The sequence below is a fragment of the Marinobacter sp. genome, from assembly GCF_046484525.1.
Classification (GTDB): domain Bacteria; phylum Pseudomonadota; class Gammaproteobacteria; order Pseudomonadales; family Oleiphilaceae; genus Marinobacter.
In genome coordinates this window covers 56,869-105,755 of record NZ_JAWOIS010000042.1, presented here as the reverse complement: position 1 = coordinate 105,755, position 48,887 = coordinate 56,869, and the positions used below count along the sequence as shown (strand labels likewise).

General features: G+C 55.2%; 61 protein-coding genes and 1 pseudogene (1 of these 62 running past the window's edge). 33 read left to right on the top strand and 29 right to left on the bottom strand.

Translation table 11 applies throughout. The annotated features are described in order from the left end of the window. Positions 1–81: 81 nt before the first annotated feature. On the bottom strand, positions 82–252 hold the full coding sequence (locus R6W86_RS09415; protein ID WP_410329104.1) for a hypothetical protein: 171 nt from the start codon (positions 250–252) through the stop codon (positions 82–84). A 432-nt stretch (positions 253–684) separates the two neighbouring features. Here R6W86_RS09415 and R6W86_RS09410 point away from each other — a divergent pair, with 432 nt between their 5' ends. From R6W86_RS09410 to R6W86_RS09385, 6 genes are all read left to right on the top strand, one after another. Next, positions 685–1,284, top strand: a complete 600-nt coding sequence (locus R6W86_RS09410; protein ID WP_410329103.1) for a hypothetical protein — start codon at positions 685–687, stop codon at positions 1,282–1,284. 96 nt (positions 1,285–1,380) lie between these two features. After that, positions 1,381–1,800 (top strand): hypothetical protein, encoded by a 420-nt coding sequence (locus tag R6W86_RS09405; protein ID WP_410329102.1) that lies wholly within the window; start codon positions 1,381–1,383, stop codon positions 1,798–1,800. Between the two features lie 1,008 nt (positions 1,801–2,808). Beyond that, positions 2,809–3,372, top strand: a complete 564-nt coding sequence (locus tag R6W86_RS09400; RefSeq protein ID WP_410329101.1) for a DUF6985 domain-containing protein — start codon at positions 2,809–2,811, stop codon at positions 3,370–3,372. Between the two features lie 38 nt (positions 3,373–3,410). Then, entirely contained in the window at positions 3,411–3,773 is a 363-nt protein-coding gene (locus R6W86_RS09395) for a hypothetical protein (protein ID WP_410329100.1), read from the top strand. A 95-nt stretch (positions 3,774–3,868) separates the two neighbouring features. Further along, the gene (locus tag R6W86_RS09390) at positions 3,869–4,327 is read left to right on the top strand and encodes a DIP1984 family protein (protein ID WP_410329099.1); all 459 of its coding nucleotides are present in this window, start codon (positions 3,869–3,871) and stop codon (positions 4,325–4,327) included. Between the two features lie 305 nt (positions 4,328–4,632). Then, on the top strand, positions 4,633–5,076 hold the full coding sequence (locus tag R6W86_RS09385; protein ID WP_410329098.1) for a tetratricopeptide repeat protein: 444 nt from the start codon (positions 4,633–4,635) through the stop codon (positions 5,074–5,076). A 241-nt stretch (positions 5,077–5,317) separates the two neighbouring features. Here the strand turns inward: R6W86_RS09385 and R6W86_RS09380 are convergent. The 7 genes and pseudogenes from R6W86_RS09380 to phnD form a co-directional block, all read right to left on the bottom strand. Beyond that, positions 5,318–5,539, bottom strand: a pseudogene (locus tag R6W86_RS09380) (hypothetical protein); the annotation flags it as partial. A gap of 381 nt (positions 5,540–5,920) precedes the next feature. Further along, positions 5,921–6,697 (bottom strand): DeoR/GlpR family DNA-binding transcription regulator, encoded by a 777-nt coding sequence (locus tag R6W86_RS09375; protein WP_410329097.1) that lies wholly within the window; start codon positions 6,695–6,697, stop codon positions 5,921–5,923. A 21-nt stretch (positions 6,698–6,718) separates the two neighbouring features. Then, positions 6,719–7,543, bottom strand: a complete 825-nt coding sequence (locus R6W86_RS09370; protein WP_410329096.1) for an HAD-IIB family hydrolase — start codon at positions 7,541–7,543, stop codon at positions 6,719–6,721. A 65-nt stretch (positions 7,544–7,608) separates the two neighbouring features. After that, the gene (gene phnE / locus R6W86_RS09365) at positions 7,609–8,418 is read right to left on the bottom strand and encodes a phosphonate ABC transporter, permease protein PhnE (RefSeq protein ID WP_410329095.1); all 810 of its coding nucleotides are present in this window, start codon (positions 8,416–8,418) and stop codon (positions 7,609–7,611) included. Next, positions 8,412–9,230, bottom strand: coding sequence for a phosphonate ABC transporter, permease protein PhnE (gene phnE, locus R6W86_RS09360; RefSeq protein ID WP_410329094.1), 819 nt, complete (start codon positions 9,228–9,230; stop codon positions 8,412–8,414). The genes phnE (R6W86_RS09365) and phnE (R6W86_RS09360) overlap by 7 nt, the downstream gene beginning before the upstream one ends. Beyond that, positions 9,227–10,021 (bottom strand): phosphonate ABC transporter ATP-binding protein, encoded by a 795-nt coding sequence (phnC, locus tag R6W86_RS09355; protein ID WP_410329093.1) that lies wholly within the window; start codon positions 10,019–10,021, stop codon positions 9,227–9,229. Before phnC ends, phnE (R6W86_RS09360) begins: the two co-directional genes overlap by 4 nt. A 53-nt stretch (positions 10,022–10,074) precedes the next feature. Continuing rightward, a complete protein-coding gene (phnD, locus tag R6W86_RS09350; RefSeq protein WP_410329092.1) occupies positions 10,075–11,067 on the bottom strand; it encodes a phosphate/phosphite/phosphonate ABC transporter substrate-binding protein in 993 nt (330 codons plus the stop codon). Positions 11,068–11,468: 401 nt separating this feature from the next. Here phnD and R6W86_RS09345 point away from each other — a divergent pair, with 401 nt between their 5' ends. From R6W86_RS09345 to R6W86_RS09335, 3 genes are all read left to right on the top strand, one after another. Beyond that, positions 11,469–12,611, top strand: coding sequence for an iron-containing alcohol dehydrogenase (locus R6W86_RS09345; RefSeq protein ID WP_410329091.1), 1,143 nt, complete (start codon positions 11,469–11,471; stop codon positions 12,609–12,611). Between the two features lie 349 nt (positions 12,612–12,960). Continuing rightward, entirely contained in the window at positions 12,961–14,037 is a 1,077-nt protein-coding gene (locus R6W86_RS09340) for a hypothetical protein (protein WP_410329090.1), read from the top strand. Then, complete coding sequence (locus R6W86_RS09335) at positions 14,034–15,923, top strand: DUF3857 domain-containing protein (protein ID WP_410329089.1); 1,890 nt, start codon at positions 14,034–14,036, stop codon at positions 15,921–15,923. Before R6W86_RS09340 ends, R6W86_RS09335 begins: the two co-directional genes overlap by 4 nt. 258 nt (positions 15,924–16,181) lie before the next feature. Here the strand turns inward: R6W86_RS09335 and R6W86_RS09330 are convergent, their stop codons facing one another. After that, positions 16,182–16,802, bottom strand: a complete 621-nt coding sequence (locus R6W86_RS09330) for a TetR/AcrR family transcriptional regulator (RefSeq protein ID WP_410329088.1) — start codon at positions 16,800–16,802, stop codon at positions 16,182–16,184. A gap of 222 nt (positions 16,803–17,024) precedes the next feature. Between R6W86_RS09330 and R6W86_RS09325 the strand changes: the two genes are divergently transcribed. From R6W86_RS09325 to R6W86_RS09315, 3 genes are all read left to right on the top strand, one after another. Beyond that, positions 17,025–18,131: a class I SAM-dependent methyltransferase gene (locus tag R6W86_RS09325; protein ID WP_410329087.1), complete on the top strand. Its 1,107-nt coding sequence runs from the start codon at positions 17,025–17,027 to the stop codon at positions 18,129–18,131. Positions 18,132–18,203: 72 nt separating this feature from the next. Further along, the gene (locus R6W86_RS09320) at positions 18,204–18,320 is read left to right on the top strand and encodes a DUF4399 domain-containing protein (RefSeq protein ID WP_410329109.1); all 117 of its coding nucleotides are present in this window, start codon (positions 18,204–18,206) and stop codon (positions 18,318–18,320) included. Between the two features lie 121 nt (positions 18,321–18,441). Then, entirely contained in the window at positions 18,442–18,606 is a 165-nt protein-coding gene (locus R6W86_RS09315; protein WP_410329086.1) for a hypothetical protein, read from the top strand. Positions 18,607–18,710: 104 nt separating this feature from the next. Here R6W86_RS09315 and R6W86_RS09310 read toward each other — a convergent pair whose 3' ends face one another. Continuing rightward, a complete protein-coding gene (locus R6W86_RS09310; RefSeq protein WP_410329085.1) occupies positions 18,711–19,634 on the bottom strand; it encodes a helix-turn-helix domain-containing protein in 924 nt (307 codons plus the stop codon). A 120-nt stretch (positions 19,635–19,754) separates the two neighbouring features. Between R6W86_RS09310 and R6W86_RS09305 the strand changes: the two genes are divergently transcribed. Both R6W86_RS09305 and R6W86_RS09300 read left to right on the top strand, forming a co-directional pair. After that, the gene (locus R6W86_RS09305) at positions 19,755–20,621 is read left to right on the top strand and encodes a DMT family transporter (protein ID WP_410329084.1); all 867 of its coding nucleotides are present in this window, start codon (positions 19,755–19,757) and stop codon (positions 20,619–20,621) included. 210 nt (positions 20,622–20,831) lie between these two features. Continuing rightward, on the top strand, positions 20,832–21,209 hold the full coding sequence (locus R6W86_RS09300; protein WP_410329083.1) for a nuclear transport factor 2 family protein: 378 nt from the start codon (positions 20,832–20,834) through the stop codon (positions 21,207–21,209). Between the two features lie 316 nt (positions 21,210–21,525). On the opposite strand, the gene R6W86_RS09295 is transcribed toward R6W86_RS09300, so the two are convergent. From R6W86_RS09295 to R6W86_RS09255, 9 genes are all read right to left on the bottom strand, one after another. Further along, positions 21,526–21,732, bottom strand: coding sequence for a cold-shock protein (locus tag R6W86_RS09295; RefSeq protein WP_092001675.1), 207 nt, complete (start codon positions 21,730–21,732; stop codon positions 21,526–21,528). A 296-nt stretch (positions 21,733–22,028) separates the two neighbouring features. Beyond that, entirely contained in the window at positions 22,029–22,178 is a 150-nt protein-coding gene (locus R6W86_RS09290; RefSeq protein ID WP_410329108.1) for a DUF2860 family protein, read from the bottom strand. Positions 22,179–22,255: 77 nt separating this feature from the next. Further along, positions 22,256–22,567 (bottom strand): DUF2860 family protein, encoded by a 312-nt coding sequence (locus tag R6W86_RS09285; RefSeq protein WP_410329082.1) that lies wholly within the window; start codon positions 22,565–22,567, stop codon positions 22,256–22,258. Between the two features lie 37 nt (positions 22,568–22,604). Then, on the bottom strand, positions 22,605–23,375 hold the full coding sequence (locus R6W86_RS09280; protein ID WP_410329081.1) for a type II CAAX prenyl endopeptidase Rce1 family protein: 771 nt from the start codon (positions 23,373–23,375) through the stop codon (positions 22,605–22,607). A gap of 22 nt (positions 23,376–23,397) precedes the next feature. Next, positions 23,398–23,871 carry a hypothetical protein gene (locus R6W86_RS09275; protein WP_410329080.1) on the bottom strand — a complete coding sequence of 158 codons (474 nt, stop codon included), beginning with the start codon at positions 23,869–23,871 and terminating at the stop codon, positions 23,398–23,400. Positions 23,872–23,891: 20 nt separating this feature from the next. Next, positions 23,892–24,215: a YqjD family protein gene (locus tag R6W86_RS09270; RefSeq protein ID WP_410329079.1), complete on the bottom strand. Its 324-nt coding sequence runs from the start codon at positions 24,213–24,215 to the stop codon at positions 23,892–23,894. Positions 24,216–24,277: 62 nt separating this feature from the next. After that, complete coding sequence (locus tag R6W86_RS09265; RefSeq protein ID WP_410329078.1) at positions 24,278–24,454, bottom strand: DUF1328 family protein; 177 nt, start codon at positions 24,452–24,454, stop codon at positions 24,278–24,280. Positions 24,455–24,633: 179 nt separating this feature from the next. Next, on the bottom strand, positions 24,634–24,819 hold the full coding sequence (locus R6W86_RS09260) for a hypothetical protein (RefSeq protein ID WP_410329077.1): 186 nt from the start codon (positions 24,817–24,819) through the stop codon (positions 24,634–24,636). Positions 24,820–24,892: 73 nt separating this feature from the next. Further along, complete coding sequence (locus tag R6W86_RS09255; RefSeq protein ID WP_410329076.1) at positions 24,893–25,378, bottom strand: NAD(P)-binding protein; 486 nt, start codon at positions 25,376–25,378, stop codon at positions 24,893–24,895. Positions 25,379–25,611: 233 nt separating this feature from the next. On the opposite strand from R6W86_RS09255, the gene R6W86_RS09250 reads away from it, so the two are divergent. The 4 genes from R6W86_RS09250 to R6W86_RS09235 all read left to right on the top strand — a co-directional run bounded on the left by R6W86_RS09250 (position 25,612) and on the right by R6W86_RS09235 (position 29,967). Continuing rightward, a complete protein-coding gene (locus R6W86_RS09250) occupies positions 25,612–26,997 on the top strand; it encodes an FAD-binding oxidoreductase (protein ID WP_410329075.1) in 1,386 nt (461 codons plus the stop codon). A gap of 107 nt (positions 26,998–27,104) precedes the next feature. Then, positions 27,105–28,118, top strand: a complete 1,014-nt coding sequence (locus tag R6W86_RS09245) for a DctP family TRAP transporter solute-binding subunit (protein WP_410329074.1) — start codon at positions 27,105–27,107, stop codon at positions 28,116–28,118. A gap of 60 nt (positions 28,119–28,178) precedes the next feature. Next, positions 28,179–28,673: a TRAP transporter small permease gene (locus R6W86_RS09240; protein WP_410329073.1), complete on the top strand. Its 495-nt coding sequence runs from the start codon at positions 28,179–28,181 to the stop codon at positions 28,671–28,673. Then, a complete protein-coding gene (locus R6W86_RS09235) occupies positions 28,663–29,967 on the top strand; it encodes a TRAP transporter large permease (protein WP_410329072.1) in 1,305 nt (434 codons plus the stop codon). The genes R6W86_RS09240 and R6W86_RS09235 overlap by 11 nt, the downstream gene beginning before the upstream one ends. A 124-nt stretch (positions 29,968–30,091) precedes the next feature. Here R6W86_RS09235 and R6W86_RS09230 read toward each other — a convergent pair whose 3' ends face one another. After that, the gene (locus tag R6W86_RS09230) at positions 30,092–30,970 is read right to left on the bottom strand and encodes a patatin-like phospholipase family protein (protein WP_410329071.1); all 879 of its coding nucleotides are present in this window, start codon (positions 30,968–30,970) and stop codon (positions 30,092–30,094) included. Positions 30,971–31,135: 165 nt separating this feature from the next. Further along, a complete protein-coding gene (locus R6W86_RS09225; protein ID WP_410329070.1) occupies positions 31,136–31,723 on the bottom strand; it encodes a DUF2845 domain-containing protein in 588 nt (195 codons plus the stop codon). 281 nt (positions 31,724–32,004) lie between these two features. Between R6W86_RS09225 and R6W86_RS09220 the strand changes: the two genes are divergently transcribed. Genes R6W86_RS09220 through R6W86_RS09205 form a run of 4 tightly spaced genes read left to right on the top strand, consistent with a single transcriptional unit; the run spans position 32,005 to position 34,295 of the window. Continuing rightward, entirely contained in the window at positions 32,005–32,973 is a 969-nt protein-coding gene (locus R6W86_RS09220; RefSeq protein ID WP_410329069.1) for a CsgG/HfaB family protein, read from the top strand. Further along, the gene (locus tag R6W86_RS09215) at positions 32,970–33,290 is read left to right on the top strand and encodes a hypothetical protein (protein WP_410329068.1); all 321 of its coding nucleotides are present in this window, start codon (positions 32,970–32,972) and stop codon (positions 33,288–33,290) included. Before R6W86_RS09220 ends, R6W86_RS09215 begins: the two co-directional genes overlap by 4 nt. Continuing rightward, a complete protein-coding gene (locus R6W86_RS09210) occupies positions 33,283–33,630 on the top strand; it encodes a DUF4810 domain-containing protein (protein ID WP_410329067.1) in 348 nt (115 codons plus the stop codon). The genes R6W86_RS09215 and R6W86_RS09210 overlap by 8 nt, the downstream gene beginning before the upstream one ends. Then, complete coding sequence (locus tag R6W86_RS09205) at positions 33,627–34,295, top strand: DUF799 domain-containing protein (RefSeq protein ID WP_410329066.1); 669 nt, start codon at positions 33,627–33,629, stop codon at positions 34,293–34,295. Before R6W86_RS09210 ends, R6W86_RS09205 begins: the two co-directional genes overlap by 4 nt. Positions 34,296–34,313: 18 nt before the next feature. Here R6W86_RS09205 and R6W86_RS09200 read toward each other — a convergent pair whose 3' ends face one another. After that, positions 34,314–34,823: an NUDIX hydrolase gene (locus R6W86_RS09200; RefSeq protein ID WP_410329065.1), complete on the bottom strand. Its 510-nt coding sequence runs from the start codon at positions 34,821–34,823 to the stop codon at positions 34,314–34,316. Positions 34,824–34,932: 109 nt separating this feature from the next. Then, entirely contained in the window at positions 34,933–35,601 is a 669-nt protein-coding gene (locus R6W86_RS09195; protein WP_410329064.1) for a glutathione S-transferase family protein, read from the bottom strand. Between the two features lie 200 nt (positions 35,602–35,801). Here R6W86_RS09195 and R6W86_RS09190 point away from each other — a divergent pair, with 200 nt between their 5' ends. Continuing rightward, positions 35,802–36,125 (top strand): hypothetical protein, encoded by a 324-nt coding sequence (locus tag R6W86_RS09190; RefSeq protein ID WP_410329063.1) that lies wholly within the window; start codon positions 35,802–35,804, stop codon positions 36,123–36,125. Between the two features lie 113 nt (positions 36,126–36,238). Next, positions 36,239–36,694 (top strand): GatB/YqeY domain-containing protein, encoded by a 456-nt coding sequence (locus R6W86_RS09185; RefSeq protein WP_410329062.1) that lies wholly within the window; start codon positions 36,239–36,241, stop codon positions 36,692–36,694. Between the two features lie 27 nt (positions 36,695–36,721). Here R6W86_RS09185 and R6W86_RS09180 read toward each other — a convergent pair whose 3' ends face one another. Continuing rightward, positions 36,722–37,171, bottom strand: coding sequence for a hypothetical protein (locus tag R6W86_RS09180; protein WP_410329061.1), 450 nt, complete (start codon positions 37,169–37,171; stop codon positions 36,722–36,724). A 286-nt stretch (positions 37,172–37,457) separates the two neighbouring features. Here R6W86_RS09180 and R6W86_RS09175 point away from each other — a divergent pair, with 286 nt between their 5' ends. Next, positions 37,458–38,153 carry a VWA domain-containing protein gene (locus R6W86_RS09175; RefSeq protein WP_410329060.1) on the top strand — a complete coding sequence of 232 codons (696 nt, stop codon included), beginning with the start codon at positions 37,458–37,460 and terminating at the stop codon, positions 38,151–38,153. 46 nt (positions 38,154–38,199) lie between these two features. Further along, positions 38,200–38,919 carry a molecular chaperone DnaJ gene (locus R6W86_RS09170; RefSeq protein ID WP_410329059.1) on the top strand — a complete coding sequence of 240 codons (720 nt, stop codon included), beginning with the start codon at positions 38,200–38,202 and terminating at the stop codon, positions 38,917–38,919. A 130-nt stretch (positions 38,920–39,049) separates the two neighbouring features. Here the strand turns inward: R6W86_RS09170 and R6W86_RS09165 are convergent, their stop codons facing one another. The 3 genes from R6W86_RS09165 to R6W86_RS09155 all read right to left on the bottom strand — a co-directional run bounded on the left by R6W86_RS09165 (position 39,050) and on the right by R6W86_RS09155 (position 42,035). After that, positions 39,050–40,576 (bottom strand): M28 family metallopeptidase, encoded by a 1,527-nt coding sequence (locus R6W86_RS09165; RefSeq protein WP_410329058.1) that lies wholly within the window; start codon positions 40,574–40,576, stop codon positions 39,050–39,052. A 429-nt stretch (positions 40,577–41,005) separates the two neighbouring features. Next, on the bottom strand, positions 41,006–41,614 hold the full coding sequence (locus R6W86_RS09160) for a hypothetical protein (protein WP_410329057.1): 609 nt from the start codon (positions 41,612–41,614) through the stop codon (positions 41,006–41,008). A gap of 64 nt (positions 41,615–41,678) precedes the next feature. Then, positions 41,679–42,035 (bottom strand): hypothetical protein, encoded by a 357-nt coding sequence (locus tag R6W86_RS09155; RefSeq protein WP_410329056.1) that lies wholly within the window; start codon positions 42,033–42,035, stop codon positions 41,679–41,681. Between the two features lie 40 nt (positions 42,036–42,075). On the opposite strand from R6W86_RS09155, the gene R6W86_RS09150 reads away from it, so the two are divergent. The 6 genes from R6W86_RS09150 to R6W86_RS09125 all read left to right on the top strand — a co-directional run bounded on the left by R6W86_RS09150 (position 42,076) and on the right by R6W86_RS09125 (position 45,890). Beyond that, entirely contained in the window at positions 42,076–42,333 is a 258-nt protein-coding gene (locus R6W86_RS09150) for a hypothetical protein (RefSeq protein WP_410329055.1), read from the top strand. 139 nt (positions 42,334–42,472) lie between these two features. Further along, the gene (locus R6W86_RS09145; protein WP_410329054.1) at positions 42,473–42,931 is read left to right on the top strand and encodes a DUF4112 domain-containing protein; all 459 of its coding nucleotides are present in this window, start codon (positions 42,473–42,475) and stop codon (positions 42,929–42,931) included. 64 nt (positions 42,932–42,995) lie between these two features. Further along, positions 42,996–43,385, top strand: a complete 390-nt coding sequence (locus R6W86_RS09140; RefSeq protein WP_410329053.1) for a DUF2750 domain-containing protein — start codon at positions 42,996–42,998, stop codon at positions 43,383–43,385. 39 nt (positions 43,386–43,424) lie between these two features. Next, on the top strand, positions 43,425–44,072 hold the full coding sequence (locus R6W86_RS09135) for a DsbA family oxidoreductase (protein ID WP_410329052.1): 648 nt from the start codon (positions 43,425–43,427) through the stop codon (positions 44,070–44,072). A gap of 95 nt (positions 44,073–44,167) precedes the next feature. After that, positions 44,168–45,472, top strand: coding sequence for an MFS transporter (locus R6W86_RS09130; RefSeq protein ID WP_410329051.1), 1,305 nt, complete (start codon positions 44,168–44,170; stop codon positions 45,470–45,472). A 10-nt stretch (positions 45,473–45,482) separates the two neighbouring features. Next, on the top strand, positions 45,483–45,890 hold the full coding sequence (locus R6W86_RS09125; RefSeq protein ID WP_410329050.1) for a hypothetical protein: 408 nt from the start codon (positions 45,483–45,485) through the stop codon (positions 45,888–45,890). A 45-nt stretch (positions 45,891–45,935) separates the two neighbouring features. Here the strand turns inward: R6W86_RS09125 and R6W86_RS09120 are convergent, their stop codons facing one another. Together R6W86_RS09120 and R6W86_RS09115 are read right to left on the bottom strand one after the other, a co-directional pair. Beyond that, positions 45,936–46,280 (bottom strand): hypothetical protein, encoded by a 345-nt coding sequence (locus R6W86_RS09120; RefSeq protein WP_410329049.1) that lies wholly within the window; start codon positions 46,278–46,280, stop codon positions 45,936–45,938. Between the two features lie 136 nt (positions 46,281–46,416). Beyond that, positions 46,417–47,154, bottom strand: coding sequence for a maleate cis-trans isomerase (locus tag R6W86_RS09115; protein ID WP_410329048.1), 738 nt, complete (start codon positions 47,152–47,154; stop codon positions 46,417–46,419). A gap of 368 nt (positions 47,155–47,522) precedes the next feature. Here R6W86_RS09115 and R6W86_RS09110 point away from each other — a divergent pair, with 368 nt between their 5' ends. Then, positions 47,523–48,887, top strand: the 5' portion of a protein-coding gene (locus R6W86_RS09110) for a CocE/NonD family hydrolase (protein WP_410329047.1). 354 nt of this gene lie beyond the right edge of the window; the window shows 1,365 of its 1,719 coding nt (coding positions 1–1,365); it begins with the start codon at positions 47,523–47,525; the stop codon falls past the right edge of the window.

Sequence of the window (48,887 nt, the reverse complement as noted above, 5' to 3'; positions counted from 1 at the left end):
GGTTAATTCGCTGACCTACTGAGCCACTGAGAGCCTTGAGAGCAAGGCGCGATGGCGAAGGTTTGGTGGTTCCAAATCGAGTCAGAGCAACGCAGCTATCAAGGCTCTCAGTGGCTCCCGAAGGGCGCGGCGCTGGGGCCCCTGACCGGTGTTGCCAGCACTTGATGTGGAACCACCACACCTGCGCACTGACGCCTTGGCCAGGGTCCCCAGCGCCACGCAGTAGGTCAGCGAATTAACCAGACGGGACACTAGAGTATTTTGGTGTCGTTCAGCTGCAACAGGCGAAATGCCGCCACTGGTCTGTGGAAAATCACTCTGCCCCGGTTTTTATCTTTTGTCGCATAACATTTATTTTTGTAATCGAAGGCAGACATCAAGCACTGAATTGGGCTAGTGTCAGTCACCAAAAGCAACGGAAGCACGGATTGTCAGGAATACTGACTGATGGACCTCTCAGTACTAACACAGCCACTTTTCGCCCCCCGGTATTTGATACCCCTCTTATCGCTGACAGTCATTCTGGTTTCTCCCGGTTTCAAATGTCTTCTGGGCGAGTTGATCTTTAACGTTTCTGCACGCTTTCCTGTGCCACGAAAAGCGACTGACCGACTTCCGCTAAAGTCCATTTTTCGGCAATAACGAAGAGAGCTATCTGATCACTATTAATAATAGAGAAAAACCATGAGAATCATTCAAGTACTGATATTAGTTTTCGTCTCCTTGAGCGCATTTGCGCAAGAAAAAAATCTGTTTGAGAGTGTCACTGTTGGGTTTAAGGTAACCAAGCCAGATGATTGGAATTTCATTTCTGCAGAGCAGAATCGTGAAAGCCTTGAAAGGTTTCAGATGACTGATAAAGAATTTCACCAGCAAATGGTCAAATATTCATCAGCACCATTAGTCGCAATGATGAAGTACCCAGAGCCTTTTGAGGATCTTAATCCGAGCTTCAAGGTAAACATAAAACCATTAGGTCAACTGAAGGGGTCTGACCCCAAGGAAATACTTAATCTTATACTCCCGCAGTTTAAAAAAGTATTTCAGGATTTCAATTTGACTCAGCGCCCTACGGATACCGAGGTGGATGGATTGCCAGCCGCATATATGCGAATAAATTATTCTTTGGCTGTCCCGGATGGTCGGGTTTTCCCGACTACTTCCGAGCTATGGATAGTTCCCAGGGGTGATTACTTCTTTATGATCGGTTCAGGTACACGTCAAGATGAGAAAACAGGATCTAGAGAAGAGATCTCGGAAATTCTTTCTAGTGTAGAGCTTTAATTTTTAACAAGGGCTGCAGCCGACCGATTTATACACGGTCGCTCCAAAACGGCGGCTGAGTCCAGGCAATAAGTAATAATAAAAAATGGAGTTAAGATGTTCGGGTTTGTAAAACGTTCGGATGCACCAGTCCAGGTAAAAAGAGCATCAATTTTCCTGTTGAGTTACGCCCTTTTAGTGCTGATAGGCACAGTATTTTATGCTGTCGAATCAGGGGGCGAGGACATGAGGGAATTGATTCGTGGTCTGATTCGAGTCGGCGGAATTGGCTACATTGCCTGGTGGTTGCTCTCTCTCAAAAAAGAGGCGTGGTGGTTTGCTGTAGGTGCATGTGGTTTCCTTTCGGCTCTGGGATTTTTGGGAATAGGTGCATTTTTATACGCAGGTTCCAGCGTAAGCTCTGATTACTATCTGCTGGTTTTGAAGCTGATTGCACCGGTATATCTACTGCTTCATGCATTTCTGATTCTTGTCAGGGCTGATACGAGATCACTTTTCGTCGGTAAGAGTGCCTAACGAATGACTTAAGTTTGCTCACGGCGTGTCAGTCGTCCACCAGATGCCTTTGCCAGGCCGTTGCGCCGGACGTTAAAGGAGAAAATATTATGAAACTGCCACAAATGACAGAGCTGATGAGGTCAGCGTGCGTAAAGCGGATAAGTTAGATAACAGTGATGGGCTGCTCGAATACTGCCTTAAATTCTGAAAAAATATCCTAATGACATGACTGTTAATTTCTATTTGGGTTGGCTTGTTATCGAAGAAGAGTTAATAATTCCGGTTGATTGTGTAAGAAATTAACACAGGAAAAGAGTTCAATTTGTCAAATGTCCTTGCTTTGAATATTTCCTTCTGACCCCCCCCCTCAGGATTGGGGGGGATAAGTCTGCCCTTAATTTATTAACCAGGCAGGACCTGACTTTACTTGCGACAACGGATGAGCTCAGAGGTTATCGATTGGTGTTCCCCATCATTTCAGTCTTTTACTTTGGCATTCCAGTTCTGGTTTATGCATCCGCACGACTGGCGCCGAAATCGATTCCATGGTTACCGCTCGCTGCAGGAGTAGTTTTCTTGTTTAATGCCGCGATTCTCGGGAGTTCCTATCATCTAAGGTATGCTTATCAAAGAATTGTTTCCCTTGATTTTGGTTGGGGTACCGATCTTGTTTTTTTTAGTTACGGCTGGTCCTTGTTTATGGCTCTCCCGGTGCTTCTCCAGTCATGGGCAATTCGCAGAGACCCCTCCAATGCGGGAGTAGCATCTGTGTTCTCTCTCGTATTCCACTGTTTGACGTTACCCGCAACCTGGGTGCTCTGGTTAGTGTTTTCATTTGAGTAGGAAAATGACGAATAACGGGACTGACTTATTTTCTATTCTCCCGTCGTTGTTGAGTGCGGGAGTGTTCGCGTGTCTTATCAGCATCAGTTATGGTGAGTGCGTCCTGAAAGCGTCTGTGGGACAGTCAATTTCCGGCAGTAGCGAAGCGTGCTATCTAACCACCGTTAAGTCTAAGGAGGCGTAGTGACCAACGTGTCAGAGATCGAATTTCAATGGAATGACTTTTGTTGGGAAGCCTTTATCCGTAATACGGCTTGGTCAGGTTTTCAGGAAAGAAAGGGACCGTATGGTGCTCTCTCTTCAAATAAACCGTCTCTGGGAGATGTCACGGTAGTTTTTGCCCCGGAAGGAAGAGGAGACGATCCTCTCAATGACAAAGAGCTATCTCTTGTTGATTGGTTTCTTACTCACCAGCAGGAAGTCGCCAACGCGATTTTGGATATTCTGTTTAATTCATACGGGGCAATCAAAGCGGGATATATTGAAGAGTTTGGGGAGGAGGTCTCTGAAACTTTCCCCGGCATCCACAGTAAAAGCGATCTGAAGAAGTTGGTCGGTATCGTATCAGTCAATATCCATCAAGTGAGTAAAGATGGCATTCCGTATATAGGAATTGAAATGGGGTGCGATTGGGAAGAAGAGCACGGACTCGGTTTCTTGTTGCATGGTGGAGAGGTTGTAGACCTCGGTGGTGCGGACACCGCAATTCTCCTCTGGAAGGCCAAGCAGCATGCCAATAAGACTTAACAGGCAGCAACACGGCGCATGTGCCGGGGGTTAGAACTATGAAAAAAATACTGGTCGGTTCGTTAATTCCCATCGTTTTAGCCGGTATTGGCTTTATCTATTTGAAAATGTCGATACCGGAGGATGATATCTGGTCCCACGAAAACAGAAACATGTTATATGAGACGTTCTCCCCGAACGGGCAGCTGAAAATAGGTGCCTACAATTATGACATGGGCGCCCTTGGGTACACGTCTGTTCAGGTTTCAGTAGTAGATGCTGACGAGAACTATCCAATCGGCGGTAACCTGCTGCGGGATCAATACATTGAATCTGTAAAGTGGACGTCCGATAATCAGGCAGAATTCTCTCTTCGCAATAAGTCAAAGCTGGATGCAAAAGTACTTATTTGGGTTGAATAGTTCTGAAAGGCGCTTTGAGAGCGACCTCGTAAAGCGCTGCGCGCTTTTCTCGGTGCCTCAAGCGCAACCTTAGCCACATGAGGATTACAAAGAAAATGAGACTTGCAGAGGCTCTGTCCCTGAGAGCTGATTTACAGAGAAGGATCGCTCAGCTTAAAGAGCGAATTATGCGTAATGCGAAAATCCAAATTGACGAATCGCCGGCAGAGGATCCGAATGAGTTACTGAAAGAATTTGTGTCTTGTACCAAGGAGCTGAGAAACCTTGTTATCAAGATCAATAAGACTAATAGCTCCGTTATGTTTGATGAGAAAAAATCGTTGACTGAAGTGCTGGCTGAGCGAGATGAGTTGGCTTTAGTTCGAGACTTGCATAGGGATTTGGCAAAAAATGCTACCGTCACACAGGAGCGTTACAAGGCTCTTGAGGTGAAGTTTAAACCTGCTGTGAATGTCAGGGAAATCCAGAGGCAGGCAGACACGCTCTCTAAAACCTTCAGGGAGCTCGATGTAAAGATTCAGGAGCTTAATTGGTCGACTGATCTCGTTGATTGATGTAGATCGGTAGTGTGGTAACCGGGCGAGTATTACCCGCCAACTGGGTTAAGTTGGATTCGGTAGGGTGCGGGGGCAAACCCTAAGGGTTCAACTCCCTTTTTATCGATAATCCCCAGTACTCTGCACATGAGTAAAGTGCATGTAGAACTGTAACTACCGAAATGCTGACGCTTATTACACGAGGGTGGGGAAGGGGACTACATTGATGTGGCTAACAAATTACTTGGGTTTATTTCCGGTCTGTCGGTCGTCCACCGGAGGTCTTTGTCAGATTTCTGTGTTGGGCGTTAAAGGAGAAAATCTTGGAAGCTAATAATGAAGCAGTTTTGGAATTGGCTAAGTCGATTCAATCTTTAAGTGACAACATCGTTACGATGGAGATTGTCATTATCGTCACAGGTCTGGTAAGCGCTGGCTTCATGTGGTTTATCATAAAATATTATGAAAATGCCACAAATGACAGGGCTGATGAGTTCAGCGTGCGAAAAGCGGACAGGTTGGATAACACAGACAACATCGATGAGCTGCTCGAATACTGCCTTAAATTCCGTGAAAAATACCCTAATGATATGACTGTTAATTTTTATCTGGGGTTGGCTTATTATAGAAAACAGCAATTCCTTGAATCCAGGAAGTATTTTAAGAAGAGTGCCGAACTAAATCCAAATATGAGACAAAACGTTGAGGGTTATCTAGAGGTTATCGAAAAAGAGTTAACAATTCCGGCTGATTGTTTAAAAAATTAACGCAAAAGTCCAATTTTTCGAATTTTGGTACCTTGAGTATTACCTGCTGAACCCGCAGGCGTGGTCTTCTTCTTTAATGCCGTGATTCTCGGGAGTTCCTATCATCCAAGGTATGCTGATCAAAATGCGGTGACAACTGCCAACCGGTTCTCGTCGGATCCTGTCCGGCCGTTTCAAGGCCGGGTTCTACCCCGGTACCGCGGCGCGGGTATCCGCAGTAACAGGGTAGAACCCGGGGCTGTCACCCCTCGGAAACATAGACCATGGAGTTGTCAACAGTACCGATGTTTGACCTTATTTCATCAACATAGATTGTCCGGTTTTCGGTATAGACGTCGTGGGCTTCCGCCACTTCGGTATAGACCTCGACCAGCTCGCGCAGAGTCTCGTCACTGGCCTCCCAGTAGCCCTTTCGGATTGTTTTAATCATGCGCTCGCTGATCTGGGCCAGTGCTGTGGGGTTGGCTTGCTCGAACTACTCACGCAGCCCCAGAAAATATTTATTGTTTTCAACATATTGAGGGTTCCGGCATAGTCTTCCTGCATCATTTCCTTTACCCAGTTCGGGTGCTGATACACGGACCTCGGCTCCACCCACATCAGCGGTGCCGGCTCCGGTCGCCAGCAGGCATAACATTAGTGTGGCGAAAGCCCTCAAAAACGAAGATGCACCCCCCCCCCTTGTTTTTGAAGCGGTGCCATGTCGCTGAAAACGGTCTACATGGAGGGTGTGATAAAGCGTTACATGATTAGCTATAAGAACCTTTTCCGATTTATTAAAATAGAATATGTTAATAACCCGGCTCAAGGATCAGCTGAGGGACGCGCTCAGCCGCACACCACTTCAGGCAATTTGCGCTGGTGGTTTGCGACATTCGATGATTTTCAGCTCCTCGGGCAGAGCAGTTCTTTGCTTGTCGTACATCAAATCGGTATAGAAACGATCCACATACTTGAACGAAGCAACCTTGCAGTGGGAGCTGCGACTCCATTTGCTGTGATCAGCCACCAGCAGACGAGTACGGGTATTGGCGATGATGGCTCGGCTGACCTCCGCCTCGCGGATGTCGTAATCCATCAAGCCATGCTCCGGGGCCATGCTGCCGGTGCTGATAATGCCAAAATCGGTGATGAAGGAACTGAAGAAGCTGGTTACTTCCGGCCCGACCACATCGTGGTGGTTGTGCCGGTACTGCCCCCCTGAAACGATGACTTCGATGCCGGGATTGCCGGAAAGCGCCGAGGCCACCCTGAGATTGTTGGTCAGAATGCGCAGGGACTGGTGATGAATTAGCGCACGCGCCACAAACTCGATGGTGCTGCCAACCCCAAGACTGACCGTGGAACCCTCAGGAATGTCCTCGGCAACCCGATGAGCCATTTGCTGTTTGGCGGCAAAGTGACGTACTTGTTCGTTTTCAACCGGGGCAATTGATGTATTGGGCGGCAAGCTGACGCCGCCGTAGCGACGGCGTAGCAAGCCCTGTTCGCATAGCTTGTTAATATCCCTGCGAATGGTCTGGGTGGTCACACCAAAGCGCTGGGCGATGTCTTCAACTTCGACATGCTTCTGTTTATGCACCCATTCCAGGATGCTTTGCTGTCGGTCTTCGGCGCCCATCAGACTAGGTACCCGGTCCGTTCATTGTGTTTGGCATTGCGCAGGTCTTGTTTCGGTTTGTGGAAGATCGGATTCGGCCCGTTGCCGCAGCCAGTTTTCGGCCATTTCCGCAAAACCCATCCCGGATCGCTGACTCACGATGGCCGCCGGCCGGTGGGACATTGCGGACAGGTGCTTGTGAATGTTTGCAACGCCTATGCTCAAGGGGAAACGGCGAAACATGCTTTCGTCGTTGGGGGCATCGCCGATGAATACTGCACGCTGCTGTAATTCAGGCAGATCCAGTCCCAGCAATTCCCGACCGACGCGCACGGCCATGGTGGATTTGTCGAAATCGCCGAGCCAGACATTGAGGTGGATAGAGCTTTGCCGAACACTGAAACCCAGGTCGACCAGGGCATCGTGAAGCGCCGCCACCTGCTCTGACGTGAGCGACTGCTGCTGGTTGTAATCTACTGCCACGTCGACGTAGCGGAACGCCTGATCGCTGGCGAGCTTTGGTTCGAAGTCCAGCTTGAGCTCAGCAATCGCGGCCAGGATGGTTTGTTGGTCACGCTTGTGCGAGGCCGCGTCATTCCAGTAGTGCCAGCACACCGTCTGGGGCGCGCTGCGCTCGGCATAAAAAGCGCCACCCTCGCCTATAACGGCAGTGACCGGCCAGGTTCGAATGATCTGGTCACACCACCCGGCGCAACCTCCGGTAACCGGGATCACGCGGATGCCCGCGGCCGCCAGGCGACAAAGGGCCAGGTAGGTTTCTGGCAGCAATTGGCCATCGGTCGTCAGGGTGTCGTCCACGTCGGTGAACAATATGTCTGCTTGGTCAAAGTCAAAGCTGTTTGTCATGCAATGGATGTTCCTGTTCGTTACCGCAGTCGTCGCCCGGAGCCTCGGGCGGCGCTCGGTCAGGGTCAGATAACTTTCTTCCGCAGGGCGCTGGTGAGCGCCTCACCCAGAATCACCAGTACAACAATGGCCAGTAGAATCGTGGCTACCGTCTGCCATGCGAACAGATCGATCGACCCTTGTAGCAGCACTCCGATGCCACCGGCGCCGACTAGACCCAGCACGGTTGATTCACGGATGTTGATGTCCCAGCGCAGGATAATGATGGCGAAGAACGCGGGCATTACCTGAGGCACAATTGCGTACAGCACCACCTTCATCTTGCTGGCGCCGGTGGCCTGCATGGCCTCCACCGGGCGGCGATCGATTTCCTCGATGGCCTCGCCCATCAGCTTTCCGATGAAGCCAATCGACCGGAACATCACAGCCAGGATACCTGCCAGCACGCCCGGTCCAAAGATCGCCACGAACAGTAGGGCCCAGATGATGGTGTTCACCGAACGGCTGGACACCAGGATGAATCGGCCGAGCCACAGGGTGGCCTTGTTGGGTGTGGTGTTCTGCGCCGCGATGTAGGACACTGGCAAGGCGATGAAAATCGTCAGCATGGTTGACAGGGTGGCGATATGCACGGTTTCCAGCATCGCTTCGAAGATGGCGTTCCAGGTGCTGAACTCCGGAGGCCACATACGGGCGCCCAGGTTCTGGATCTGCTCGGGAGCGTCCCACACCCAAGGCCAGAAAATGTCGATGTCACGCACCGCCCAGATAATCGCTACCAGGGTCAACAGGTAAATCCCGAAGCGGGTCCATAGCTCTTTCCGGTCGTAGCGGGACCAGGCACGGTCGGTCAGTTTTTCAGCGTGATCTACCATACTTTCTTCCTCACCCATCCGCTGATTCCTTCGCTGATCAGAATGATGCCAATAATCATCAGCAGAATGGCAAAGGCGAAATCGTAATCGTAACGTCCGAATGCGTTCATCAGTGTGCCGCCGATACCGCCAGCACCGACAATACCGACCACTGCGGAAGCGCGCAGGTTGCTGTCGAGCTGATACATGGATAGCCCAATCTGGCGAGGCATGATTTGTGGGAACACTCCGTAGATGAGCATTTTCAGATAACTCGCACCAACGGATCGCATGGCTTCCACCTGGCCCCAGTCAATTTCCTCGATTTCCTCGGCTAGCAATTTGGCGACAAATCCGATGGAGTAGAGGGTCAGGGTCAGAATACCTGCCATGGGGCCGAACCCGACCGCCGCCACAAACAGGATGGCCACGATGACCGGGTGAAAGCTGCGGGAGACGATGATGATGGCACGTCCCAGCAGGTAGATTGGCTTTGGCGCTACGTTTTTTGCGGCCATCACTGCGATGGGAATCGACAGAAAAACCCCCAGCAGGGTGGCCAGAAATGCGATTTGGAAACTTTCCTTGAATCCTTTCCACAACAACTCCGCACGTTCAAAGCTGGGTGGAAATGCACCGCCGAAAATTTTGGCGGCACGCGGCAGACCCTCGGAAATGCGCTCCCAATCAAAGGGCAGGGTTGAGAAAGCCCAGTAAAGGTAGGTCAGGGTGACAGCAAACAAGCCATACCGAACCCAAGGATTGGTGATGAAGGGAGGTTTCTTCCAGACCCTGCTCCTCGTTCCGCCGGTTGCAATTCTGCTGATGGTCATGCGGTTGCCTCCTGAGCATGGGTACCTGCATCAGCCGCATCTTCTTCGGGCGACTCAATGCCACCGTAGATGGAATCGAGGGCGTCCTGATTGAAGTCCCTGGGCGAACCGTCAAAAATCATCTGACCATGGCGCATACCCACAATGCGGTCCGTATACATCCGTGCCTGAGTAACGTTGTGGATGTTGATCAGCACAGGCAGTGACATCTCACTGGCCAGGGTTTGCAGCAGGCTCATGATCTGTTGTGAGGTTTTGGGGTCCAGGGAGGCGGTTGGCTCATCCGCCAGCAGAATCTCGGGCTCTTGCATAAGCGCTCGCACAACGGCGACCCGCTGTCGCTCACCGCCCGACAATTGGTCGGCGCGTTTGTTGGCGTAGTGGGCGATACCCACCCGTTCCATCAGGTGGAAGGCGCGGTTGATGTCCGATTGAGGGAAACGGCGGGTCAGTGCCTGAAACAGCGAAACATAGCCGAGCCGGCCTGACAATACATTCTCCATCACCGTCAAACGATCAATCAGATTAAAGCCCTGGAAGACCATGCCGATGCGACGGCGTGAATGGCGCAAGTCGCTGCCACGAAGTCTGGACAATTCGTGGCCGTTCAACTTGATCGAACCCGAAGTCGGTTCGACCAGCCGGTTGATGCAGCGTAGCAGGGTGCTTTTCCCCGCCCCTGATGCTCCGACGATGGAAACGACACTGCTACCCTCGACGGTTAAATCAAGTCCTTTGAGCACAGGCTCGTTTTGCCCATACCGCTTTACCAGGTTGGTAATCTCTAGCATGTGGTTTGCTCCGGCCGGAGCTTCCGACCAAGGGCCGGAAGCTCCCGTTTTTACTATTTAAGATTGTCGGGGGTGTACTGAACGCCGTTGGACGCCTGGATGGTGCGGATGACGCGCCAGTTGTCCTTGTAGTTGATGGGAATGAACGTTTCGACGCCTTCAAACTCTTCACCCAGTTCGGTGCCGGCAAACTTGAAGCTGTAAAAAGCCTCGCGAATCTTTTCGATCAGCTCGGGGTGCAGATTGTGGGCGTGATTATAGGAAGTGGTCGGGAACCGGTCGGACTCCCAGACCAGGCGCACATCCTCTTCGTCGTAGAGGCCCCGGGCTGCCATACGCTCGACTACTTCGGAAGCTACCGGCGCGGCGTCATAGTCCTTGGCAACCACGCCCAGCATGGACTGGTCATGGCTGCCTGAGAAGGTTATTTCATAGTCTTTCCCCGGCACTACGCCCAATTCCGGGAACAGGGCTCTGGGTGCCTGGTTGCCCGAATTTGAGGTGGGCGAGGTGTGTGCGACTCGTTTGCCTTTCAGGTCGACCAGTTCGTGGATGTCAGAATCGCTATGGGTGTAGACCTGCAGCGAGTAACCGAATTGCCCGGACTCTGAACCCATTAATGCGAAGGGCACCGCTCCGGCGAGATTCACCGCGAAAGGGGTCGGTCCGGTAGAGAAACCTGCCACATGCAAGCGGCCGCTGCGCATAGCTTCCACTTGCGCCGCGTTGGATTGTACGGCGAAGAAGCGCACATCCTTGCCAGTGACCTCAGCCAAATGATCGATGAATGGCTGCCAAATATCGGAATAGATGGCGGGGTCTTCAACCGGTGTATATGCAAAGACCAATGTATCGGGGTTAACCCACTGTGATTCATCCTTCGGCAGGTCGGCCACCATGTCGCCGTTTTCGTCGCAGTATTTGACGTCCAGCGAGCCACGCTCGCAGTCAGCAAAGGCTTGGTTACTGAAACCGAACAACACCACTGATGCTGCCAGAGTGGCAGTTGGCAAGATACCGGGGAACACTTTTTTGGACAGGTTCATTCTTGTTCTCCATTTGGAGCGGTCCATTTTTCGTTTGCTTCGTCAGCCATTGAACATCGTGGAAGGACCGGCTCGCTTGGCTTTTTGTTTGAGATGTTCAATTGAACATAAAGAATAGCAGCCTGAATCCAGCAGGCAAGATAGAAAATTCATTTCACATTCCGCAAATTGAGCATTGTGCCCAATCGGGTTTACCAAAAGTGAGAAAACATGTAATTGTTCAATTGAACTTTTGAGCGGGTGTTGATGACCTGCTTGCAGAAGGACACTGCCGACTCACTGCGTCGTTGCCCTCCGTTTGAGCAATCGTATAAAACGATGCAAAAATGCATAATCGCAAGGCCTGGCGCTCGCTGATTAAGAGCCGAGCCTTTATGCCCAACTACAGGACGAGACGCACGATGTCAGTCGCCTTCAGTCTGCTAACCCCCACAGAAATCGTCTTCGGCCGAGGCAAGATCGCCCAACTGAGCGAGCGGGCGGCAAAGTTGGGTTCGCGGGCTCTGGTTGTCCACGGCAGCAACCCGGATCGGCTTGCTGGGGTGTTCGAGTCGCTGAAGGCGATTGAAATTATTCAAACCCTGGCCGCCACCAAAGAGCCGGGGTTGAATACCTTGCTGGCGTCGATAGAGCAGGGCAAGTCGCTGGGTGTCGACCTGGTGATTGGCATTGGCGGCGGTTCGGTGATGGATTCCGCCAAGGTACTGGCGGTCATGCTGCCCAGCGAGACCGAGTTAATGAGTCATCTGGAGGTGGTTGGTGATGGGCGGCCATTGTCCGCCCAACGCCTGCCACTGATTTTGGTGCCGACTACGTCGGGCACCGGGGCCGAAGTTACCCGTAATGCGGTGATCGATATTCCGGATGCCCAGCGCAAGGTAAGTCTGCGGGATAGTAAGTTACTCCCAGACCTGGCCTTGGTCGACCCGGCCCTCACGGACCGTTGCCCCCGATCGGTCAGCCTGCATTCGGGGCTGGATGCGGTTACCCAGGTGATCGAGCCCTACCTCTCGTCGCGCGCCAATCTGTTCACGGATATGTTGTGCCGGGAGGCGATCCCCAAGGGCCTTCGGGCGCTCAGGCAACTTATGCGAGAGGAATCCGAAGAGGCAAGGGACGCGCTGGCGCAGGTCAGCCTGTTCGGCGGGCTGGCGCTGGCCAATTCCGGGCTGGGCGTGGTGCACGGCATTGCCGGTCCCCTGGGTGGTTTGTGCGGGGCGCCCCATGGTGCCATCTGTGCTGCTCTGTTGCCCGCGGGCATTGCCGCGAACCGCGATGCGGTGGAAAGCGCGGAGCACAAGGCCCGAATCGATCAGGTGATTGGCTGGATTGCTGAGGTATTTGACACCTCCCGGGATGAGGCGCTGCCGCGTTTCCAGGAATGGATTGCCGAAATTGGCGTGCCGGGGTTGGCGTCGATTGGCGTCACCGAGGAGCACATCCTTGCCGCGGCTCAGGCTGCGGCAAGCTCTTCCTCCATGAAGGCCAATCCGGTTGTCTTGTCTTCGGCCACGATTGAACACATCATGCGCCAGTCGTTCTGACCAATCACCGCTAGTGTAAGTGAGGCTTCTGCCTGGCTGCGCGACTCCGAAACCAGATTGAAATTCAGCACCAAAGGAGTAGAACAGAAGGATGCACTCCGTTTTAGCTCTGGCTGATTTTGGGAGACAAATCAAGGATGTTCGCAAAAAGGGACTTTGGTCCGGTCTGCGAGTCACTGATCACTGTATTCAGGCATCTGATCCCACTGTTTATCGTAGAGCGCTTTATCATGTCGCCCCGGCTTTTTTGTGATCCTATCCCTAAATACGCACAAAAAGGGCTTCCCGGCGGGTCGTCTTTTGATACGGTTTAAATACTACTAACCTTCAAGTCAGGAGAAACAAGGCTGTGGTTGAAGGCCAGGGATATCAGGACGTTGGCACTACCGCTGCCAATTCGGAGCAACCCCCGAACCGGCTCCCGTCAGTGAAAGCCCCGCGCGGTTGGTGGTGGGATTTTATTCTCCATGGATGCACCTTTGGGCTTTACACCGCGTTCTGGCTGGTTGGCCGTCTTCGTGAGGTCCGCTCGTTGACTCGGGCGGACGTAACTCCCTGGTTGTGGTTTTTTGTACCGCACTTCGTGCTTGCACAGTTGTTCGCACTACCACGGCTGGTGGGTTATTTGAGGCAACTCGAAAGCGAGTATGGCGTGCCTGCGTGGGGGCGCAGCCGGCAGGCCTGGATGGCTGCCGTCATACTGGTAACAGCCTTTTTTAATATTCAGGAACGAATTGCCACTCCTTTCTGGACGGTTTTGCCGGCGCTCCTGGTTTGGGCAGCCCTGTTCACTGTTCTGGAGGTCCGGTTCAATGCCGTGAAGCGCCGGCTGGACAACGTGGCTTTCCGGGAACGGAAGTACGGTTATAGCTGGTGGGAATGGCTGATTGCCGCTCCCATGGTGTGTGTCACCTTCATTTTTGTGCCTTACCTGAGCCTGGGTTCCTTGGGTATGTATGACGTCAGCGAGTTGCCGGCGGACCAGGCCTATGTTGATCCCGAGGAACGTTTCCGGTTCCCGGTCCCTTCCGAAGGCTGGGTCGAGGTAGAACCGGGTACGTACTCCGAAGACGAGGCCCTGCTGGAACTGCGAGGCCCAATCGAGGACGTTTATGCCATTGTCTACCACTACGAGAATATCAAGCTTGAAGGGCTGGCCTACGATCGCCTGCAGACGTTCCATGAAACCCTTTGGGGCGCCAGCTGCGAGGAATTTCGAAGGTTCCAGGACAGCCGTCTCAGCGTAGTCTCCCAGGTCATCTGCACTGGTAGAGAGATGAATATGCCCTCTATGCTGACCAGCGCCATTGTTGAGAGTCCCCAAGGGCTCTTCGAGCTCATTATTCACATGAACACCCCCCGCTTGTCCTTCCAGGACCGGAAAGCCGAGCTACTCCGCATGACCAGGGAGTTCGAGTCCTTATGAAGTACCTGCTATTGATTCCGCTTCTGCTGGCAGCTGTTGGGGCCATGGCAGAACCGTCGGTGCAGTGGAGCTCTCCTGATCACTCAGACCTGTTGGAGCTGGCGGCGGAGCTCCGGGAAAGCGATGACTTGCCGGACCAGTTAACCCGCCTTGTCCTGAAAACGGACATCCTGATCGATGAGAATACGGTGCGCCGCCGAGTGCGGGACGTGTGGTATTACCCCTCCAGCAGTGATGTCCAGAATAACGGCATGGATCGCATTTTCTTTGACGAGCAGACAGACCAGGTGACCATCCACACGGCGGCTTCAGTTGATGACCGGGAGCGCCTGCATGCATTTGATCCGGGCACTCTCAAGATCACCAACATCGACACCGGCAATACCTTCAGCGACAGGCGACAGGCGGTGATTGCGCTGCCGGGTTTGGGCGCGGGCAGCGTCGCGATGATCGAGTACACCGTTGTCACCGAACGTTCCCGGCTGGAAATGGATTGGGCAGAGATGCTTTATTCCCAGAACAGGGCGCCGATAGGCCTGTGGGAGTTATCGGTACAGTGGCCGGAGGGTGAGTCTCTGCAGTGGGCGGCCGATGGTGAGCGGGTTAGTTGTGACAGGGAGGAGAACCGCCTGGTTTGTTCTGGCGAAGACATTCCGGGTCTCCAGCTGAGTGGCCAACCGAGCTGGCCTGACCTTGTCGACCAGGTGATTGTGGCTGAGAAACGGGAATGGGATCAGATTATCGGCAAGTCCCGTTCAGCATTCGATCAGGCATTGCGTGATACGCGCGGTAGTCAGGCACTGCTGGAAGAACTTGGAATTGAAGCACTTCCCGAATCAGAAAAGATTGCCCGTATACATGCATTTGTGGCCCGGGATATACGCTATGTCTCCATGTCCGAACGCGGTCATACCGTTACGCCCCATTCGGTAGCTTCGACTCTGTTGTCGCGCTATGGAGATTGTAAGGACAAGTCGGCAGTTCTTTACCACCTCCTGCAACGCATTGGTGTTGATGCCTATCCGGTTCTGGTGGCTACGGAGCGGAGTGATCCCGGCCGACTGGTGGTCCCCAGCATGGGCTATTTCGATCACATGGTGGTGTGCTTTGACTGGAATGGAAATAACCGTTGTCTGGATGCGACAGACGCCAGCACGGACTGGAAGCATACGCCGGCCTGGATACAGAGCAAGGTGGCGCTGAAGTTGATGCCGGGCGCCCATCCCACGGTGGTTGATCCCGCGACCTTTCGGTGGAAAGTCGCCGTTGAAAGCGATCTGGATTTCAACCCCGAGGGTGGTGCGCAAGAGCGTCAGAAGCGCACATACCTCGGGGAATATGCCGGTACCATGCGTGACTTTCTTTCCCGCATGAATGAACGAGAGCGCGTCGCCTGGGCCTTAGAGGACTATCAGGAGCAGGTGTCAGAAAGGGTGGAGCCGGAATTCGATTTTGAGGGCACCGATTCTCTCAAGCCAGCGGTCACGATCCGCTCCACTGCCCAATATGACGAGCTTCTCCACGCTGGTGAGCCTTTGTCCTATGTCGAGTACAGTGCCTGGCTTACACAGGAAATCTACAGCCTGTACCTGGAAAATACCGAGCGTGACGAGCGATACCCGGGATTGCGGGTAACAACAAAGTATCGGTTTGATGTCGGACCTGCCTGGTCACTGACGATATTGACGCCTGAGTTAGAGTTTACGCACTCGTTCGGAAGCATGGTCCGGCAGGTAGAGCGCCTGGGAGACGGCCGGCTGGAGGTAGTTACTGAACTGAAGATTCCCCGGCAAATCGTCAGTAAAACTGATGTCTCACAGTTCAACAGCTTTCTTGACTTGCTGGTTCGGGAATCGAAGATCCGGTTTGCCGGCAAGGTTCTGTAGCTTGACAGGGTCTGATTCTATTCATGCTGAATGGTTGTCTCCAGATGAGTGCGGGATGCCGAGTTGCTTGAACCGTTGAGTTGGCAGCAAGAATATGGATTTTCTGGCTAATCATGTTTGCTGGCAGCGGCTTTTTGTCGGGAGTCCTGGGAGCAACCGTGCGCATAATTGCTCTTATTCCTCTGAGTGGAGCCATCGTTCTGATTGTGTTTCTTACCCTTCGCTTACCATTCCTTCAATCGGATAATGAACGCCCTGCTACCTCGACGCGGCAGGCTCGAACAATAGCTTGATATAACTTCGAAGCAGCATGAGTTGGTGGGGCAAAAGGGCCCGCTCTCCGGTTGCCCGACCCAGAACAAGGCCTCCCTCGATGACCGTTGACACCATGTCAGCCAGCGCATCCGGGTCGATTGTGTCCCTGGGTTCGTAACGTTCGTAGATCAGGTCTAAAAGCGTGCGAAACCGCGCACGCCAGCTCAGGACAATTCGCCGGTTCAGTTCCCGGACATCTCGATCAAACAGGCTTTCCTGATAACAGTAGGTTGCCACCAGGCAGCCCGGATATTCATGGGGCAGGTCCTCCATGATCTCCGCCAGCAACTTCAGCCCCACCAGGAATCCCTGCAAAGGGTCCTCAGTCAATTCCCGGCCACGGGCAAACACGTCATCCAGCAGGGCATCCTCACGCGCCATATAGCGCAACAGCAATGCGTGGGCCAACGCGTTCTTGTTGGAAAAATGGTACAGGAAGCCACTCTTGGTTATACCGGCCTCGGCAATCACTTCTTCAATGGAGGTTGCACCAAAGCCCTTCCTCAGGACGGATTTTTCGGTGATGTCCAATAACCGATCACGGGTAGCCTGACCTTTTTCCATCTGCCACCTCCGGGAAACCATACCCTGAGTATGGTTTCCGTGCGGGAACCCCGACCGCCAGTGCCCAAAGGCACGCTTAAGGCTCTGTATGCGATTGTTTTAAAAAGACCTGGAACTTTCAGGTAGAACCATACCATGTGCTCTCTGGTTGCTGTTCGCTTCCAGGTACATCCTGTTCTTAACGGGAAACACCCCGTTAACCCTAAAAAGGAGGATAGCACCATGACAGGCAACGCAGAGACTCTCATTCATGACATCACCGAAACAGATCAAGCGGTGGTAGCGGCATTCGGCGACCGCATGGTGGATACACTGAACTCGGGTGCGCTGGCTCTGATGGTCTCGGTCGGCCACCGCACCGGACTGTTTGACACCATGGCAGAGATGCCCGCTGCAACCAGTGCTCAGATTGCGGAAAGGGCCGGACTGAATGAGCGATACGTCAGGGAATGGCTCGGAGCGATGACTGTCGGCAACATTGTCGAGAATGATCCGTCAGGAAAAACCTATTACCTGCCCCGGGAACACGCTGCCAGCCTGTGCCGGAAGTCACCGACAGACAACATTGCGGTGTTTGCCCAGTATATTCCGCTGCTTGGCTCGGTGGAGGATGACATTGTTCATTGCTTTCGCAACGGAGGCGGCGTTCCCTATGAACGGTTCGAGCGCTTCCACGAGGTTATGGCCGAGGACAGTGGTCAGTCTGTTGTTCCCGCCCTGGAAACAGATATTCTCCCGCTCGTACCAGGCCTTATCGAACGTCTGGAACGAGGTATTCGGGTCCTTGACGTCGGTTGTGGCAGGGGGCGGGCACTGAACAAGCTGGCCAGGCTCTTCCCGAACAGCCAGTTTACCGGGTACGACATATCCGAGGATGCCGTCCGGTATGCCAGCCAGGAAGCCAGGGCGCTCGGGAACGACAACACAACCTTCCAGGTTTTTGACGTCAGTGACCTTGAACACAGCGGGCGGCCCGGCCCTTACCATCTGATCACCACATTCGATGCCGTGCACGACCAGAGGGACCCACTTGCTGTGTTGCGGGGCATCCGCAAAACGCTCGCTGATGACGGTGTTTATCTGGCCCAGGACATCAAGGGGTCAAGCCATCATCACAGTGACAGGGACCATCCGATCGGCCCGTTGCTTTACACCATTTCCTGCATGCACTGCATGACCGTTTCCCTGGCGCAGGATGGTGAGGGACTGGGAGCCATGTGGGGGAGGGAGAAAGCGCTGGAGTATTTTCGTGAATCGGGCTTCCGAAATATCGACGTGCATGAGCTGGAACATGATTTCCAGAACTACTGGTACGTTTGCCGCCCCTGAGCTGCTTCCCTGGCCGGTTGATGTGAAACGTCATCATAGACATGGCGGGAAAGCCCAGATTGGCAAGCCCAGATTACCCTGGAGTTGTCGCCGGGCGAGCATACTCTACAACTACTGGCGGGTTACCATCGGAACGTACTCCACGAGCCTCCTGTGATGTCCGAGAAAATTACCATCACGGTGGAGTAATGGTTGGTCCGAGGCCGGCGTGTTTGTTGGTCTGGGTGGTTTCCAGCAATTTTTCCCAATTTCGGATATAATGGAGGATTGATATTGGCAAATAAGCCAGTATTTAACTTGGGGGAATATGATGAGCAAGAAACCTCAAAAGTCTACATTAACTTCTGCCGAGATTGCGGAGCAGACTGCTGCTTTTTTAAAGTCCGGCGGATCTGTTGAATATGTGGATAAAGGCAAAAGTGGACAATTTGCCTCTACAGGTTCAAAGCAGATTAATCTGAAAAGTGGCCAATGAGTTCACGATAATCGGGACAGATTGGGGTAAATAAATCTGTTCCGATGGTCAGCCCATCACGACCAGGCCTGGTCATAACTTGTGATTCAGCCCGACTGCCTAAGCTAGTCGAGTCCGCTCTGGGCGCGATAACCTGACGGAGTCACTCCAAATCTTGACTTGAATGCCCGGCTGAACTGGCTGGAATCATTGAATCCGCAGGACAGGGCGATGGCGGTAATTTTGTTGCCTCTCTGGCGCAGCAGGTCTTTAGCCCTGATCAAACGTTGCTCCTGGACATACTGGTAGGGCGCACATCCGAAGCTGGCCCTGAAAAGCCGGGCAAAGTGGTAAGGGCTCAGGTTAACCCAGCTGGCCATGTCGGCCAGCGTCAGTGGCTGGCTTACTTGCGCGTTGATACGTTCTTGCAGAAGTCGGCGGTACCGAGGTGAGAACGTGCCCGTGACTACTGGGGGTGCTTGCTGAATGCCGGAGTGCCGGCTGACAACCTGGAGCAGAAGCCACTGAGCGAGGTGGTCCATAGCTATGTTTTGGCCCGGTGCCTGCCAGTCGCTCAGCGTGAGCAGCTTGCCAGCCTGGGCGAGAATAGGGTCTTCGCCATGGTAGAGCTCGTAAAGCTGGAGTTTGTCCGGGTCGGAATCCCAGGTTTGCTCAGCGCATTGAGCAATGTCCAGATCATTGAAGTAGAAATGGAAAAATTCAAACTGTCCGTTGATCTGCCAGGTTGAGCGGCTACCCGCCGGAAACAGACAAACGGCACCGGGAAAGCCCTGACTGACAGTTTTCCCGTTCACTACACGCCTGGCATGTTCACCCTTATCGATATAGATACTCAGTGCATGGTGCCGGGGCCGCTCGTAACGCACTTCGCCCTGGCGATTTTGCCATTGCGCCAGAGCACGCCCGTTATCCAGTTCCAGCATTCTCTGGGGTGCAACGCCAGCGGTTGTCAGGGCATCAACGATATCCCGATGGGCCAGACGTGGTTGTGTCGGCAGATTTGATGCGGATTCAGAGTCAGTGTGCATATCGGGCCTCCGCAAGAATCATCCATGGTTCAGCAGGATCTGACAAGTTTTGGTGTCTTCCCCATCCTATCCTGGGCACCTGATCAACGATTGTTCCCGATAGCTATAGGATTCACGGGTATGCCAATCTCTGCTCATTATGGTTTGACGGTATTGATCTGGGGCCTCACCTGGACGGCGATTCGCCTGCAGGTTGAATCTGCAGCCGTCGACCTGGCCGTTTTCTACCGGTTCCTCATGGCTTCTGCCGTCGCTCTGGTAGTTCTGGCTCTGGTGCGACGCCTGCAGAAACTGACGCTGAAACAGCACAGCTGGCTGGTGCTGCAGGGATTGACCCTCTACAGCGTGAACTTTCTGCTGATCTACCGTGCAGCAGAATCCATGACCAGCGGCCTGCTGGCGGTGGTGTTTTCGCTGGCAGCCCTGTTCAATGCCCTCAATGGCTGGCTTTGGTTGCGGTTGAAACCCACAGCCCGGCTTTACCCTGCGATTTCTCTGGGTATCACCGGTGTGGCTTTGTTGTTCTGGCACGACTTGCAGTTGGGCAATGCCACAGCCACGAGCATCCTGTTTGCGATTGCCGGCACCTTCTGGTTTTCCCTGGGCAACCTGGTCAGCATCAAGGTACAGACGTCGCAGGTGCCTTTGTTCCTGGCGAATGCCTGGGCCATGGTCTATGGAGCGTTGATTCTGGGCCTCTGGTGTCTTGTGCAGGGCGTGGAGTGGGTCTTGCCCACGGTGGCTACCTTCTGGGGTGCAACTGTGTTTCTGGCGGTCCCAGGATCCATCATTGCATTCTATTGCTACATCACGGTGATCCAGACCCTTGGCGCCGACAAAGCCGGCTATGCGACGGTGCTGTTTCCGGTTGTAGCCCTGAGCGTCTCGACCTGGCTGGAGGGCTTTGAGTGGACAGTCACGGCGGTGCTGGGGGCATTCCTGGCGCTGCTTGGGAACTTTGTTCTGTTCCGCACGGCCAGAACATAGCTCAGAGCATGGTGCCGGTGAGCGCTGAGGCTTTGGCCTTTCCCATCTGTTGCGCACACCAGGCCGCTTGGGCAGGAGTTCGATAGCTTGCTGGGGCATTGTCACCACGCCATTTTCTGCTATACAAGGCCAGTAGACACACAGTTGTGTATGACAGCTACGCGAACTCGGGGATCCAGCCTTTCTCGTTCCGGAAAATGGAGTTGATTCATGGAGCCAAAGGACATAGTGGCGCAGTTTATCGCGGATATCCGTGCCCAGCGGCTGGATGAGGCAAAGGCCTTGCTGGCTGCCGAGGGGTTTGAATATGTGGGCCCGAACATGCGTTTCCTGAGCCGGGACGACATGCTGGCCTATCAGTTCGGTATGTTTGCCATCCAGAAAGATCTGGTCCTCCGGCAGCTCAGTGCCGACGGTGAGCATGTGTTTGCGATTCTGGATTATCGTACCTACTTTGAGCCGATCGGGGACGTGCGCCTTGCCGTCTGGTTTCGTGTGCGGGAGGGCAAAATCCAGTGCGTTGAAACTTTCTATAATGCGGCAGTGATTGAAAATATGTTGGGTGGGAGTATGCCGTCAGCTGACTGAAACGCTGCGGGGTTGTCGTGATGCTTCAGAAACTCCGCTAGCTAAAGTAAATCTGATCTGATTATGTCGAACGTATCCAGAATCCGCGCCACGAACTGGTATTTAATTCTTGTTCTTGGGTCTTGCAGCATGTGTTCCACAGTGTAAATGCGTAGCTGAGGTTACCATTAAATTGGAGACGCAAAAGACCAGCGCAACATCTTTTTGGCATTCAGGCTTAAAGGCAGGTTGCGGAACAGAAACCTGCCCCGGTTTTCGATTTACAATAAAAAAGGCAGCCTGAGGCTGCCTTTTTTCATCGCGTATTGGCTGTTATTTACAGGCCAATTACGTTCTCTGCCTGTGGGCCTTTCTGGCCCTGGGTCACGCTGAACTCAACTTCCTGGCCTTCGGCCAGAGTTTTGAAACCGCTACCCTGAATAGAGCTGTAGTGCACAAAGACGTCTGAGCCGCCTTCACGAGAAATAAAGCCAAAACCTTTTGCTTCGTTGAAGAACTTAACGTTGCCGGTAATTGTAGACATAAATAGATATCCTGAAATTAATCATTAATGTGCCGTCAAAAGATCGTTGTGATCTTTGATCAGCGATATGCGGGAAACAAAAAACGTGCAGGATCAAAAACAGGACAAGAGGTGTGACAACACAAAAGGTCTTATTCGTGAAATGCTTTGCTAAATCTTTCCAACGAGTTAGACAGTACGCTAATTAAGCGGTGCTGCATAGCAAAGTTTTAATTGTTTTCTGAAAACCCCCATTCATTTTCTCACTGTCTTCGAAGTTGCGTCCTGCAGAGCCTTGAATAAACCTGTTCCACTGGTCAGAACCTGTAGTTCAGACCAATGGCCAGCAGGTACGAAGATTCGCCGTAGAAGGTCAGGTTGGATTGGGTGTCGCCATAGCCGGCGAAGGAAATGAACGACCAGTCTTCCCATCCAATGAATTCCGCGTATTCGTAGGCAGCGAACAGGCTGAACTCGTCATCCGAACGCTTTTTATTGAACAGCGTGCTTGCGCTGTCCTAGTCCCGACTGGCGAACCCCGCCGTTAACACCAGGCTTTGCCGCCCCAGAAGATTGAACCAGCTGACCGTGTGGTGCCAAAGTAGATCTGCTGCGCCAGTTCCTTGCCAAAGGTGTAGGCAATATTGCCCGGTGGCGCTATCAGGCTTTCTGATTCACTTTGTGCCTTGTTCTCAAGGGATGTGATGGTTGCGTTACCGTCGGTATTGAAATTGGATGCTGAAGACGTACCAAACGCATTCAATGAAACCTCCCCGCTGATGCCTTGCTCGGGAGCCAGCTGCGCGTAACCAGGCAGTGCGATGACCAGGGAGGAAAGTGCCAGATACCTTTTCATTTGAAAGCTCCGGCAATCATGGAGTGGGCAGGCGTTATCAAGGAACGACCTCTGTAATGCCGTATTTACGAGTAAACATGGTCCGGCGGTTCAGCCAGACGATGACGACGGCAATCAGCGCAAACAGATAGGTGTCGTAGGGCTGGGCATCGGGCCAGACGGGATTGATGAGGATGAAGTGAAAAAGTGCGGGGAGGAAAATGCTTCCCCGGGACGCATTGAATAGTGGCGTGACAATAACGCTCAGGGCGATGGTGCCGGTGAAGAAAGGTAAAAATGACCATGCACTTTGCTCGGTGCCGCTCAACAGGAAGGCCGGTGTGTGCCATAGGCCCCAGATGACGCCGATAATGAGGGCCGCCCAGATGGGGGCTATCCTGCGCTGGAGCAGAGGTAGCGCCAAACCACGCCAGCCAAACTCCTCGATCGGGCCTTTAATGGCAATAAAAACAAGGGCGACCAGGAAGGATGAAGCTGAATCAAAGGGAAAGACAAAATCCGAGAGGTTTCCCTTGAGGAGTGAGCCCGCAAAGAATACGAGGGGGACTCCAAGCAATAAAAAGGTATACCAATGCCATGAGCAGCGCCATAGCAGGGCGCGCCCGATGTGCCTGCGCAATCCTTCCAGACCGGACCATCGGAAAACCACAATGAACGCCGATATGGCCGGCGCCCAGACAGCAAGATAGAACAGAGGGTGCTGGCCGGTAATTTCCCCGAACAGGCCAACCATGGTCTCCGGGAGAAAGATATAGGCAGCCAGGATTCCCCAGGCGATGCCGAAGGTCAGTACCAGGAATAGCGTCATGGCCTGAAACGCCTGGACGGGCTTACTCCCGGTTGGCCTCGTCATCTTGGGAGGGATGGGTCGTCGGTTCCTCGGGATCCTGCGATTTGGGCTGTTTCATGAGCGCCATTCCCCCTTGCATCAAGAGGTTTTTGAGCCGGGGGTCTGATTCCTGAACTACGCCAACTGCGAACGCTGTCATGGCCGATTCCAGCGGATTCTCCCGGATGAACTCACGCAACGTGTCGATAGCGGATGTTGTTAAGGCACCTTTGCCCATGCTGCCCGCGGCCGATGAGCTGCTGGCGGTCATCCGCCAGAAGAAGGCGGCGAGAAGGACGACGCAGCCTGAACCAACCACTGCCATGGCCCCGGCCTGCCCCAGGTATGGCAAGAGCGACAGGATGGCGGCCTGGACCAGGAGGTAGAATCCGGTGATCAGAAGGGCGGTAAGCAAAACCAGCGCGAGTATGAACCCCGTAACCGCGGCAACGGCTTTGCGAACCGCTTCCTTCATTGGTGCTGAGTCAGCCATGGTCAGCGATCGAGCAACTTACCAACAAGAACACCTGCCAGGAACATGAGCACGATACTCAGGAAAGGCCGCTCTTCAATCTTGTGCTCAATCTCACTAACCGCCTTTTCACCGGTATCCCTGGCCCTGTTCATTGCGTCGTTGCCGGTTTTCCTGACCTGATCAAACGCCTCACGACTCTCCCGGCGAATTTCATCCCGGAGACTGCTGATGTTGCTTTTCTGACTCTCGGTTACGGAGCGCGTCAGATTGGCCAGATCCTCCCGAAGCTGCTTCAGATCCTGCTGAAGTTGTTTGTACTCTTCCTGGCTGGATTTAGTTTCCATTTTTCATCTCCTGAACCAATGGATTTACCGCCTGAGCGGCGAACGGGTGCCCGCGACACCCGTTAGACTTTTGGACCTTTGCCTCGCAGGGCGTTAACTACCAGTGATACAACCAGCAACACGAGGAAGATGAAAAACAGTATCTTCGCAAAGCCGGCGGCGGCTCCTGCGATGCCGCCAAAACCCAAAACACCCGCGATGATCGCAATGACCAGAAATACGACAGCCCAATAGAGCATCTCCTATCCTCCTTTCATGGGTGTCTTTCAAACATGGCAGGCGATCTCGGGATTCGCAACTTTCAGGGGTGGATGTGGAAGGACAGTAACCGGGAGTCCATCCGGGGACGCTTTCAGGACAATGCGAGGCCTGTCAACGAGGTTCCGTAACTCTTCCCTGGCGAGCATTTCCGAAAAACTCAGTGCCGCGGATTATTTTTATCAGAGTACGACTCTTCATCGGATGCGTTCTCATCCGATGTCAGGTAGTAATCCTTTTCTTCAAAGGTCTTCACCTCAGGATCTTCAATGTTGTTTTTGCGACGGCCCCGATAAAGCCAAAATGCCACAATGGCGCCGATAATGATCAGTACGATCCATTTCATGTCCATTTCCTCCGTTCTTGGCAGTTAACCACTTCCCGTTCAAGCCCCCGCAACAATGTCAGACCTGCAGCCATCAGCAGGCAAGACAAGTGTCGACCCTACGAAAGAGAATAGCAGTTTGGTGTCCGTGGGCTACGAATGAGCGTAAGAAGCAAGTTTGTAGCGGTTTCGAAGCACGCATCGCATTTCTAGTGATAGGCATTGGTCGTTTCCATGGATGGAACAGTGCGAGCCAGAGATACCTCAGGTACCAAATGCCAAATGGGTAGCTCTCCCGGTCCTGCGGTGCCAGCGGGAAGAGGTTGGGAGCGTCGGCGGAGATGTTGCCCAGGATGTTGGTCTGGTCCTTTCGTGCGAGCGGGAGGGTGCCGAGTGTCCAATCCTCCTTGCGGAACTGGATGTCCTGCCAGGAGGGGAGGTCGCGCCATAGGCCTCCGATGCACTCACCGCGCTCCAGAAGCAGCGCGTTCAGCCCGGCGTCTTTGGCATACTTCAGACAGATGACGCCGCCAATGCCCCCGCCCACGATAATCAGATCGAGGCCTTCCTTGGTGTCCATTGGATGCTCCTGCAAATGCGGTGGCATCCCGAAGATGGTAGGGGGTGATCGACGCATTGCGTTCAATTATCAAGCTACACCCTCCTGACGCCCAGCGCCAACATTCTCCGTTTTCCTGACCAAAACCGGCTAACAGTTCCACCATAGTCCTCAAACAGTCTAATAACCCGCTGGTGTTCCCGCTGGAAGGGCGCAGGATGGAGAGAGGAGCCTTACAGGGCAAGGAGATGGCTATGACTACGTTACAGCAAGGAACAATTGACACCTTCAGAGGGCAGTTCGGTGGCCCTGTGTTTGAGCCGGCAGATGCCGGGTATCACGAGGCTCGTCAGATCTGGAACGCCATGATTGACCGGAAGCCGGCGCTGATTGCCCAGTGCCATTCGGCGGAGGATGTGGTGGCTGCGGTCAACTTCGGGCGTGATCAGTCCATGTTGGTTTCGGTCAAGGGCGGCGGGCACAACATCGCGGGCAATGCGGTTTGCGACGATGGCCTGATGATCGATCTGTCTCAAATGAAGGACGTTGAGGTTGATGTTGAGAAACAACGGGCCTTCGTGGGGCCCGGCTGCACACTGGCGGATTTTGACGCGGCTGCCCAGGTGCATGGGTTGGCGACGCCGCTGGGTATCAATTCCACAACGGGCGTCGCAGGCCTGACCCTGGGGGGCGGGTTTGGCTGGCTCAGCCGCAAGTTTGGCATGACCGTGGATAACCTGATTTCTGCAGACATGGTGACCGCCGATGGGCGCCAGACTCGCGCCAGTGCCACTGAGAACCCGGACCTGTTCTGGGGCACCCGGGGTGGTGGCGGTAACTTTGGCATTGTTACCCGGTTCGAGTTCCAGCTGCATTCAGTGGGGCCGGATTTGTTGAGTGGGCTGATGGTATTCCCGTTTAAGCAGGCCCGGTCGGTACTGACGCAGTTTGCGCGTTTCACGGAAATCATGCCCGATGAACTGAATGTGTGGTTGGTGATTCGCCATGCGCCGCCATTGCCCTTCTTGCCTGAGTCGGTTCATGGCGAGCCGATTGTCGCCCTGGCAATTTGCTACGCCGGGGACCCGGAAGTCGGCGAACAACTGATTGCGCCTCTGCGTTCGTTCGGAGACGCGCACGGAGAGCATGTCGGTGTTCAACCCTACGCCAACTGGCAACAGGCGTTTGACCCACTGCTGGCGGACGGTGCACGGAATTACTGGAAGTCCCACAACTTTGTAAAGCTGACCGACGATGTGATCCGCGTTGCGCTCGAGTATGGGGGTAAGCTGCCATCGCCCCACTGTGAGATCTTTATTGCCTCCATTGGCGGTGAAACAGGCCGGGTGGCGCACGACGCCATGGCCTATTCCAGCCGTGACGCAAACTACGTGATGAATGTGCATGGACGCTGGGAAACGCCCGAGGAAGATGAGCATTGCCGCCAGTGGGCGCGCGCATTCTTTAACGCTGCCAAGCCTTATGCCAGCGGTGGCGCCTACATCAACTTTCTGTCCCATGATGAGGCTGACCGGGTCGAGTTTGCGTACGGGCCGGCCTACAAGCGTCTGGTGGAGGTCAAACAGAAGTATGATCCGGAGAATCTGTTCCGGGTGAATCAGAATATTCGGCCTCGTTAGCGGGCACTCGTTGCCTCCCGATGGCACCCTTTCTATACTCCTTCAGGCGGTCCGCTGCCTGATTGCCGTTTGGCGATCGGAACAACTCCAATAAGAAGGAAATCGCTATGTCGAAACGTCGCACACTTCTGGCTGCCGCTGTGGCGGCTACGTTCCTGTTCAGTGGTGCTTCTCACGCCGAGTACAAGGATGAATACACGGTCTCAACAGTTCTCCCGTCTGCCTTTCCCTGGGGCCAGGCTGCTGACAAGTGGGTGGAGTTGGTGAAAGAGCGCTCCGACGGGCGCATCAATATGAAGATTTACAGCAACTCCCAGCTGGTATCCGGTGACCAGACCAAGGAGTTTTCCGCCATGCGTTCCGGCCTGATCGATATGGCGGTCGGTTCTACGATCAACTGGTCGCCCCAGGTGCCGGAACTGAACCTGTTCTCCCTGCCGTTCCTGATGCCCGATTATGCCGCCATTGATTCCATTACCCAGGGCGAGGCGGGCGAGGGGATCTTTGCCGCCATCAAGAAACGCGGCGTGACCCCGCTGGCCTGGGGTGAGAACGGTTTCCGCGAGTTGTCCAATTCCAAGCTGACCATTGATGAGCCGGCTGATCTGGACGGGCTGAAAATCCGCGTTGTGGGTTCTCCGCTGTTCCAGGATACGTTTACCGCTCTGGGCGCCAACCCCACCCAGATGAGCTGGGCCGATGCCAAGCCCGCACTGACCACCGGTGCCGTGGATGGCCAGGAGAACCCGTTGTCGGTATTTGACGTGGCACGTATCGACCAGGTTGGCCAGAAATACCTGACCCGCTGGCATTACATGGCGGATCCGCTGGTATTTGCCGTCAGCAATCAGGTGTGGGACCAGTTCTCCGCCGAAGATCAGGAACTGCTGAAGCAGGCAGCGATTGATGCCGGCCAGTGGGAAATCGAGAAATCCCGTGGCGAAGTGGACGCGACCCTGGCCGCCATCAAGGAGCGTGGCGTGGAAGTCACCGAGTTGACGCCGGAGCAGCGCGAAGCCTTCAAGGAGGCTACGAAAACCGTCTATGAGAAATGGACGTCGCGGATTGGTGAAGATCTCATCAAGCAGGCACAGGAAGCTGTTGCCAACCGCAACCAGTAAGTCAGACCTGCCCCCGCGCCCGCCACCATCGGCGGGCGCTTGTTCCATAACGGAGTTCCCATGCCGTCCCGTTCTCCCAAGTTTCGCCCTGAGGCCTGGCTGGCCACCATTGCCCTGATTGCGATCTGCGGGATTAGCCTGGGCAACGTGATTGTCCGCTACGCGACGGATGCGTCGTTCGCGTTTACCGAGGAGTTCTCGGTGTTTTGTCTGGTGGTGCTCACCTTTGCGGGGGCGGCGGTGGCCGCACGCCATAACCAGCACATCCGCATCGAACTGATTGAGCACTACCTTCCGCCGTGGGCGCGCAAGTTGGTTTTTGTGCTGCAGTGGCTGGCCGGTTTGACCGTTGTGGGTATCATGACCTGGTACGGCAGCACGTTCGCCTGGCAGGAATACCAGTGGGAATCCCTGTCACCGGGACTGGGGCTGCCCAACTGGATCTATGTGATCTGGCTGCCGCTGTTGTCGGTGGCCATCATCATCCGCATGACCCAGAACCTGATTGACCGCCTGCGGGGCAAGACGGACCCGGAGGCGATTCATGAGTCCTGATCTGTTGATGATTGCCAGCTTCCTGCTGGCCTTGGTGATGGGTGTGCCGGTGGCAATTGCGCTGGGTGTCGGCGGAGTCGTCGGCATTGTGGCCGGACTGCCTCCCGCCATGCTGGGTACCTTCGGCACCAATACCTACAACAGTGTGGCCAAGTACCCGCTGATTGCGATTCCCCTGTTTATTCTGACCGGTCTGATTTTCGAGCGGGCGGGTGTGGCCGCCAGCCTGGTTCGTTTTGCCCAGGCAATTATTGGCCCCCGGCACGGTGGGCTGACGGTGGTCGCGGTGCTGGTGTGTCTCATAATGGGTGGCATGAGTGGTTCGGGCCCTGCCGATGCGGCGGCGGTGGCGATGGTGATGTTGCCGAGCATGAAGAAAGCGGGGTACCCGCAGCCGTTCTCCGCCTCGCTGATTGCGGCTTCTTCCTCGACGGCGATTCTGATTCCGCCTTCCATAGCGTTGATTCTCTATTCCATTGTGGTGCCCGGGGTGGATCTTCGGGCGCTGTTTGCCGCCGGGCTGTTCCCGGGCATCCTGGCGGGCGTGTCCCTGCTGGCGCCGGCATTGTATTTCTCCAGGAAGTATCGCTGGGAAGACCCGGAAACGGTCGAGCGCCCGCCATTCTGGCCCAGCTTCGAGGCCGCTCTGCCGGCGCTGTTTGCCCCGGTGATCATTCTGGGCGGGCTTCGTTCGGGGCTGTTTACTCCAACAGAGGCCGCCGTTGTCGCGGTTACTTATGGGGTGCTTGTTGGGTGTCTGCTGTACCGGAATCTGGGCCTCCGGGATCTGTGGAATCTGATGACCGAGGCGGCTGTTACCTCCGGGGTGGTCATGTTCATCATCGCGTTGGCCGGCATCTTCGCCTGGGCAGGCACCACCCTGGGTACCTTCCAGCATCTGGCGGATGCACTGCTGTCACTCTCAGAGAACGGTTGGGTGTTACTGGGCCTCGTGATGATTCTGGTACTGATTGCCGGCATGTTGCTGGATGCGATTTCCATCTACCTGATCCTGATCCCGATCGTGCTGCCGCTGATGAATCATTTCGGCTGGAACCCGATCTGGTTTGGCATCCTGCTGGCGATGAACATCGCCATCGGGCAGTTCACGCCACCGGTTGCCGTTAACCTGATGGTTACCACGCGTATCGCGAATATCCGGCTGGAACACACCATAGGCTGGTCGCTGGTCTTTATCGCGGCGATGGCTTCCAGCCTGCTGTTGGTGATGCTGATGCCGGGCATTGCGCTGTGGCTGCCGGAGAAGCTTGGTTATGTGGTGGGGGCCTGGTAGGAGCAAACAATTCAATGCCACGGGTTGCTCCTATCAGAGGATGACGCGTCATCCGATGTGAGGTGGTCATCCTCCACCAGGTTTTGGAGAAAGAACGCACCTTTGAATCGGGACCGATGGGTTTTCAGGCAGGCCCGTGGCGTTTAAGGTCCTTGATAATCTCGGGCACCTTGAAGGGCAGCAACTTCCTGGCAGCATTCAAGAGATAGATCACCAGATTCATCTTCTTGTACCAGAGGACCCTGCGGATCTTTTCCTTCATGGGGCGGTAGCCCTCCCTGTAAAGCTCGTCCACACATTTGGCGTTATTGGTAAGGCTGTATTGGCTCAAATCCAGCGGCACCACGATGTCTGCGTTTTTCAGCTGCTTGCGGGTATTGAAATCGATACCAATGTTGATGGCATTGGTGATCACATCAAACGTGTCCTGCGGTTTCGGGTAGCGGCTGACATGGCTCAGGTCAATGGCCACGGTAATACCCGCGCCCATGCCCGCCAATGGCGAAATCGGCACATTCTCCACCAGCCCGCCGTCCACCAGGATCCGGCCATCCACTTCCACAGGCACAAACAGGCCGGGTACTGCCATGGACGCACAGACCGCGTCTGCCAGGTTCCCTTTTTTGAAGACCAGCTGTTCACCGGTTTCGATGTCCGTCGCGCAAATGGCCAGGGGGATCTCGGCATCCTCGATCCGGCAATCCCCCAGATCCCGATGGATCATCGCCCGGATGTTATCGGTACTGAACAGGCCGCCGCGTTCGAAGGTGAAGTTAATGATTTTCGACAGGTTCAGCGTTGAACAGATCGACAGTATGGACTCTGCCGGACGGCCGAAGGCGTAGTAACTGGCGATCAGCGCTCCGGCACTGGTGCCTGAGATGCAATGGATCGGGATTTGCTCTTCCTCGAACGCCTTAAGGACCCCAATGTGAGCAATGCCCTTTGCCGCACCGCCCCCGAGAGCCAAGCCAATGCGAGTGTTAAAAGGGTTGAGTTTCATGCACGAGCGCCTGTGAACACGGTGAAGGGAATGCCGATCATAATCATGTTTCGACTTTGCTATGGTCCGGGAGTTTGTTCAATAGTGCGCGGGTGATCAAGGAGCGGTCTCCACGCCCTTTGAACTGATCGGATGCTGGTTACTCGCGCTCTTCGGGTTAAGATCTCAGACCGCTTCGCCAGGGCGGGACTCAATGTCCACAACCTGACCGTTTTTCAGGGTGACAACCTGTCGAAACTGATTGTCCGAGAAGTCATACAACCACTCCTGAATCAGCACCGGTTGCAGGGTTTGCCAGGTTTCCGAGCGTTTTCGAAGCGGGGGTGCCTGCCATTCCAGACGCTTGGATATTGGCTCGCCGCACCGGGCGATCAGTTCATATTCGGTTTTGATATGCCTGAGCATGTTGGGGGTGCACCTGGGTGAATCGGAGGTGTGGAATCCGTACCCCAAGGTGTCAACGCGGGCGAGCTTGCCGTTGCGAAAGACCAACCTTTGCATGAAGCGCTGTGGGCCGTGGTTGTAATACCAGTGCGCTTCGGTCTGTACCACGCCGAGGCCCGGCACCGTCGCGCTGGGGTATTCCGCGATGTAGTCCGCCGGCCCGCAGCTTTCCTCCACCTCGATGGGCCAGGCTCCGTCATTGACCAGCGAGCTGCCGCAGCGAAGCGCACCCTGGCCGGTCTGGGCCAGGGCGGCGAGGGTGAGCAGGGCCATAAGTCGCTTGAGGGTTGTCATGGTCTGATTTTGCATCAGTTGGGTATCTGGATCTAATACTACCCCCCGAAGTGCGCACCGGACTCGGCAGGCGATCGGAATCAAGAATTGTAAAGATATATAGCTTTTTGATACTGGTGTATTTTTCCGGCACATCCCTGTTGTAAAGTATCGGCCATGACATCATGTAAGGGATGACATCTGGTTCAAAGAGGAACCCCCTCCGCGTCTTGGTCCGTATTCCCTTTCCGCTGTCTCATCACTGTTATCACTTGTTCTTGAAACAATTGTTCCTGGCAGGTTAAGGAGCCCAATCAATGAAAAAAATCCTTCCCTGGCTGCTGTTGGGGGTTCTTACAGGCTGTGCTACCCAAACGCCTCAGATGACGGAAGTTGAGCCGGCCGTTACTGCAGAGCAGCAGCGAGCTGCGCAGCAGGCCGCATTGGAAGAAAGCAAGCCCCAGCAACTGAGCCTGAAAAGAAAAATTGCAGTCGGGCGCATTTCCAATGAAACGAATTATGGTCGGAGTCTGCTTCGTTCCAATGCTGAGGATCAACTGGGTTCAAAGGTAACAGACATGTTCCTGCAGGCTTTGGCCAACAGCGAAAGCTATCTGGTTTTTGAGCGCCCGGATATTGAGCTGTTGAGCAAGGAGGCGGAACTGTCCGGTCAGGAAGTTTCAATCGTTGGCGTCGACACACTTGTCATTGGTTCGCTGACCCAGTTTGGGCGCGCTACGACAGGTGAGCGCGGGTTTTTGTCCTCCTCCAAGAAGCAGGAAGCCACCGCGACCGTCGATCTGCGGTTAGTGGACGTGACCTCCGGTAGGGTGTTCGCCTCTGTGACGGGATCGGGTTCGTCATCGACCGAACAGGCCCGCACGATGGGGTTTGGTTCTGCGGCAGGATACGACGGCAGCCTGAATGATCAGGCTATTGCCGCGGCTGTCACAGCTGCCGTGGACAAGATGACGGGGCTGTTCCTTGAAAAGCCGTGGACAGCCGATGTCCTGGCTCAGGAAGGGGATCTCGTTTATATCAGTGGCGGTCAGAGTCAGGGCGTCGACAAAGGGATGGTGTTTGCTGTTGAGACACGAGGCAAGAAAGTGAAATCTCAGACTACCGGTACGGTGATCACCCTGCCAGGCAAGAAAATTGCCGAGCTGACGGTTGTCGGGCTGTTTGGCGATGATCCTCTGGAACAGGGGGCAGTCGGCGAAATCTCTGAGGGCTCTCTGAAAGGCCATGACCTGAGCGAACTGCGCGTCAAGGAGAAACAACAATGAGGACTCTGCTCGCGTTACTGATCTGTTTCACCCTGACGGCTTGCGTCCAATCCCCCACACGCAATACCCAGGTCGTCGATGACCGCCCGGGTATTGCGTTCGAACTGCCATCGGTGGCTTCGGAATACTATGAGCTCCGGATTGACGGGGTCTCCTATGGTTATGTTGGTCAATACCAGGCCGGTGAAAACCTGCTGAGAATTGTTGATGGCACTCATCAAGTTGAACTTTTATCTGATGGTAAGGTGGTTTATCACCAAGAGGTTTATCTCGGTGCCGGTGTTAACAGGATTTTGAGGGTAGGGACACATGACTAATAGATTCTTTCTCGCATTGTCGATGCTTGTGTTGTTGACGGGATGTGCCAGTAATCAGGGGTTGTATGAGTGGGGGCAGTATCAGGAAACGCTGTTTGTGGTTTATCAGGAACCCGGGCTGAAAGAGGAAGCTCTGAAAAACTACGTGGAGCTTGTCGAAACCGGCGGTACGCCTGAACATCCGATAGCTCCGGGTCTTTTTGCCGAGGCGGGCACCTTTATGCTGGAGCAGGGTGAGGTGGACGCTGCGCTCAAGTTTTACAGGATGGAACACGATGCGTGGCCTGAGAGTCGGCCGATGCTCAGCATGCTCATCGAAAACCTGGAGGCCCGGCAATGAAGGCGTTGAAGCTGGGCCTCATGTTTTTCATGGTCGCGTTGGTCACCGGCTGTGCCACGACAGGCAATCCAGACCGTCTTGATGCGTTCCACAATGCATCACCCAAATCGATTCTGGTGGTGCCTCCTGTCAATATGTCGACTGATGTACAGAGCACAACCTCGCTACTGGCAACGTTACCTTTCTACCTCGCGGAGAAGGGCTATTACGTTTTCCCCGTCAACACAGTGAAAACTTTGCTGGAATACGAGGGCTATTACGAACCTGCCGAAGTCCATGCCGCACCGCCCGAACAGCTGGCCAATCTGTTCAAGGCAGATTCCATACTGTACGTGACCATTCACGAGTGGACGTCCAGGTACATGTTGCTGACGACCACAACGGAGGTGGATTTCGAATATCGGATTGTGAATGCAGACGGAGCAGAGCTCTGGACGGCCCGCCAGAGAATGACGTACACCCCTGATAACAACAGCTCGGGTAATCCGTTGGTGGACCTTGTCGCCATGGCCGTAACCGCGGCGGCGGAAAGGGCAGCGCCGAATTACCTGCCATTGACCAGGCAGGCAAATGCGGCTGCATTCTATGGCGTGAACGGGGTGCCACCAGGGCCTTATAGTCCGACATACGAGCAGTACTATCAGCGGGTAAATGCCTCGAAATAGCAACGTGCTCCAGGTTCTTCAAATTTTCAGGCGGATCAGGTCCAGAGCCAGCAGCTCCTGCAACATGCTATAACTCAGCCCCCATATGCAGTAGCCCTGATATCGGCAGCAGGGCATGTTCAGGGTGCGGAGAGGCGTGCGCCAAGGAAGACTGCCCTGGTTCTCCCGGGCTGCGAGGTAGTCGAGAGGGATCCACACCACGCGCTCGACTTCATGGTTCATCGATACTGCCTTCGGCCCCCGCCATTCGTAAACGTAGGGGGTGACAACCATCGGTCGCCAGCGGCTGTGACGGCGGGTAATCAGGTCAGACAGCCGGGCCTGGAAACGGCCATGGCGTATCAGGTCGATACCGGTTTCTTCGAGAGTTTCCCGTTCGGCGGTTGCCCGGGGGCTGGCATCCTCCGGATGCATACGTCCGCCGGGAAAGGCCATATCCCCGGACCAGGGATCGCCTTCCTGACGGGCCCGCTGGATAAACAGCAACTCAACGCGACTGTCTTCAGTCTTCCGACAGATCAAAGCCACGGCGGCTCGGGCAAGGCGACGCCGGAAAGGAATTTTATGGGGGCGTAAGTTACTTGCCCAACGGTTGAATGCCACAGAGCCCAGTCCCTGTTGTTCGTTGACTTTCCAGTCAGGCAAAGTCGTATTCGCCGCCCTTTTCGAGAGCCTTCTGGTAGGCCGGTCTGGCGTGCACTCGTTCCACCCAGGCGGTGATGTTAGGCCGGTTCTTGCCGACGATACCCCGTGCCACGGAGGCTTCCAACGGAAAGCTCATCTGAATATCCGCCCCGCTGAGTTGATCCCCCAGAAACCAGGTGTTTTTCGCCAGGTGGGCTTCGACGAAATCCAGGTGTGTCTTGATCATCGGACCGATGAAAATCTGATTGGTTTTGTCGGAGATGCCTTTTGCCACTGGCTTGATGAAAAACGGCATGGGGCTGGTTTTTACCTTTTCAAACACCAGGCGCATTACCAGCGGAGGCATCAGGGAGCCTTCGGCGTAGTGCAGCCAGTAGGTGTAATCCAGCCATGCCTGGCCGCCGCCTTCCGGCAGCATGGTGTCTTTGCCATAGGTGTGGGCAAGGTATTCGATAATCGCTCCGGACTCGGCCACGACCAGATCACCATCGGTAATCACCGGTGATTTGCCCAGCGGGTGTACCTTCTTGAGGCTTAGCGGCGCCAGCATGGTTTCGGGGTCGCGCTCGTAACGCTGGATCTCGTAGGGCACGCCTAACTCCTCCAGCATCCAGAGAACACGTTGTGAGCGGGAATTGTTCAGGTGATGAACCGTAATCATGCGCAAACTCCGTTCGCATCAAAAGAATGGATAGCCCTGAAGAGTAGTCTCCAAATGGCTTTTTGGTTCACCCCGTCGTTCGTTTATGGCCTTAGCAGCTTCTGAAGGCTCGTCCGGCAGGGGGTGTTTTTCATTTACGCTGTGGATTGGGCTACCATGTTTGGCGTTTAAACTGTCCCGATCCCAGAGAAGCTATCCCCATGCCGGAAGATCCCCTCAAAACCCTGTCCGACCTTGCCAGCGATGCCCACACCCGCATTCAGGCAACCCACCAGCACATCAATCCGGTTGTGGAGGTTCGCAAAGGTATGCGTGATGCCGGCATCCCTGCGGACGTCATGACGATTGACTGTTTGCGAACCCGCCGGCGCATTAACCTTATCCTTCATGATGAGCAGCCGGGCGTTATCCTGTACCAGTTCGTGACCATCGAGGATGAAGTGGGCAACGATTTCCAGCAGATGGCTTTAGGCGACATGTCTGAGAGCAAACTGTTCGACTGGATGCAGGATTATTTTGCCTGATTGGCGCACGACTCTGACTGACACTGGAGTAAACTCGGGGTAACCAACCCGTTACATCTACCTCTTGGCATTATGCGAGGAGGTACTCTAATCCACAAAACAGGAGGCCGGCTATGGCAGAACAATCACTCAAGGAGCAACTGAGCAATGCGGTGAAAGATGCAATGCGGAACAAGGATAAACTCCGGCTGACCACCCTGCGCATGGCCCAGTCTGCGGTCAAACAGATTGAAATTGATGAGCGCCGCGAGCTCAGCGATGAAGATGTTTTGAAAGTTCTGGACAAGATGCTCAAGCAGCGCCGGGATGCTGCCAGTCAGTATGATGACGCCGGTCGCGAGGAGCTGGGCGACAAGGAACGGGCGGAAATGGTGATCCTTGAGGAATTCATGCCCGCCGCCCTGAGCGAGGATGACCTGGACGCCCTGATCCGATTGGCCATCAGTTCAACCGATGCCCAGGGTATGCAGGATATGGGGCGAGTGATGAACGAGCTGCGTCCGCAGGTACTTGGCCGGGTCGATATGGGTCATCTGAGCAAGAAGGTGCGGTCGGCGCTGGCGGGCTGATTGACTCAGCCCGCTCTCAGCTCTGCTCTACTTCACGGGAAGCAGGGGACACTGGAAGTAGACCGGCGGGCCATCCGGAAAAGATCCCGGCGTGATAGCCAGGTGGCCCATTGACTCGTGGTACTGGATGTCCTCGTGGGATGTGAGAACTGGTACGATCCCATGATACATAAATGCGGCTCCGGTCCATTCCGCGGTGTGAGTGAACCAGCGCCCCCCGTTATAGGCCGGATTACCTGGCGCGGCTTCGGAAACCGGCAGCTGACCTTCCGGGTTATTGGAATTGGTCACAACGTAGAGTATGTCGAAGGACTGAACGTTGTTGGCCGTGGGAGCTGGCAGGGTGGTGGTTCCTTTGGTACCCCAGACCTCGCCGTCACCCCAAACTGCGGGCATGAAATTGGGCTGACCCGGGTCGGCGTAAGCCAAAGTGGTCAGAAGAAAACCTCCCAGTAAAATCATAGCGATACGAAACATAACGGATCCTCCTTGGCGGTAAAGTCGTCGCTTTTCGCATTTCGGCCCGCAGGAATTTCAACGGGTCAGGAATAGTTTCCACCTGTGCCAAGAAGGGTTCCTCACATAACGGTAAATAGATCGTCACCATTTCATAACGACTCTTTTGGTTGCAGCGGACGAGCCCGTGAAATTTGCGCTGGCCAGAGCCGTCGGCCAATCCAACTCCGTCTGGCCTGTGAAATGCGTGATCTTTGCCCTAAGCTTTTAGCGAGATAGTGGCCAGCCTGGGCGGTTCGAGAAGCTTATGTCCGACAAAGAGCTACGCACCAAAACCGATAAGCAGTCCATCGACCAGTTCATCAATGAGGTCCGCAAGCTGCCCAAACAAGGTGGCGGGCAGGGCAGGCTGATTTTTGCCCTGGATGCCACCGCGAGCCGGGAGGCGACCTGGGATCAGGCCTGCCATTTGCAGAGCGAGTTGTTCCTGGCGACCCGGGACTTGGGTGGGCTGGCCATTCAGCTTTGTTACTACCGTGGCTTTGGCGAATTCAAGGCCACGAAGTTTGTTACCGAGACCGGTCAGCTGCTGGAACTGATGAACGGTGTGTCCTGCCGGGGTGGCCTTACCCAGATAAGCCGGGTGTTGGCCCATACCGTGAAAGAAACCCGTGCAAAACCCGTAAGGGCCGTGGTGTTTATCGGGGATTGTTGCGAAGAGCCGGTGGACGAGCTCTGCCACACCGCCGGAGAACTGGGCCTGCTGCGAACCCCGGTGTTCATGTTCCATGAGGGCGAGGACGCCCATGCGAGGGCGGTGTTCCAGCAGGTGAGTAAGCTCTCCGGAGGCGCCTATGCACCCTTTGATCGCAACAGCCCGCAGATTCTGAAGGATCTTATGGCCGCGGTTGCGGTCTATGCATCCGGGGGAGCCAAGGCCTTGCAGGACTTCTCAAACCGCAGTTCCCCGGAGGTCAAGCGCCTGACCCGGCAGATCAGATAGCGCTTGTAACAATTCATCGATGGGCGGGCGAGCCTGGGGTATCCGAGTGCCATTAACGCTTCTGGTTATCGTGCTGGCGGTTGTTGCGTGGCTCTGGCTGCGTAACCAGCCGGCCAGCCAACGTATACCGGCCATTCTCAAGCTGGCCCTGATCGCGGGTACCGGCATCGTGGTTCTGCTGGCCGTTACCGGTCGATTACACTTTGTGTTTGCCGCATTGGCGTTTCTTTATCCGCTTTTGCGTCGGGTACTGCCGTCGCTGTTGTCTGGGGCCGGTAATGGGGGCGCGGAGGGCAAGTCGGGCAACCAGTCCCGTGTGTCCAGCGAGATCCTCGAGATGAGTCTCGACCATGATTCCGGAACCATGAGCGGAAAGATCCTGAAAGGTCCCATGGCCGGCCGGGAACTGGCGGATCTGAGCGAGAGCGAATTTCTCGAGCTGCTGCGGTACTGTCGGGCGCAAGACGAAGACTCTGCCCGGCTGCTGGAAACCTATCTGGACCGACGGTTCGGTGACTCCTGGCGTGCGGACGGCGAGGCCGGCAGTGACGCTGGGGGATCCGGTGAACGAGGCAATTCCGGCAACGCAGGCGGCCCACTGACGGAGAGTGAAGCCCTGGATGTTCTGGGGCTGGAGCCCGGCGCCAGCCGGGAAGAGATCATCCGGGCCCACCGCCGGATGATGCAGAAAGTGCATCCGGACCATGGCGGCAGTAACTATCTGGCCGCCCGGATCAATGAGGCCAAGGAGCGCTTGCTGGGCTGAAGGTATCGCTGAGGGCCAGTAGTTGTAGCATCCTCATCACTGCCTCGACGAGGCGCTCAATCGGTCAAACCAAGGGTGATGGAAAAAGACATAGCGATCATCCCTGACCGCTATGCCTGGGCAGGTCGGGTTATTTCACGAGATGTGATGCACGGTATTCCATTTCGTTCTCGATCTTGCCAAGTCCCTTACCTTTGTCGGTTCCATTAACTGAAGAGGTGGTCATGGCGAAGGTCAAGACCGAGTGGGCGACCGCATCGGACATCTGGTCGAGTGCTTCGAGACTTATATTGTCAAAAGTGTCGCAAGCCAGGTGATAGCAGGGATCATACTGTTCACCTGCTGTGCCACCGTAAAGGGCGGCTTCGTCCGGTGTTTTGATTCCTTCGGCGCCGGTGAAGAGCCCACCCGCCGGGATACCGACAGCGATAAACGGTCCATAGTCGGATCGGCCATCAAAGGCGGTGGGTTCGACAGGTAAGGACATCTCCTCAAAGTACTCAAGGAATACCCTTTCGATGGTCTTGGAGCCATTCGGACCGGCTATGGGTGTATCGGAGCCATCGCCATCGTAAACGAAACGAACGAAGTTGGGAGAGCCGATCATGTCGAAGTTGAGGTTCAACGCGATGTCCTTGATTTCACGCGGGCTCAGCTGGTCAACGTAGTACTGCGCTCCGAGCAGACCTGCCTCCTCTGCTCCCCACCAGGCGAAGCGAATCTGGTTTCTGGGGGTGATTTGCTGTTCGGCTATCTGAATCGCCGTTTCCAGGATGGCGGCCGAACCACTGCCATTATCCTGAATGCCGGGCCCTTCAGCGACGGAATCCAGGTGTGCTCCCACAACAACGACACGATCATCGCGGCCGGCCGGGGAGTTGGCAATGACGTTGGAAGTGGTGCGGATTTCAGAGCTGGCATCTACGATGAGATTGACTTCAACGACACCAGCGGCGAGTTCAGCGCCGACATCGAATGCGGCTCCGACCACCGGCACCGTAAATCCGGGCTCGCCGAGTGTCCCCAGGAAGTTGTCCGTGCGCCCGGGCTGGCCTTCGTTGAAGATGATGACACCACTGGCTCCGGCATCTTCGGCGTTCTGCGCCTTCAGGGCGAAGGAGCAGGAACCCCGCTGGATCACTGCAATGTTTCCGGCAGTAAATCCGGAGAAGTCGGAGGCTTCACAGCCGCTGGTTGAGGTGTTGGGGTCCGGGGCAGGAGGCAGTACCAGGTCCACTCCCTCAGTCATGGCCGTTACATCGCCGCTGCCGGAATAGGTCATTGTGGCAAACCCTTCCACCCCCAAGTAGTCGTAAACAGTGGGTGTCGGCGCTAACTGCTCCAGAATGGCCGGACTGTTCTCTTCGAAGAACGGGTAATCGAAGTCCTGGATGGTTACGTCGTACCCCGCCGCCGTCATCTGCTCAACTACATAGTCGACGGATGCCTGGTATCCGGGTGACGATGCCTCGCGGGCGCCGCCATGGGCGTCGGCAGCCGCCTGAAATTCAGCCTGGTGGCTCCGAACCCCTTCGACAGTAACAGCTTCCCGAAGCGTGTAGGTCTCGACACTGGTTGCTGCGTGTGTCGGTAGGCCGGTCGCGGTCGCGACCACTGCAATTGCAAAAGGTGTGTGTTTAAGTTGAACGCTTATCATGAGTGTTGCTCCTTGCAAGTTTATTTTTATCTTTCTCTGGATACACTCGCATTTTTTTACTTTATAGATTTTACATGAAGCTTTATGCGTAACAGTTCTCAATCATCCTGCCAATTTGATGTATAGGTTCAGTAATTGGCCTCGATGCTGAAGCGGATGTCAGGGGCTATCTTTCCAGCAGCTCTTTCCGTGATCGTTGATAGTCCTCGAATCGCACAGTTGTGCTATCGATGCACGTTGATTGTTTGGGTAGCGGCTCTTTCAGGCACTCCTGGCGCTGGTGGAGCTGCAGGTTGTCGTAGACAGCTTTGTTGCTGCACCTGGCGAGAACAGAGCAGGCGGCCATCACAATCATCAATTGGGTGAGGGCGCGCCTGCCCCTGTTCCGGACGGGCGACGCGCTGGTTGATTGGTTCAAGTGTATGTCCCTCAATACTCAATAGAAAACGTGTCCATCATTGAATCCACTGAAGACAGGCCCCCTTGCCTGTCTTCAGTGGGGGCCGCGATATAAAGGCGGAAGTTCTCGCCGTCATGGTAAGCGACGCCGGTGAGCGTCTGGTTGGCCAGGAGGCGGCAGTCGAGTTTGGCAAACGACACGGAGACGTCAAACAGATTGCCTGAGGAAGCCGTGAGGTAAGGGCTGCTGTTATAGTCGTCCTCGTAGGAGGACGTGATTTCGACAGAATCAGCGCCCGGCACCTCGATGCTTTCTGTCAGGTACTGGCCGACGACGTAATTGGCTGTGATGGAAACCCCACTCGTTGATTGTTCGATAAAGTTGAGGGACGTTGCACCGGTAGACGTAAAGGCTTCCTGTGAAGCGGTGGCGTTGCCGAGAATGGTGCCGGAGAGAAGGAACTCGTTGACACCCTCGCGCCCATAGAGGAAGGCATGATCACCGCCATCCAGCGCCAGTGCAACCAGACGTCGGCCTGTGTCGGTAATGCCTTTGTAGATCCCCTGTGCCTCGTTGACAGTGGGTGTTTTCTCTTCTTCTGGTAGTTGGTACTTCCTTTTCGGTTGGTTAGCTGTCACCACCGCTGCAGGCGGCCAGTGCCAGGGTAAACAGGGATACGACTGCTGGTTTCATGTTTGCCTCTCAATAATAGGTTGTTTGGGAATCGGACGCCGGCAGCGCTCTCAGCGGGTTATGTCGCGCACTCGGATGTGGCTGTAGGTCTACGGGACGGGTTGCGATGACGAACAGCACATCGCTCGCATTCTCATGCACCCAGGTGTGCAAAATGTCGAAGCCAGCCTCCTGCCGATGGTTCTTCAACTCTTCTCTCGATAAGAACTTCACGAAGGGGGCGAGATGGAAGAGCCTTGCGACCGTGGCAACCGGGCGTAGCCAGAACTTCGTGTCTTTGAGACAGGCGGTATTGCTGACGAAAACACTGACCGGTTTGACCAGGGCGGTGGAGCCGGTACCACAGCCAATCTCGAGCACATCCATGTTCGGACGGAAGTACTTCTGGGTGGAGAGAGGAGTTCCAGTGGATGAGAGCAATTTCTCGGTGAGGACCGACAGCCACCCGACGCACTGGGAAATGACCAAGCTGGGCACGGGCATCGGCATGATGCCCGTGGAACTGGGCGATGCCGAGCCAGCTGTCGAGAGGGCCTTTGACAAAAAGACCTTCGGAGGCGAGGTGTGGCTGGTCTCCCATCGGGAGCTGAGAATGAACCTACGGGTGCGAACCGTGTTTGATTTTCTGGCGGGTGAGCTGGCGAAGTACTACGATCAGGCATAGCCGGGGCGGCTCCTGTGAATATTGATCAAATTACCTCCGCTTTGCGCCAGGCCCCGTGGTTGATGGCTTTGCACCGGGTATCCTGTCGTTGCCAACAATGTTATCCACAGATCTTGTGGGTAATGTTCAGGGAGATGTCATGACACAACAGCCCACCGAAGCCCAAAAGCGAGCAACGCTCCGTCGCCTGGAGAAGTTCAGCCGCTATACGGACAGCAGCATCGGTGTTCCCTTCACCCGCTTCAAAATTGGATTGGATGCCATCATCGGTCTGCTGCCGGGGGTGGGCGACCTGGTTGGTCTGGTGTTGTCCGCCTATGTCCTTGTCGAGGCACAGCGCGTGGGCGCGAGCCGGGCGGTGAAGCTGCGAATGCTGCAAAACATGGGCATCGATTTTCTCGGTGGCCTGCTGCCGGTAGTGGGCGATGCCTTTGACGCCATCTACAAGGCCAACACCCGCAATACCCTCTTGCTGAAGCGCTATCTGGAAGAACAGTTGGCGGTTGAGCCACCCCCGCCTCCGTTCCCCTGGAAAATGCTGATTGGGTTGTCCCTGCTGTTTGCCTTGATTACCGGGGGGCTGACGCTGATCTTGTGAAGGCTCTCTTGCAGGGTTTACGGTAGACTTCATCATCAACATCCAACTTCCCGGTGGAATCTTCATGAGTGATAACCCGTTAACCCAAGCCCTCGATATGGACGGTGAAGAACGCTACGACTACTTTCTGGACGCGGTAGTTGAGGAACGAGAGATCTGGATTCTGGTCAATACCGACAGTCACTTTCTGAAGATCGTCTCGGAAGAAGACGGTGTGGCCTATTTGCCGGTCTGGCCAAGCGCGGAATTTGCAACCGAGTACGCCAAAGGACCAGGCGATCTCTTCCCCAAAGCGATCTCCCTGCCGGATTTTTTCAAAAAGTGGGTGCCGGGTTTGACCAGGGACGGGCTCGAAATCGGGGTGTTCCCCGGTGGGCAGGGTGAACTATGGATCACCGGACCGGAGGAGCTGAAGGGTGAGTTGCAGGAAGTGTTGGCGGGGTCGGGACACTAGCCTTAACCGGCACGTTTTTATCTGATCACAGGAGCCAGCATGAACAAGATGCAGATCGACATCGTTTCCGACATTGCCTGTCCCTGGTGCGCCATCGGTTACGCTCGTCTGGAGCAGGCCATGGAACAGTTGGCGCCAGAGTATGGGTTCACCATTCAATGGCATGCATTTGAACTGAACCCGGATCACAGCGGCGAGGGCGAACCAATCCTGCCGGCGCTGGCCCGCAAGTATGGGCGCAGCGAAGAGGAGATGAGGGCTACCCAGAACCAGATGATGACCATCGCAAAGGATCTGGGCCTCAACTTCGAGAAGATGCAGGAACGATTCACCTGCAATACCTTCGATGCCCACAGGTTGGTGAAATGGGCGGGTGAGCAGGGCCGGCAGACTGTCATGAAACAGGCACTGTTTGATGCCTACTTCGGCCGGGCCGAAAACGTCTCGGACCGGGACGTATTACTGAGTTGCGCCGAAAATGCCGGATTGGACCCAGCGAAGGCCACAGAGGTGCTTGATTCGGACCAGTATGCCGAGGTGGTACGGAAAGACGAAGCGACCTACCAGCAGGCGGGCGTCTCGGCTGTGCCGGCGTTCATCATCAACAACAAGTACCTCATTTCCGGCGCCCAGGAGCCGGATGCCCTGATCCGGGCGTTCGAGGAAATTGCCTCAGAATCCGAGTGAAGCCTCCTTAATCTCGCGGGACTGGGCATTTGGCGTGATTCCGGCCACAATCACGCCACGGAACTCACTTGTATGGATCACTAGCCGAGCCGAACATGCCACCACACATGCCCCACGCCCAGCCCTCGGGTGTTCAGGAAGACAAACGCGCACTCTGGTCCTGGGCGCTGTATGACTGGGCCAACAGTGCCTTTTTCACCATCATTCTCACCTTTGTCTTTGCCCAGTACTTCAGCGTTTCCGTGGTGCAGGACAAGGTCGCGGGCACCAATGCCTGGGGCAACATCGTGGGCATCTCCGGTGTGTTCATTGCGATCCTCGCGCCGATGCTGGGGGCCATTGCAGACCAGTCAGGGCGCCGTAAACCCTGGTTGATCAGCTTTACCCTGTTGTGCGTGGTGTCTTGCGCCATGCTCTGGACCGTTACACCGGATCAGGACCAGTTCTGGAACGCTGCGTTATGGGTGGGCCTGGGCACCCTGGGCGCCGAGTTCGCATTCATTTTCTACAATGCCATGCTACCGGATATGGCCAGTCAGGAGCGCACCGGTCGTTGGTCGGGCTGGGCCTGGGGGCTGGGTTACGTGGGCGGTGTCACAAGTCTGGTAGTCGCTTTGTACGGCTTTATCGAGACCGACGCCAACCTTTTCAACCTGGACCGGGATCAGGCCGAACACGTGCGGGCGACCTTCGTGCTCGTGGCTGTCTGGTATCTGGTCTTTGCGTTGCCGGCATTTCTCTTTACCCCGGACCGGCCACCCACTGGCCTGCGCCTGGCGGCGGCCACCCGTGCCGGGTTTGTGCAACTAAAGGAGTCTATTGCCCATGTCCGCCAGTACAAGGACATTGTGCGATTCCTGATCGCCCGTATGCTTTACACCGACGGTCTGGCGACCATCTTCACCTTCGGGGGCGTTTACGCCGCGGGCACCTTCAACATGGCGCCCACGGAAGTCCTGAAATTTGCTATTGCCCTGAACGTGACGGCAGGTCTCGGTGCACTGGGCTTTGCCTGGATTGATGACGCCCTTGGCGGGCGTAACACCATTCTGCTGGCATTAGTGGGGCTGGGCAGCAGTGCCCTGGCTATCCTGCTGGTAGACAGCGCCACCGCTTTCTGGGTGTGGGGCATGATTCTGGGGATTTTTGTGGGGCCGCTGCAATCAGCCAGCCGGTCACATCTCGCCCGCGTGGCACCGCCTCACCTACAGACGCAGATGTTTGGCCTGTTTGCCTTTTCCGGAAAGGCTACGGCTTTCGCAGGCCCCTTGCTGGTCGGCGCGGTGACCGCACTGACCGATAGCCAGCGTTGGGGCATGAGCACTATCCTTGTATTCCTGCTGGTAGGCTTCGTGCTGATGCTGAAAGTTCCGGCGACTGAGGCCCGGAAACCCGGCTGAGGGGAATGTCATGGCAAGGCCAACCGGAAATCCCGGTAATCGATGGACCACGTTTCTCGCCCACCTGTTCCTGGTCCTGGTGGCCTGGACCATCTTCATCAAATACCTGTTCCCGATCGGCTTCGCCCTGGCCAGCGGTGAGGCGTGGACAACTTATATCTACTGGGACCTGTGGCCGGTCGCTCACCTTTGGTTGGCCTGGGCTCTGCTGGCGCGCCCAGGGTATACGCGGGCCCTGGCTATGGGTATGTCTGTGATCGAAATCCTGATCATCGTCACCCTGTTCGCCTGGTTCCTGGCGGACCCCGAATGGTCCATCTGGCGCACCAACTGGTTTGTGAACAAGGTGTTCGTGCTTGCCGGGTTTTTCCTTGTGCTGGGCACCGCGCTGTTTCGGCCGCACGCACTGAAGTCCTAGTCCAGCTCCCTGATACATACCATATCTGCATCGCTGGAAAAGTATTCAGGATCTGGTGACTTGGGATGCATGGCCATAAGCCGACTGTATGGCCCAGTTACGTCCTGCCATTTTCACTGGTAGCTGGAAGACATGATGAGCGGTCGAGCCGAACGGATCGACCGCAGAGTCCACATACTCGTACTGATCAGGCATTGACTTGCCCGGGCGGGCAACAATGAAGCGTCTGGTTGTGGCTTTTCCTGAAGCTACCGGAGACTGCTCTACCCAGAGATACACGCCTTTGGCGCCCACGAGATACTCGCAGAACACCACCTGAAAATCCGGCATAAGTTTGAGCGCTGTTGGTTCCTGTCCAAAGCAGAGCAGGTACTTGTCGATGGTCTTCATGAGTCTCGCCTCCTTTTGGTCTGTTTACCATCATTACGGTTTGGCGAGGCGAAGAACATCAGGCTTTTTGGGCTTTATTCTCTGTTTTTTTCGATCAAAGAAAAGTCATTCTGCCCGGGATGGCGAGTAAAAAAGGTCAGAGTACTTCCTCAAACAAACGCCCCAGCCCGGCTTGGGGCGTCAGCTTCCCGCATAAGCGCAGAGCCTCCCAGAAACTGACCTGGTTCGCTGTCAGCACCGGTTTGCCGGTGGCTTGCTCCAGGTCGGTCAGCCAGGCGGCTGAATGGAGGGCGGTGTCGGGGATCAGCAGTGCGTCCGCGTCCTCGCGGGTATTCGCCACAGCGAAGTCGATCACTTCCTCTTTTCCAAGAGTGCCAACCTCGGCGGCGGTCACAATGCCACGGCTGGAAAGATGCACTACGTCGATGTCGAAGTGATTGAGGAACTGTCGGAATCGCAGCGCTACGTCTTCCGGATAGGTGGCGGCAATGGCAACTTTTTTCGCGTCGATTGCGGTGATGGCCCGGGCAAACGCCATGGCGGTTGTGGATGCCGGAACGCAGAGGATTTTCTCAAGAGCGTCGATCTGCTGGCGGATGCCGTCCAGTCCAAGTACGAAGCTGGCGCTGGTGGACGTCCACATGACGGATTCAATCCCTGAGCCGGCCAGGGCTTCAGCGCCTTTCGACAGGTGCCCGATACTGCCCATTTCACTGAGCGCCTTGATGGTATGGGCGTCTTCAAGAAACCCTGTGTGGATCAGATGGACCTCGGCTGGTGGGTCGATCATTCCGCCCATCAAGGGGTAGTCGTCCTCGGCTGCATGGCCGGGGTAAAGAAAACCGAGTCTTGCGGGAGGTAGTGTCTGGTCCATTGCTGGCATCGCATGCGTGTCGGCGCAGAGGTGATTGTCTTTGCCAGTTTGCGCGACTGTCTGTGCGGGCGTCAATTCTGTCTTTTCGGGCCTTTGTCCTGGCAGATTGGAACATAATCCAGTCTGCCACGTTGTTCCTGGTTGGTTTCTGATGAATAAAACAAGGAGAACAACAGATGCCTTCCCTGAAGCGTCCCGGGGTGTTCAGCCCTCGCCTGATTACCGTGTTTCTTGCTCTGGCTGTTGCCGGATGCATTGAAACGACGTCCGAAAGCTCACAACCTTCCGCTCAACAAAACCGGGTGTCCCCGGATCAGGCCTGTGCATATCCGGGCAATGGGGCACCTCCTCAATGTGAGGCTCCGCCCGTGTCCTGTGCCGAGGATACCCCCAGGGACGGTGGCCGAAGTTACCCGGTAATGCTGACCTCGGCCAGTGGTGAAACCATTGCCTTTCAGGTGCTCGAGCCGATTGGCGGAATTGACTGCAAACAGGGCCACCCGTTGGTACTGCATGGTCATGGTTTCGGCGGGTCACGAAATACCGAAGGGTTTGAAAACTATCGTGAGGCCGGTTTTGCGGTCATCTCGATCGATCAGCGGGGCTTCGGTGAAAGCACCGGCACCGTTCGTGTGATGGACCCCGAGTTCGAGGGGCGTGATCTGATCCAGATTCTCGATTGGGCTGAGGAAAATCTCGATTACCTGCGGTACCGTCAGGAGCCTGATCTTCCCCGGCAACTGAATCCCAACCTTGTGGCCGGCGCGATTGGCGGAAGTTATGGCGGTGGTTTCCAGCTCCTTCTGCACGGGCAGGACCCACGCCAGAGGCTTGATGCTCTCGTTCCGGATATTACCTGGTACGATCTGCGTTACAGCCTTAATCCGGGCAATGTCATCAAAACCGGCTGGGATCTGGTCCTTGTTGCAGGCGGTGAAGCAGGCTCCACCGGGAATGGTAACGGAGGCCTGGATCCGATCATCCGCGAAATTCTGGTGCAGGGGGCGACGCTGAACCAATTCCCGGAAGCGGGCCTGGATTTCTTCTACTACCACAGCCCCGCCTATCGCTGTATGGGAGAACCGGTGTCGGTATCCGAGACCCCGGGCCTGCTGACTTACCAGATCAATCCACCAGCATATGACGTCGAACCTACGCCGTACCCGAAAGTGGATGTATTACTGACTCAGGGTATGAAGGACACGCTGTTCAATTTCAATGAAGCCTGGCGTAACTTTGAGTGCCTGAAAAGCCGAGGCGGTGATGTTCGTTTGTTGACCCATCAGTCGGGCCATATCCTGCCCGTGGAAGTGCCCGATGAGCTGCAGCCGGCTGAGTATGCGGATCCGACGGCAGGTTTGCTGGAAGTTCCTGGCTTCCAGGGTGCAGCAGGTCAGTTTGCCTGCGGGGATATTTCGATTTCAGACGCTACCCTGAATTGGCTTGAACACCACCTTCAGGGAAAACCGCTGGCAGGTTACTTTGAGGGAACCGATTCTAAAGTCTGTCTCTCACTGGCTGACGGCCAGTCTGTCATGGTGCCGATGGACGAATTTCCCGCTCCGGATCTTGAGGGTGGAGTGCTTCAGGGGGCGAAGGTCGTCGAGCGTACAGTAGTAACGGAACTGCCGGTGGCCTCCGGTTACGAAGCCGTGGCAACGGCTGCCCAACCGCCTGCGGCACTCGTTCTGGGCCAGGCAGGGGCGAACGGGGCAACACTCGGCGGGATTCCG

Bases quoted from the DNA above. Each gene is read 5' to 3' on its own strand.
- R6W86_RS09135 (WP_410329052.1), top strand. From the start codon at position 43,425: ATGAACAAGATGCAGATCGACATCGTTTCCGACATTGCCTGTCCCTGG.
- R6W86_RS09395 (WP_410329100.1), top strand. From the start codon at position 3,411: ATGAAAAAAATACTGGTCGGTTCGTTAATTCCCATCGTTTTAGCCGGT.
- phnC (WP_410329093.1), bottom strand. From the start codon at position 10,021: ATGCTAGAGATTACCAACCTGGTAAAGCGGTATGGGCAAAACGAGCCT.
- phnE (WP_410329095.1), bottom strand. From the start codon at position 8,418: ATGGTAGATCACGCTGAAAAACTGACCGACCGTGCCTGGTCCCGCTAC.
- R6W86_RS09220 (WP_410329069.1), top strand. From the start codon at position 32,005: ATGAAAAAAATCCTTCCCTGGCTGCTGTTGGGGGTTCTTACAGGCTGT.
- R6W86_RS09325 (WP_410329087.1), top strand. From the start codon at position 17,025: ATGACAGGCAACGCAGAGACTCTCATTCATGACATCACCGAAACAGAT.
- R6W86_RS09405 (WP_410329102.1), top strand. From the start codon at position 1,381: ATGTTCGGGTTTGTAAAACGTTCGGATGCACCAGTCCAGGTAAAAAGA.
- R6W86_RS09205 (WP_410329066.1), top strand. From the start codon at position 33,627: ATGAAGGCGTTGAAGCTGGGCCTCATGTTTTTCATGGTCGCGTTGGTC.
- R6W86_RS09165 (WP_410329058.1), bottom strand. From the start codon at position 40,576: ATGATAAGCGTTCAACTTAAACACACACCTTTTGCAATTGCAGTGGTC.
- R6W86_RS09215 (WP_410329068.1), top strand. From the start codon at position 32,970: ATGAGGACTCTGCTCGCGTTACTGATCTGTTTCACCCTGACGGCTTGC.
- R6W86_RS09140 (WP_410329053.1), top strand. From the start codon at position 42,996: ATGAGTGATAACCCGTTAACCCAAGCCCTCGATATGGACGGTGAAGAA.
- R6W86_RS09225 (WP_410329070.1), bottom strand. From the start codon at position 31,723: ATGCAAAATCAGACCATGACAACCCTCAAGCGACTTATGGCCCTGCTC.
- R6W86_RS09295 (WP_092001675.1), bottom strand. From the start codon at position 21,732: ATGTCTACAATTACCGGCAACGTTAAGTTCTTCAACGAAGCAAAAGGT.
- R6W86_RS09275 (WP_410329080.1), bottom strand. From the start codon at position 23,871: ATGAAGGAAGCGGTTCGCAAAGCCGTTGCCGCGGTTACGGGGTTCATA.
- R6W86_RS09260 (WP_410329077.1), bottom strand. From the start codon at position 24,819: ATGAAATGGATCGTACTGATCATTATCGGCGCCATTGTGGCATTTTGG.
- R6W86_RS09280 (WP_410329081.1), bottom strand. From the start codon at position 23,375: ATGACGCTATTCCTGGTACTGACCTTCGGCATCGCCTGGGGAATCCTG.
- R6W86_RS09375 (WP_410329097.1), bottom strand. From the start codon at position 6,697: ATGGGCGCCGAAGACCGACAGCAAAGCATCCTGGAATGGGTGCATAAA.
- R6W86_RS09240 (WP_410329073.1), top strand. From the start codon at position 28,179: ATGCCGTCCCGTTCTCCCAAGTTTCGCCCTGAGGCCTGGCTGGCCACC.
- R6W86_RS09390 (WP_410329099.1), top strand. From the start codon at position 3,869: ATGAGACTTGCAGAGGCTCTGTCCCTGAGAGCTGATTTACAGAGAAGG.
- R6W86_RS09255 (WP_410329076.1), bottom strand. From the start codon at position 25,378: ATGGACACCAAGGAAGGCCTCGATCTGATTATCGTGGGCGGGGGCATT.
- R6W86_RS09175 (WP_410329060.1), top strand. From the start codon at position 37,458: ATGTCCGACAAAGAGCTACGCACCAAAACCGATAAGCAGTCCATCGAC.
- R6W86_RS09155 (WP_410329056.1), bottom strand. From the start codon at position 42,035: ATGGATGTGCTCGAGATTGGCTGTGGTACCGGCTCCACCGCCCTGGTC.
- R6W86_RS09125 (WP_410329050.1), top strand. From the start codon at position 45,483: ATGGCAAGGCCAACCGGAAATCCCGGTAATCGATGGACCACGTTTCTC.
- R6W86_RS09235 (WP_410329072.1), top strand. From the start codon at position 28,663: ATGAGTCCTGATCTGTTGATGATTGCCAGCTTCCTGCTGGCCTTGGTG.
- R6W86_RS09305 (WP_410329084.1), top strand. From the start codon at position 19,755: ATGCCAATCTCTGCTCATTATGGTTTGACGGTATTGATCTGGGGCCTC.
- R6W86_RS09285 (WP_410329082.1), bottom strand. From the start codon at position 22,567: ATGAAAAGGTATCTGGCACTTTCCTCCCTGGTCATCGCACTGCCTGGT.
- R6W86_RS09115 (WP_410329048.1), bottom strand. From the start codon at position 47,154: ATGGACCAGACACTACCTCCCGCAAGACTCGGTTTTCTTTACCCCGGC.
- R6W86_RS09180 (WP_410329061.1), bottom strand. From the start codon at position 37,171: ATGTTTCGTATCGCTATGATTTTACTGGGAGGTTTTCTTCTGACCACT.
- R6W86_RS09230 (WP_410329071.1), bottom strand. From the start codon at position 30,970: ATGAAACTCAACCCTTTTAACACTCGCATTGGCTTGGCTCTCGGGGGC.
- R6W86_RS09330 (WP_410329088.1), bottom strand. From the start codon at position 16,802: ATGGAAAAAGGTCAGGCTACCCGTGATCGGTTATTGGACATCACCGAA.
- R6W86_RS09195 (WP_410329064.1), bottom strand. From the start codon at position 35,601: ATGATTACGGTTCATCACCTGAACAATTCCCGCTCACAACGTGTTCTC.
- R6W86_RS09130 (WP_410329051.1), top strand. From the start codon at position 44,168: ATGCCACCACACATGCCCCACGCCCAGCCCTCGGGTGTTCAGGAAGAC.
- R6W86_RS09310 (WP_410329085.1), bottom strand. From the start codon at position 19,634: ATGCACACTGACTCTGAATCCGCATCAAATCTGCCGACACAACCACGT.
- R6W86_RS09145 (WP_410329054.1), top strand. From the start codon at position 42,473: ATGACACAACAGCCCACCGAAGCCCAAAAGCGAGCAACGCTCCGTCGC.
- R6W86_RS09265 (WP_410329078.1), bottom strand. From the start codon at position 24,454: ATGCTCTATTGGGCTGTCGTATTTCTGGTCATTGCGATCATCGCGGGT.
- R6W86_RS09335 (WP_410329089.1), top strand. From the start codon at position 14,034: ATGAAGTACCTGCTATTGATTCCGCTTCTGCTGGCAGCTGTTGGGGCC.
- R6W86_RS09270 (WP_410329079.1), bottom strand. From the start codon at position 24,215: ATGGAAACTAAATCCAGCCAGGAAGAGTACAAACAACTTCAGCAGGAT.
- R6W86_RS09315 (WP_410329086.1), top strand. From the start codon at position 18,442: ATGAGCAAGAAACCTCAAAAGTCTACATTAACTTCTGCCGAGATTGCG.
- R6W86_RS09345 (WP_410329091.1), top strand. From the start codon at position 11,469: ATGTCAGTCGCCTTCAGTCTGCTAACCCCCACAGAAATCGTCTTCGGC.
- R6W86_RS09410 (WP_410329103.1), top strand. From the start codon at position 685: ATGAGAATCATTCAAGTACTGATATTAGTTTTCGTCTCCTTGAGCGCA.
- R6W86_RS09185 (WP_410329062.1), top strand. From the start codon at position 36,239: ATGGCAGAACAATCACTCAAGGAGCAACTGAGCAATGCGGTGAAAGAT.
- phnE (WP_410329094.1), bottom strand. From the start codon at position 9,230: ATGACCATCAGCAGAATTGCAACCGGCGGAACGAGGAGCAGGGTCTGG.
- R6W86_RS09245 (WP_410329074.1), top strand. From the start codon at position 27,105: ATGTCGAAACGTCGCACACTTCTGGCTGCCGCTGTGGCGGCTACGTTC.
- R6W86_RS09250 (WP_410329075.1), top strand. From the start codon at position 25,612: ATGACTACGTTACAGCAAGGAACAATTGACACCTTCAGAGGGCAGTTC.
- R6W86_RS09300 (WP_410329083.1), top strand. From the start codon at position 20,832: ATGGAGCCAAAGGACATAGTGGCGCAGTTTATCGCGGATATCCGTGCC.
- R6W86_RS09370 (WP_410329096.1), bottom strand. From the start codon at position 7,543: ATGACAAACAGCTTTGACTTTGACCAAGCAGACATATTGTTCACCGAC.
- R6W86_RS09210 (WP_410329067.1), top strand. From the start codon at position 33,283: ATGACTAATAGATTCTTTCTCGCATTGTCGATGCTTGTGTTGTTGACG.
- R6W86_RS09190 (WP_410329063.1), top strand. From the start codon at position 35,802: ATGCCGGAAGATCCCCTCAAAACCCTGTCCGACCTTGCCAGCGATGCC.
- phnD (WP_410329092.1), bottom strand. From the start codon at position 11,067: ATGAACCTGTCCAAAAAAGTGTTCCCCGGTATCTTGCCAACTGCCACT.
- R6W86_RS09120 (WP_410329049.1), bottom strand. From the start codon at position 46,280: ATGAAGACCATCGACAAGTACCTGCTCTGCTTTGGACAGGAACCAACA.